Source organism: Bacillus sp. C28GYM-DRY-1 (assembly GCF_030519405.1).
GTDB lineage: Bacteria > Bacillota > Bacilli > Bacillales > Bacillaceae > Bacillus > Bacillus spizizenii_A.
This window is the reverse complement of the sequence record NZ_JAUMKF010000008.1, coordinates 1-57,671: the sequence shown is the minus strand read 5'-3', so window position 1 is coordinate 57,671 and position 57,671 is coordinate 1. Positions and strand designations below refer to the sequence as shown.

General features: G+C 45.4%; 49 protein-coding genes and 7 pseudogenes (1 of these 56 running past the window's edge). 39 read left to right on the top strand and 17 right to left on the bottom strand.

Annotated features, from left to right (window positions below; genetic code table 11):
- Together Q3W56_RS09735 and Q3W56_RS09730 are read right to left on the bottom strand one after the other, a co-directional pair.
- A protein-coding gene (locus tag Q3W56_RS09735; protein WP_302895315.1) for a DUF4352 domain-containing protein crosses the window boundary here: on the bottom strand, positions 1–837 show its 5' portion. 228 nt of this gene lie to the left of the window's left edge; the window shows 837 of its 1,065 coding nt (coding positions 1–837); it begins with the start codon at positions 835–837; its stop codon lies beyond the left edge, outside the window.
- Positions 838–859: 22 nt separating this feature from the next.
- Complete coding sequence (locus tag Q3W56_RS09730) at positions 860–991, bottom strand: hypothetical protein (protein ID WP_302895314.1); 132 nt, start codon at positions 989–991, stop codon at positions 860–862.
- 173 nt (positions 992–1,164) lie between these two features.
- Between Q3W56_RS09730 and Q3W56_RS09725 the strand changes: the two genes are divergently transcribed.
- Both Q3W56_RS09725 and Q3W56_RS09720 read left to right on the top strand, forming a co-directional pair.
- Complete coding sequence (locus Q3W56_RS09725; protein ID WP_302895313.1) at positions 1,165–2,580, top strand: YcdB/YcdC domain-containing protein; 1,416 nt, start codon at positions 1,165–1,167, stop codon at positions 2,578–2,580.
- Positions 2,581–2,747: 167 nt separating this feature from the next.
- Positions 2,748–4,109, top strand: coding sequence for a YcdB/YcdC domain-containing protein (locus tag Q3W56_RS09720; RefSeq protein WP_302895312.1), 1,362 nt, complete (start codon positions 2,748–2,750; stop codon positions 4,107–4,109).
- 6 nt (positions 4,110–4,115) lie between these two features.
- Here Q3W56_RS09720 and Q3W56_RS09715 read toward each other — a convergent pair whose 3' ends face one another.
- Positions 4,116–4,619 (bottom strand): peptidoglycan L-alanyl-D-glutamate endopeptidase CwlK, encoded by a 504-nt coding sequence (locus Q3W56_RS09715; RefSeq protein ID WP_302895311.1) that lies wholly within the window; start codon positions 4,617–4,619, stop codon positions 4,116–4,118.
- A gap of 121 nt (positions 4,620–4,740) precedes the next feature.
- Between Q3W56_RS09715 and rapJ the strand changes: the two genes are divergently transcribed.
- The 6 genes from rapJ to znuB all read left to right on the top strand — a co-directional run bounded on the left by rapJ (position 4,741) and on the right by znuB (position 11,181).
- Positions 4,741–5,862 carry a response regulator aspartate phosphatase RapJ gene (gene rapJ, locus Q3W56_RS09710; protein WP_302895310.1) on the top strand — a complete coding sequence of 374 codons (1,122 nt, stop codon included), beginning with the start codon at positions 4,741–4,743 and terminating at the stop codon, positions 5,860–5,862.
- Between the two features lie 109 nt (positions 5,863–5,971).
- A complete protein-coding gene (locus Q3W56_RS09705) occupies positions 5,972–6,748 on the top strand; it encodes an SDR family oxidoreductase (RefSeq protein ID WP_302895309.1) in 777 nt (258 codons plus the stop codon).
- A 24-nt stretch (positions 6,749–6,772) separates the two neighbouring features.
- The gene (locus Q3W56_RS09700) at positions 6,773–8,461 is read left to right on the top strand and encodes a glycoside hydrolase family 13 protein (RefSeq protein ID WP_302895308.1); all 1,689 of its coding nucleotides are present in this window, start codon (positions 6,773–6,775) and stop codon (positions 8,459–8,461) included.
- 180 nt (positions 8,462–8,641) lie between these two features.
- A complete protein-coding gene (locus tag Q3W56_RS09695) occupies positions 8,642–9,631 on the top strand; it encodes a metal ABC transporter substrate-binding protein (RefSeq protein ID WP_302895307.1) in 990 nt (329 codons plus the stop codon).
- A 54-nt stretch (positions 9,632–9,685) separates the two neighbouring features.
- Positions 9,686–10,381 (top strand): zinc ABC transporter ATP-binding protein ZnuC, encoded by a 696-nt coding sequence (gene znuC, locus Q3W56_RS09690; RefSeq protein WP_268401195.1) that lies wholly within the window; start codon positions 9,686–9,688, stop codon positions 10,379–10,381.
- Positions 10,339–11,181 carry a zinc ABC transporter permease ZnuB gene (gene znuB, locus Q3W56_RS09685; protein WP_302895306.1) on the top strand — a complete coding sequence of 281 codons (843 nt, stop codon included), beginning with the start codon at positions 10,339–10,341 and terminating at the stop codon, positions 11,179–11,181. The genes znuC and znuB overlap by 43 nt, the downstream gene beginning before the upstream one ends.
- 38 nt (positions 11,182–11,219) lie before the next feature.
- Here the strand turns inward: znuB and Q3W56_RS09680 are convergent, their stop codons facing one another.
- A complete protein-coding gene (locus Q3W56_RS09680) occupies positions 11,220–12,215 on the bottom strand; it encodes an LLM class flavin-dependent oxidoreductase (RefSeq protein ID WP_302895305.1) in 996 nt (331 codons plus the stop codon).
- Positions 12,216–12,500: 285 nt separating this feature from the next.
- Between Q3W56_RS09680 and Q3W56_RS09675 the strand changes: the two genes are divergently transcribed.
- From Q3W56_RS09675 to niaP, 7 genes are all read left to right on the top strand, one after another.
- Positions 12,501–13,103, top strand: a complete 603-nt coding sequence (locus Q3W56_RS09675) for a TerD family protein (protein ID WP_302895304.1) — start codon at positions 12,501–12,503, stop codon at positions 13,101–13,103.
- A gap of 23 nt (positions 13,104–13,126) precedes the next feature.
- On the top strand, positions 13,127–13,708 hold the full coding sequence (locus tag Q3W56_RS09670) for a TerD family protein (RefSeq protein ID WP_003224762.1): 582 nt from the start codon (positions 13,127–13,129) through the stop codon (positions 13,706–13,708).
- Between the two features lie 34 nt (positions 13,709–13,742).
- Positions 13,743–14,321, top strand: a complete 579-nt coding sequence (locus Q3W56_RS09665) for a TerD family protein (protein WP_302895303.1) — start codon at positions 13,743–13,745, stop codon at positions 14,319–14,321.
- Positions 14,322–14,372: 51 nt separating this feature from the next.
- Positions 14,373–15,146 carry a TerC family protein gene (locus Q3W56_RS09660; RefSeq protein ID WP_302895302.1) on the top strand — a complete coding sequence of 258 codons (774 nt, stop codon included), beginning with the start codon at positions 14,373–14,375 and terminating at the stop codon, positions 15,144–15,146.
- Between the two features lie 84 nt (positions 15,147–15,230).
- Positions 15,231–16,847 (top strand): YceG family protein, encoded by a 1,617-nt coding sequence (locus Q3W56_RS09655; RefSeq protein WP_302895301.1) that lies wholly within the window; start codon positions 15,231–15,233, stop codon positions 16,845–16,847.
- A gap of 15 nt (positions 16,848–16,862) precedes the next feature.
- Entirely contained in the window at positions 16,863–17,954 is a 1,092-nt protein-coding gene (locus Q3W56_RS09650; protein ID WP_268401200.1) for a toxic anion resistance protein, read from the top strand.
- 122 nt (positions 17,955–18,076) lie between these two features.
- Complete coding sequence (gene niaP, locus Q3W56_RS09645; protein ID WP_302895300.1) at positions 18,077–19,279, top strand: niacin permease NiaP; 1,203 nt, start codon at positions 18,077–18,079, stop codon at positions 19,277–19,279.
- 218 nt (positions 19,280–19,497) lie between these two features.
- Here the strand turns inward: niaP and Q3W56_RS09640 are convergent.
- Positions 19,498–19,642, bottom strand: a pseudogene (locus tag Q3W56_RS09640) (transcriptional regulator); the annotation flags it as partial.
- Between the two features lie 294 nt (positions 19,643–19,936).
- On the opposite strand from Q3W56_RS09640, the gene opuAA reads away from it, so the two are divergent.
- From opuAA to opuAC, 3 genes are read left to right on the top strand one after another with little or no spacing between them, the layout of a single operon-like run.
- The gene (opuAA, locus tag Q3W56_RS09635; RefSeq protein WP_302895299.1) at positions 19,937–21,190 is read left to right on the top strand and encodes a glycine/proline betaine ABC transporter ATP-binding protein OpuAA; all 1,254 of its coding nucleotides are present in this window, start codon (positions 19,937–19,939) and stop codon (positions 21,188–21,190) included.
- Position 21,191: 1 nt separating this feature from the next.
- Entirely contained in the window at positions 21,192–22,040 is an 849-nt protein-coding gene (gene opuAB / locus Q3W56_RS09630; RefSeq protein ID WP_019713239.1) for a glycine/proline betaine ABC transporter permease subunit OpuAB, read from the top strand.
- Positions 22,040–22,921, top strand: a complete 882-nt coding sequence (gene opuAC / locus Q3W56_RS09625; RefSeq protein ID WP_302895298.1) for a glycine/proline betaine ABC transporter substrate-binding protein OpuAC — start codon at positions 22,040–22,042, stop codon at positions 22,919–22,921. The genes opuAB and opuAC overlap by 1 nt, the downstream gene beginning before the upstream one ends.
- A 37-nt stretch (positions 22,922–22,958) precedes the next feature.
- Here the strand turns inward: opuAC and Q3W56_RS09620 are convergent, their stop codons facing one another.
- On the bottom strand, positions 22,959–24,110 hold the full coding sequence (locus tag Q3W56_RS09620) for a M20 peptidase aminoacylase family protein (protein ID WP_302895297.1): 1,152 nt from the start codon (positions 24,108–24,110) through the stop codon (positions 22,959–22,961).
- A gap of 141 nt (positions 24,111–24,251) precedes the next feature.
- Between Q3W56_RS09620 and Q3W56_RS09615 the strand changes: the two genes are divergently transcribed.
- From Q3W56_RS09615 to Q3W56_RS09585, 8 genes and pseudogenes are all read left to right on the top strand, one after another.
- The gene (locus Q3W56_RS09615; protein WP_302895296.1) at positions 24,252–25,682 is read left to right on the top strand and encodes a YfcC family protein; all 1,431 of its coding nucleotides are present in this window, start codon (positions 24,252–24,254) and stop codon (positions 25,680–25,682) included.
- A gap of 123 nt (positions 25,683–25,805) precedes the next feature.
- The gene (locus Q3W56_RS09610; RefSeq protein ID WP_019713243.1) at positions 25,806–26,297 is read left to right on the top strand and encodes a DUF6773 family protein; all 492 of its coding nucleotides are present in this window, start codon (positions 25,806–25,808) and stop codon (positions 26,295–26,297) included.
- 133 nt (positions 26,298–26,430) lie between these two features.
- Positions 26,431–27,396 (top strand): L-lactate dehydrogenase, encoded by a 966-nt coding sequence (locus Q3W56_RS09605; protein WP_302895295.1) that lies wholly within the window; start codon positions 26,431–26,433, stop codon positions 27,394–27,396.
- Between the two features lie 31 nt (positions 27,397–27,427).
- Positions 27,428–27,502, top strand: a pseudogene (locus Q3W56_RS09600) (hypothetical protein); the annotation flags it as partial.
- A 12-nt stretch (positions 27,503–27,514) separates the two neighbouring features.
- Positions 27,515–27,577: pseudogene (locus Q3W56_RS21175) on the top strand (L-lactate permease); the annotation flags it as partial.
- A pseudogene (locus Q3W56_RS09595) lies at positions 27,577–27,657 on the top strand (MarR family transcriptional regulator); the annotation flags it as partial. The pseudogenes Q3W56_RS21175 and Q3W56_RS09595, both read left to right, overlap by 1 nt.
- A 74-nt stretch (positions 27,658–27,731) precedes the next feature.
- The gene (locus Q3W56_RS09590; protein WP_019713248.1) at positions 27,732–28,361 is read left to right on the top strand and encodes a LysE family translocator; all 630 of its coding nucleotides are present in this window, start codon (positions 27,732–27,734) and stop codon (positions 28,359–28,361) included.
- A 69-nt stretch (positions 28,362–28,430) separates the two neighbouring features.
- Positions 28,431–29,192 (top strand): YqcI/YcgG family protein, encoded by a 762-nt coding sequence (locus tag Q3W56_RS09585; protein ID WP_302895294.1) that lies wholly within the window; start codon positions 28,431–28,433, stop codon positions 29,190–29,192.
- Position 29,193: 1 nt separating this feature from the next.
- On the opposite strand, the gene Q3W56_RS09580 is transcribed toward Q3W56_RS09585, so the two are convergent.
- Positions 29,194–30,534, bottom strand: coding sequence for an amino acid permease (locus tag Q3W56_RS09580; RefSeq protein WP_302895293.1), 1,341 nt, complete (start codon positions 30,532–30,534; stop codon positions 29,194–29,196).
- A 129-nt stretch (positions 30,535–30,663) separates the two neighbouring features.
- Between Q3W56_RS09580 and Q3W56_RS09575 the strand changes: the two genes are divergently transcribed.
- Positions 30,664–31,260, top strand: a complete 597-nt coding sequence (locus tag Q3W56_RS09575; protein ID WP_041905580.1) for a DUF1989 domain-containing protein — start codon at positions 30,664–30,666, stop codon at positions 31,258–31,260.
- Between the two features lie 132 nt (positions 31,261–31,392).
- Positions 31,393–32,211 carry an ammonia-dependent NAD(+) synthetase gene (gene nadE / locus Q3W56_RS09570; protein WP_302895292.1) on the top strand — a complete coding sequence of 273 codons (819 nt, stop codon included), beginning with the start codon at positions 31,393–31,395 and terminating at the stop codon, positions 32,209–32,211.
- Positions 32,212–32,287: 76 nt separating this feature from the next.
- Here nadE and tmrB read toward each other — a convergent pair.
- A pseudogene (gene tmrB, locus Q3W56_RS09565) lies at positions 32,288–32,829 on the bottom strand (tunicamycin resistance ATP-binding TmrB).
- Positions 32,830–33,121: 292 nt separating this feature from the next.
- Here tmrB and Q3W56_RS09560 point away from each other — a divergent pair.
- From Q3W56_RS09560 to putR, 8 genes and pseudogenes are all read left to right on the top strand, one after another.
- Positions 33,122–33,682: a shikimate kinase gene (locus tag Q3W56_RS09560; protein ID WP_127696038.1), complete on the top strand. Its 561-nt coding sequence runs from the start codon at positions 33,122–33,124 to the stop codon at positions 33,680–33,682.
- 108 nt (positions 33,683–33,790) lie between these two features.
- Positions 33,791–34,060: pseudogene (locus tag Q3W56_RS09555) on the top strand (LysR family transcriptional regulator substrate-binding protein); the annotation flags it as partial.
- A gap of 156 nt (positions 34,061–34,216) precedes the next feature.
- Positions 34,217–35,173 (top strand): cephalosporin C deacetylase, encoded by a 957-nt coding sequence (gene cah / locus Q3W56_RS09550; RefSeq protein WP_302895291.1) that lies wholly within the window; start codon positions 34,217–34,219, stop codon positions 35,171–35,173.
- Positions 35,174–35,256: 83 nt separating this feature from the next.
- A complete protein-coding gene (locus Q3W56_RS09545; RefSeq protein WP_302895390.1) occupies positions 35,257–36,042 on the top strand; it encodes a nucleotidyltransferase domain-containing protein in 786 nt (261 codons plus the stop codon).
- Positions 36,043–36,228: 186 nt separating this feature from the next.
- Positions 36,229–37,140 (top strand): proline dehydrogenase PutB, encoded by a 912-nt coding sequence (gene putB, locus Q3W56_RS09540; protein WP_080010228.1) that lies wholly within the window; start codon positions 36,229–36,231, stop codon positions 37,138–37,140.
- A gap of 17 nt (positions 37,141–37,157) precedes the next feature.
- Positions 37,158–38,705 carry an L-glutamate gamma-semialdehyde dehydrogenase gene (gene pruA / locus Q3W56_RS09535; RefSeq protein ID WP_302895290.1) on the top strand — a complete coding sequence of 516 codons (1,548 nt, stop codon included), beginning with the start codon at positions 37,158–37,160 and terminating at the stop codon, positions 38,703–38,705.
- A 91-nt stretch (positions 38,706–38,796) separates the two neighbouring features.
- Positions 38,797–40,251, top strand: coding sequence for a sodium/proline symporter PutP (putP, locus tag Q3W56_RS09530; RefSeq protein ID WP_483298526.1), 1,455 nt, complete (start codon positions 38,797–38,799; stop codon positions 40,249–40,251).
- A 152-nt stretch (positions 40,252–40,403) separates the two neighbouring features.
- Positions 40,404–41,639: a proline utilization transcriptional regulator PutR gene (putR, locus tag Q3W56_RS09525; RefSeq protein ID WP_268400847.1), complete on the top strand. Its 1,236-nt coding sequence runs from the start codon at positions 40,404–40,406 to the stop codon at positions 41,637–41,639.
- Positions 41,640–41,673: 34 nt separating this feature from the next.
- Here the strand turns inward: putR and Q3W56_RS09520 are convergent, their stop codons facing one another.
- The 3 genes from Q3W56_RS09520 to Q3W56_RS09510 all read right to left on the bottom strand — a co-directional run bounded on the left by Q3W56_RS09520 (position 41,674) and on the right by Q3W56_RS09510 (position 44,371).
- Positions 41,674–42,531, bottom strand: coding sequence for a TIGR03943 family putative permease subunit (locus Q3W56_RS09520; RefSeq protein ID WP_019713259.1), 858 nt, complete (start codon positions 42,529–42,531; stop codon positions 41,674–41,676).
- 4 nt (positions 42,532–42,535) lie between these two features.
- Positions 42,536–43,420, bottom strand: a complete 885-nt coding sequence (locus tag Q3W56_RS09515) for a permease (protein ID WP_302895388.1) — start codon at positions 43,418–43,420, stop codon at positions 42,536–42,538.
- A 96-nt stretch (positions 43,421–43,516) separates the two neighbouring features.
- Entirely contained in the window at positions 43,517–44,371 is an 855-nt protein-coding gene (locus tag Q3W56_RS09510) for an alpha/beta fold hydrolase (RefSeq protein WP_302895289.1), read from the bottom strand.
- 166 nt (positions 44,372–44,537) lie between these two features.
- Here Q3W56_RS09510 and Q3W56_RS09505 point away from each other — a divergent pair.
- A pseudogene (locus Q3W56_RS09505) lies at positions 44,538–45,536 on the top strand (NAD(P)/FAD-dependent oxidoreductase).
- 221 nt (positions 45,537–45,757) lie between these two features.
- Here the strand turns inward: Q3W56_RS09505 and cobA are convergent.
- The 5 genes from cobA to nirB form a co-directional block, all read right to left on the bottom strand.
- Positions 45,758–47,209 carry a uroporphyrinogen-III C-methyltransferase gene (gene cobA / locus Q3W56_RS09500; protein WP_302895288.1) on the bottom strand — a complete coding sequence of 484 codons (1,452 nt, stop codon included), beginning with the start codon at positions 47,207–47,209 and terminating at the stop codon, positions 45,758–45,760.
- Between the two features lie 59 nt (positions 47,210–47,268).
- Positions 47,269–47,589, bottom strand: coding sequence for a nitrite reductase small subunit NirD (gene nirD, locus Q3W56_RS09495; protein WP_019713265.1), 321 nt, complete (start codon positions 47,587–47,589; stop codon positions 47,269–47,271).
- Between the two features lie 32 nt (positions 47,590–47,621).
- Positions 47,622–50,039, bottom strand: a complete 2,418-nt coding sequence (gene nasD / locus Q3W56_RS09490) for an NADPH-nitrite reductase (RefSeq protein WP_302895287.1) — start codon at positions 50,037–50,039, stop codon at positions 47,622–47,624.
- A 120-nt stretch (positions 50,040–50,159) separates the two neighbouring features.
- Entirely contained in the window at positions 50,160–52,292 is a 2,133-nt protein-coding gene (nasC, locus tag Q3W56_RS09485) for an assimilatory nitrate reductase catalytic subunit NasC (protein WP_302895286.1), read from the bottom strand.
- A 6-nt stretch (positions 52,293–52,298) separates the two neighbouring features.
- Positions 52,299–54,614: a nitrite reductase large subunit NirB gene (nirB, locus tag Q3W56_RS09480; RefSeq protein WP_302895285.1), complete on the bottom strand. Its 2,316-nt coding sequence runs from the start codon at positions 54,612–54,614 to the stop codon at positions 52,299–52,301.
- Positions 54,615–54,794: 180 nt separating this feature from the next.
- Here nirB and Q3W56_RS09475 point away from each other — a divergent pair, with 180 nt between their 5' ends.
- Together Q3W56_RS09475 and zinU are read left to right on the top strand one after the other, a co-directional pair.
- Positions 54,795–56,000, top strand: coding sequence for an MFS transporter (locus tag Q3W56_RS09475; protein WP_302895284.1), 1,206 nt, complete (start codon positions 54,795–54,797; stop codon positions 55,998–56,000).
- Between the two features lie 333 nt (positions 56,001–56,333).
- Complete coding sequence (zinU, locus tag Q3W56_RS09470) at positions 56,334–57,527, top strand: zinc metallochaperone ZinU (protein ID WP_302895283.1); 1,194 nt, start codon at positions 56,334–56,336, stop codon at positions 57,525–57,527.
- 60 nt (positions 57,528–57,587) lie between these two features.
- Here zinU and Q3W56_RS09465 read toward each other — a convergent pair.
- Positions 57,588–57,671 (bottom strand): IS3 family transposase (locus Q3W56_RS09465; RefSeq protein ID WP_131121716.1); only part of this gene is annotated, 84 nt, incomplete at its 5' end.

Sequence of the window (57,671 nt, the reverse complement as noted above, 5' to 3'; positions counted from 1 at the left end):
GCGGTCTGAGAGTGAAGATGCATCTATCGGTTTAATGGTGGCTTCAACATTGGCTTCGTCTTTTGAGATCGAAGTTGTTTTCGCCTGGATGGAAGCGTTTTTGCTTAATCCCTCTTTAATGCCGTTCACGATATTATCAAGGGCTTTGCTGTCGGCATATGTGCTAGAAAGGCCGGAAGCTGAGAGATAGCCGTCTTTGGCTGATTCGTTGAAATCACTTACAATTTTATTTTTATTGTCCCCGGTAATTTTTTCGAAATCAGCGTTGTCTTTACCGAAAAGAAGGACATCAACATAAGCTGATAATGCTTTTGCAGAGTCTTGCAGCTGGTCTGCTGTCGTAAGGATTTTTTTGTCTTTTCCGTCAATTTTGAAAGTAACTGATTTTGGTTTTTTATCACCATAAGATTCCGGCGTATAGGTAAGCTCGTAATTCTCGCCTTTATCTACAACGTAGAAGAGGCTGCCTTCAACCGATTTGTCAGCATTAATCGTGCTGCTGCGCAGCTTTTCGTTATAATCCTCGGGATCTGTGTCAGACACCTTAGTATCATTTTGATACAATGTGAAATCCATACTGTCCACATTCAGCGGTTCTTTCCCGGTGTTTTTTACAGCGACATTGACTTTTAACACAAGCTGGTCATCTGAAGTGGACTTATCATATTTGGATGGCAGTGTATAAGAGACATCCTTGATTTTGACTTTGGCTATATCTGAGCTTTTTTCTGTTTCTGAATTTTTCTTCTCCGCGCTTGTTTTGCTTCCGGAACAAGCAGCTGTAAACATCATCAGCAGAAGAATTAGGAAAACAGCGTACGTTTTTTTTTGAAACATTCATTTTTCCTCCTCAAATGGTTTAGGAAAGGGGAGTCTTTTGTCTTTGAGAAATGGATTTTCTTGTATGGATTAGCATAATATAACCAAAAAAATCAGTGCTTTTCTCACGGTATTCACCGGATTTTCTGGAAACTCCGCCCTTCTTTGTCATGAATGGACCTATAAAATGTGACAACGGAATTCATTTTAAGATTATTAGCTGTTATATTGAATAGGTTTATCATACTATTTTTGGTGAAAATTGTTCTGGAAAAACTGGTAAACTCAGAAATTTGTGTATTTTAGACTATTACTTTTTAATTAGTTGAAGAGGACATAAGAACGATGAAAGGGGACATCTTGGTGAAGAAAGAGGAACTGAAACAAAAAGCACAGGAAATCGGCCGGGTGCCGACACACTTAAAACTGGAAATTGAAGATTATGGTGATGATAAGAAAAGAGCACATTTTTGTTGGATAGATCCTCAGGATGAACACATCGGCATTTTCGTGGAACTTGGGCCGGATGGACAGCTGGAATCTCTATCCCGTGATATTGAGCCTGAAATCGGAGAAAGGCTGACTGAAGATAAAGTAGAGGATATCATGCGCCAGTTTGTAGAGACTCATTATCCCGGGGCGCTGTCAGTCTTTATGCGTGAAGAAAATGACCGTACATACGACGATAAAGTGAGATTTTCATATGTTCAAAAAGAAGCCGGGCTTCCTCTTCCCATGAGCGGATTTATGGCTGAAGTTTCCTTATCGGGTGAGATCATTTCCTTTCGCTATTATGGCAAAGCGGGCAGCATCATTAAGCCAAAGAGGGTCGCGGATCATGAAGAGGCATTTGCCTTCATCAAGAAGGACGTGGAGTTCGACCTTTTGTTTGAGGTTCTCCATCGTTCTGTTTACAAAAACGGGGACGATCAACCGCATTTGGTGTATGAGCCTGAATGCAGGGCTGTTACCGTGCCTGCCGATTTGGTGAAAGAAGAACAAGCACTTGATGATGACGATGACAGGGAGCCGGAAAGCTTTCCTCTCCCTTTATTCGAAGGCATTCAAGAAAAGGCTGAACTCGGCAGTATGATCGGAATGGATAAAGGGTTTGTCAAAGAGCGGGAAGCTGACTTAGGAAACGGGAGAATCGGGACCGTTTGGCGGAATCCGGATGATCCCGTGTATCAGCCGGCGGATAAAAGCGTGGACAGCTGGTTTAGAGGACGGGTTCATCAAGCGCTGAAAACCATTCATAACAAAGAGACTGGAAAACTTGAAGGCGTCATGTCATTTATGGAGAAAAAAGGGCCGTTGACAGTAACTGAGGCAGAGTGCGAAAAAAAGGCGCTTCGTTTTCTATTTGCTTTATTTCCAAAAGCTGATCAATATTTTAAGATCAAATATGACGAACCCGGTGAAGCAGAAAATGCAGTCGCTGGTTTTACATTTGAAGCTCACTGTCACGGGGTTCCGCTCCGGTTTGGGCAGGCCAGAATCTGCGTCAGCCGCCAAACAGGGCACATTACCGTTTATATGGCGCCGGATATTGACCCGAAGGAGCTGGAAGCCATTCATCCAGTTCCGGCTATTTCAGCAGAACAAGCGAAGTCTATCTTTTGGCAGCATTTTAAAGTTGAGCTAGGCTGGGAGAGAGAATACGGTGATGATAAAGAACACAGCTACCGGCTCGTCTATAAGCCGGTGTATCCGCGATTTATCGAAGCCCATACAGGAGAGCCCGTTTTTAGTTCATGGTAAAACAGCCAAAAGTCACGCAAATGCCGTGTGATGAAAGTAACAGAAAGAATCTCAAAAAACAATGACAATAATAGAAAAGGACCTTTCTTCACTTTAAAAGAGGAAAGGCCTTTTTATATAATAAACAGGATTCTCTTTGTCGTAGACTCTTTGAAAGGATGACTTCATTGGTTAATAAACAGCTGAAAAAGAAGGCGCAAGAGATCGGGAATGTACCGCCGCATTATGAGCTTGAGATAGAAGATTACGAGCAAAATCAAAAGAAGAAGGGGCAGGCATACTTCATCTGGAAGGACCCTGAAGATTCGGAAAAGCACATTACAGTTGAACTCCGACATGACGGCGCTTTGCTCACGTTTTCAACAACCGCCTGCTCAGAGACAGATAAAAAACTTCCAGATGCCGAGTTGAAGCTGATGGCTCTTCAGTTTGCTGCCGCCAACCATCCCGGCACATTTATGAAATTTCACTTTCAAGGGAAGGAAGAACGGGGACACCATATCCGGTTTATCTATACCAAAATGGAACTGGAGCTTCCGCTTCCCAATTCAGGCTTTTTAATTGATATAACACGCAGCGGACAAATTGTCCATTTCTTATATTACGGAGAAGGGTATAAAGCCGAGGTTCCAAAGAAATTTGTAGCAAAAAAGAAGGTTTTGGCCCATTACTTAAATACAATGTCTTTACAGCTGATGTACGATGTCATAGATGGCGAACAGGCACCCAGGCTTGTGTATGAACCAATTCTGCCGGGATACAGCTATCCCGCGGATGTAGACGAAATCGTGCCTGACCAGCATATCGCAGATGAAAGAATAGAAAACGGGGCGCCCCTGCCGCCGCTTCTGAACACAGAAGAGACCAATATATATGCCATGCTGGGCCTCACCTCTGATATGCAGAAAGTCAGTGAAAAGGATTTTGGGGAAGAAATAGGAAGCACGTGGCGAAAAGGCACTGCGCCGGAGCGTAAGGATTTAAGCATAGGGAGTTATTTTGAAACGAGAAATAAAAACACAATCAAAATATTAACGGATAAAAAAACCGGGAAATTAAAAGCAGCGCTTTCTTTTTTGGGCCAGCGGAACAACCGCCGATGCTCAACGGAAGAATGCCAAAGAATAGCACTTCAATTTTTATATGCCCTCTATCCGAGAGCAGCTGAGTTTTTTAGAGCGAATCCTGTCCGAATTGATGAAAGAGGGAGGGTCCGCAATCACTTTTCTGTCTGGTATAAAGGAGTGCCGCTGCGGTTCGGCGCTGCCCGCATCATTGTCAATCCGGAAAAGGGAATGATTGACGCTTTTATGGCACCGGATATTGATCCGGAAAAACTGGAAACAATTAATCACAGGCCGGATGTTTCTGCCGAAGAAGCGAAAGAAACGTTTTTGGACGTATTTGACGTGAAGCTGGAGTGGCAGCCTGATTTTACAGCAGGCAGCGATCAGCATTACAAACTTGTCTATAAGCCTTTTTACCCTTCCTATATTGATGCGCACATAAGGAAAAAGAAAAGGCTGTGAGGGTGTCTAGTCAGGAATCATCTCCAAGTGGGGGTAGTCCTTGAATCGTTTCCAGTCCCCGCCCCACTCAAAGCCGAGTTTCTTAGCAATCTCGACAACCTCCAGCCAATCTGATTTTCCGTTTTGATTGCCGTCATATTCCATATCCCATATGATGCTGCCATCTTTTTTTTGAAGGGCAAAATCAATAGCTAAACCATAGTTATGATACGATTCCCCTCCTTTTGCATAGGTGACAATATTCCCTTTTTTTGTACGTCCCTGTTTATATAATTCGTCTTGTTCCTTAAATGACCTGAATCCTTCTGTAATGATGACGGTAATGCCTTTATTCGCTGCTGCGGCCTTGAGGGCATCGGCATTCTGCTGTACAACCGGATGAAGATCCGAAGGGACAGGCATATCCTGCAGGGCATATTGAGAATGCCATTCGTGCCGTATATAACTAAAACATAGGTCAAGAAGAAACAGAATACTTAAGATAGCAGATGTTTTTGCGAATAATTTCATTTATCGATCTCACTTTCTCATGATGTGGCAAATGTTAACGCTTATACGATTGACTCTCTCTAAAGGCGAACAGCTATGATAAAATATAACATAAATAGGAGCAGGAGGAAGGAGGCAGACCATGAGAGCAAAGATTCCATCTGAGGAAGTGGCAGTAAAGCTAAACGAATGGTACAAGCTCATTCGCGCATTTGAAGCAGATCAAGCAGAAGCGTTAAAGCAGGAGATTGAATGCGATTTGGAAGACATGGAAGAGAATCAGGACTTGCTTTTATATTTTTCTTTGATGGAATTCCGTCATCGAATCATGCTTGATAAGCTGATGCCGGTGAAAGACAGCGACACCAAGCCTCCGTTCTCTGATATGCTGAACGAAATTGAAAGCAATCAGCAAAAACTCACAGGCTTATTGGAATACTACTTTTATTATTTCAGAGGGATGTACGAATTTAAGCAGAAAAATTTCATATTAGCGATTGACCATTATAAACATGCCGAGGAAAAGCTCGAGTATGTCGAGGATGAGATTGAAAAAGCTGAGTTTCTTTTTAAGGTTGCAGAAGTGTATTATCACATCAAACAAACGTACTTTTCAATGAATTATGCCAGCCAGGCGCTTGATATCTATACGAGATATGAATTGTACGGGCGCCGCCGCGTGCAGTGTGAATTTATCATCGCCGGAAATTTGACCGATGTTTATCATCATGAAAAAGCGCTGACACACTTGTGCAGCGCCTTAAATCATGCAAGGCAGCTTGAGGAGGCATATATGATCGCCGCTGCCCATTATAATGTCGGACACTGTAAGTACAGTCTGGGCGATTACTGTGAAGCGGAGGGCTATTTCAAAACAGCCGCCGCCATTTTTGAGGAGCACAACTTTCAGCAGGCTGTTCAAGCCGTTTTTTCACTGACCCATATGTATTGTAAAGAGGGGAAATACGACAAAGCGGCAGAGACGTATGGCCGTGGGGTAAAGAGCGCCGCTGAATGGGAAGATGACATGTATTTGACGAAATTCCGCCTCATTCATGAGCTGTATCTTGGAAGCGGCGACCGGAACGTGCTTAAAGAATGCTTTGACCTGCTGGAATCCCGCCAGCTTCTTGCAGATGCTGAGGATCTGCTGCATGATACAGCGGAACGCTTTAATCAGCAGGAACGCTACGAGTCCGCCGCTTTCTTTTACCGCAGGCTGATGAATATTAAAAAGAAGCTGGCTGAACAGCGTTTTCAATAGGCGATGGCAGAGAACATAATCGGTTCTCTGCTTTTTTTATGCTGTTTTTAACCCGAAGAAATAGGGTATTTTCCACTGCATAATGGAAAATCAGAGGAGGATATCGTTTATGTATAAAGATTTAACTGGAAAAACAGCGATTGTGACAGGTTCTTCAAAAGGAATCGGTAAAGCCATTGCGGAACGGTTTGGACAGGAGAAAATGAATGTTGTTGTGAACTATCACAGCGACCCATCTGGAGCCGATCAAACGGTAGACATCATTAAGCATAGCGGAGGGAAAGCCGTCGCAGTTGAAGCGGACGTGTCGAAAGAAGCAGGGATTCAGGCGCTCTTGGACGCCGCTTTAGAGCACTTCGGCACACTTGATGTGATGGTGAACAACTCCGGCTTTAACGGCGCGGAGGCCATGCCGCATGAAATGAGTTTAGAAGATTGGCAGAGAGTCATTGATGTCAACGTCACCGGAACGTTTATGGGGGCAAAAGCAGCGCTTAACCACATGATGAAAAACAACATCAAAGGCAATGTGCTGAATATCTCGAGCGTTCACCAGCAGATTCCGCGCCCCGCCAACGTTCAGTATTCCACGTCCAAAGGCGGAATGAAGATGATGACAGAAACGCTGGCACTCAACTATGCGGATAAGGGAATCCGCGTCAACGCAATAGCGCCCGGCACCATTGCCACAGAATCAAATGTTGATACGAAAAAAGAAGAGAACAGACAAGAACAATTGAAAAAAATTCCGATGAAAACCTTCGGAAAGCCGGAAGAAGTGGCAGCAGCAGCGGCTTGGATCGTATCTGAGGAAGCGAGCTATGTGACGGGCACAACACTATTCGTCGACGGCGGAATGACACTTTATCCATCTCAGCTTGAATAGAACATAAAACAGGGGGATTGCGGGATGAAAACAGATTGGTGGAAAGATGCGGTGGTGTATCAAATTTATCCGAGAAGCTTTCAGGACAGCAATGGAGATGGAATTGGAGACTTGCGGGGGATCATCTCCCGTCTTGACTACATAAAGGAGCTCGGGGCAAATGTGATTTGGATTTGCCCAATCTATCCTTCTCCCAATGTTGATTACGGCTATGATGTGACGGACCATAGGACGATTATGGATTCCTACGGAACGATGGATGATTTTCACGAGCTGCTTGATCAGGTGCACCAGCGCGGATTAAAGCTGGTGATGGATTTTGTGTTAAATCACACCTCCGTCGAGCATCCGTGGTTTAAAGAAGCGGAGCTGGACAAAAACAATAAATACCGCAGCTATTACTTTTGGCGACCCGGCACAAAGAACGGGCCTCCGACGGATTGGGTGTCTGATTATGGATGCTCGGTCTGGCAATACGAGGAGCACACGGGTGAATATTATCTCCACATGAATGCCGTCAAACAAGCTGATTTAAATTGGGAACATCCTGAGGTGCGCCAAGCGGTGTTTGACATGATGAGGTTTTGGCTCGATAAAGGGGTGGACGGCCTGCGCATTGATCAGCTCCATCTCATCTCCAAGAAAGAATATCTTCCGTCGTATGAGGACTATATCAATCAGCAGGCTGAGCCGAAGCCTTTCCAGCCAAATGGCGAACGAATTCATGACTATTTAAAAGAAATGACAGATGAAGTATTTTCTCACTATGATGTCATGTCTGTCGGAGAGGTTGGCAGTGTTACACCAGAGGAAGGACTGAAATATACGGGAACCGATAAGCATGAGCTGAATATGATTTTTCACTTTCAGCATATGGAGCTTGATCAGCAGCCTGAAAAAGAACATTGGGATTTGAAGCCTCTTGAGCTTTCTGATTTAAAAATGGTTTTGACAAATTGGCAAAAGAAGCTTGAACATCAAGGCTGGAATACACTGTTTTGGTGCAATCACGACCAGCCCCGGATTGTGTCCAGGTTCGGAGACGATGGGGAATACCGCAAAGCATCAGCAAAAATGCTGGCTACCGTACTTTATTTCATGAAGGGCACGCCGTATATTTATCAGGGAGAAGAAATCGGGATGACAAACGCGCCGTTTACCCGGATTGAGGACTACAAAGATATTCAAACAATCAATATGTATCATAAACGAGTGTTTGAGAAAGGCTATGATCCAGAAAATGTCATGAGATCGATCTTAGCCAAAAGCCGGGATCACGCCCGGACGCCGATGCAGTGGAGCAGCGGCAAGAATGCCGGATTTACTGACGGCACGCCTTGGCTCAAGGTTAACCCGAACTTCTTGTCCATCAATGTGGAGGAAGCACAGAAAGATCCTGATTCAATCTTAACCTATTACAAAAAGCTGATCAGCTTGAGAAAGCAGTACGCCGATCTTATCAAAGGGAGCTATGAGCTTTTGCTTCCGGATGATCCGCAGCTGTTTGTATACATGAGACAAAATGGCAAACAACAGCTTTTGTCGGTGAATAACTTTTCAAAAGAGCAAGCTGTTTTCAGGTGGCCTAAGAACTGCGGCAAGGATCAGTCATCTCTGCTTCTCTGCAATTATAAAAACAACGGTGATCTTGCTGATGAAATGGTGTTTCAGCCTTATGAGAGCAGGGTGTATCTTCTGGACAATTCAATTTAATGACTCAGCCCGGCATTTTCAGCCGGTTTTTTTTAGTGCATATATTTACGTGATAGACGTTGAGAATAAAATCATAAAAATTAATCTTGCAAAACGTAATGACTTCGGTTTATTATGATATAGGATTACAAAATCGTTATCATTTTGATTTATGTAAATATGAAAGAGGGGATATACGATATGTTTAAAAAATGGAGTGGTTTGTTTGTGATTGCAGCATGTTTTTTATTGGTTGCAGCAGCATGCGGCAACTCATCAACAAAAGGGACGGGTGATTCTAAGAGTGATAAACTGCACATTGTCACAACGTTCTATCCGATGTATGAATTTACAAAACAAATTGTAAAAGACAAAGGCGATGTGGACTTGTTAATTCCATCTTCCGTCGAACCTCATGATTGGGAACCGACGCCGAAAGATATTGCCAACATTCAGGATGCTGATTTGTTCGTTTATAATAGTGAATACATGGAAACTTGGGTTCCGTCCGCTGAAAAAAGCATGGGCCAAGGCCATGCCGTTTTCGTCAATGCGAGTAAAGGCATTGATTTAATGGAAGGCAATGAAGAAGAACACGAAGAGCATGGTGAGCATGAAGAGCACGGAGACCACGAGGAGCATGAGCACAGTCACAGCCATGAAATGGACCCTCACGTATGGCTCAGCCCTGTTCTTGCGCAGCAAGAAGTAAAAAATATTACGGCGCAAATTGTCAAGCAGGACCCGGATAACAAAGAATACTATGAGAAAAATAGTAAAGAATATATTGCAAAACTGCAGGATCTTGATAAACTATATCGTACAACCGTAAAAAAAGCGGCGAAGAAAGAATTCATCACACAGCATACAGCTTTTAGCTATTTGGCAAAAGAATACGGCCTGACACAGGTTCCGATTGCAGGGATTTCTCCTAACCAAGAGCCAAGCGCAGCCGAATTGGCAAAGCTAAAAACATATGCCAAAGAACATAACATAAAAGTGATTTACTTTGAAGAAATTGCATCCTCAAAGGTCGCAGAAACGCTTGCCAATGAAATCGGCGCGAAGACAGAAGTGCTTGATACACTGGAAGGCTTAAGCAAAGAAGAACAGGATAAAGGTATAGGGTATATCGACATTATGAAACAAAACCTCGATGCCCTGAAAGATTCACTATTGGATAAATCATAAGATAGTGTGCGCCGGAGGGTGCACACTATTTCTTTGTGAGAAAGGAAGATTGACATGAATCTCGTCTCATTGAAAGATATCGTTTTCGGTTATTCCCACACGCCTGTGTTGGATAAGGTTTCACTTGATATTGAAAGCGGTGAATTCGTCGGCATTACAGGACCAAACGGCGCCTCTAAATCGACGCTCATGAAGGTGATGCTCGGCATGCTGAAACCGTGGGAAGGCACAGTGACGATCAGTAAAAAGAATACAGAGGGAAAACGCCTGACGATAGGGTACGTTCCGCAGCAAATTTCTTCATTTAATGCCGGCTTTCCGAGCACGGTGCTGGAGCTTGTTCAGTCAGGCCGCTACACAAAAGGGAAATGGTTTAAACGTTTAAATGAAGAAGATCATCTCGAAGTGGAAAAAGCACTGAAAATGGTGGAAATGTGGGAGCTCCGCCACCGGAAAATCGGCGATTTATCAGGCGGACAGAAGCAGAAAATCTGTATTGCCAGAATGCTTGCCAGCAACCCAGATCTCTTAATGCTGGACGAACCGACAACAGCCGTTGACTACGACAGCAGAAAAGGATTTTATGAATTTATGCACCATCTTGTCAAAAATCACAACCGAACAGTTGTGATGGTCACTCATGAACAAAATGAAGTACAGCAGTTTTTAGATAAAGTGATTCGATTAGAGAGAGGAGAAAAAGGCGGATGGAAATGTTTGACTTGGAATTCATGCGACGAGCTTTTCTAGCAGGCGGCATGATTGCCATCATGGCCCCGATACTAGGGGTGTATCTCGTTCTCAGAAGACAGGCCTTAATGGCTGACACACTTTCACACATTTCATTGTCGGGTGTTGCCATCGGATTTTTCCTCAGCACCAATATTACCGCGGCGAGCATCGTCGTCGTGACAGTCGGCGCAATCGGGATTGAATACATGCGGCGGGCATATCGAACGTATTCAGAAGTTTCTATTGCTATTTTAATGGCAGCAGGTTTGTCCTTCGCGATGTTTTTAATTAGCCTTTCGAATGGCGCCGCCAATATGAGTATTGATCAGTACTTATTTGGATCGCTCGTGACGGTTAATCAGCAGCAACTCTATATTATTGGCATCATTACATTGTTGATCCTGCTTTACTTTATTGTACTGAAAAGACCGCTCTACCTGCTGACGTTTGATGAAGCAACAGCAAAAACATCAGGAATCAATACAAACGTCCTGTCGATGTCCTTCAGTATCGTCACAGGCCTTGCGATCTCAGTTATTATCCCGATCATCGGGGTTCTTTTGGTATCAGCACTGCTCGTATTGCCGGCAGCATTCGCCATCAGAATTGCAAAAGGCTTTAAGATGGTATTTATTACAGCCATACTCATTTCATTATTCAGCGTATTTATGGGGCTGACTTCGTCCTATCAGCTCGGAACGCCGCCAGGGCCGTCTATTACCCTGCTTTTGATCGTGCTGCTTTTGATTGGATTTGTGGTTCAGGGCGTTTGGATGTTTATTAAAAAAGAAGCCCTGCGCAAAAAAAGCCGCGGGTAATGCAAAAAGCAGTTTTTCCATCGGAAAAACTGCTTTTTTTAGAGAAACAGCCCGGCAAGCCGCTCATATGATTCCTTTTTCGCCTCGAAATCAAACACATTGCACAGAACCATGATTTCATTTGTTTCATAGCGGTTTATAAGCTCTGAAAGCTGTTGTTTGACAGTGTTTGGGTCACCAATCACCATTCGCTTTCTGTTTTCTTCTATGAGCTTTTTATCTGACTCTGTGTAGGAATGCGTTTTTGCTTCCTCGATGCTCGGCACGCGGCTGTCCAAGCCTTTTCCGACGCGAAGAAGCCATAAATCCTGGCTTAACGCCAGCTCTTCTGCCTCTTCAGCTGTTTTTGCGCAAATGACAAAAATCGTAAACAGTGCGGCCGGAGACGAGAAGTGAGCTGACGGCCGAAAACTTTCCCGGTAGACACGAAACGCATTTTCTCCTCGCTCGGGGTTAATGAAATGTCCAAACACATAACCAACTCCCTGGTGTGCCGCGCGCCTTGCGCTGTTTTCTCCGAGACCGAGCACCCATAGCTCCGGTGCGGTGTCAACAAGGGGCGCCGCTTTAATCCCGGCATACGGATGCCCGGCAGGAAGCGAATCTGTGAGAAAATAAGAGACGTCCTGCAGCTGTCTGTTAAATTCGGTTAAGCTTTTTTTGACCCCGTCTGTTAGCGCAAGACGGGTTTTTGTCGTGCCGCCGGGAGAACGCCCGACACCTAGGTCAATCCGATTCGGATACAGTGCTTCAAGCTGGCGAAAGGTTTCAGCTACTTTAAACGGACTGTACTGGGGCAGCAGCACGCCGCCTGACCCGACACGAATCGTGCTCGTTTGTGCTGCAATGCGAGCGATCATGATTTCAGGCGCTGTGCTTGCCAGTCCTTTTGTGCTGTGATGTTCGGCAAACCAATAACGCTTATATCCCCACTGTTCGCTTAATCCGGCCAGCTCAACCGAATGCTGAAGAGTTGTCACAGGGCTTTCTCCTTTAGAAACAGGTGCCTGGTCAAGTATGCTGAAATGAATCAAAAGGCCGCTTCCTTTCTGTCTTTTTTTAGAATGTGACACAAGAATAGGCAAAATGACTCGCTCACGTCAAATGGTTTGTTTTAGAATCACAATTCATATGATTTGCAAAAAACACATCAAATATGGAAGTTTTTTTCGAGGATTTTCGTCAATTATTCTTAACTTTTATGAAACTTTGCTATAATAACAAACGTATCTATAATAATTTACGGCATACTCATCTTCCCTTTGTACGTAAAAATAAATGTGACTATCTTCACATCTTGATGATTAGGAGTGAATCGTGTGGCGATTTCTTTAGAAAAAGGTCAGCGTATTGATTTAACAAAAGGAAAAGCGGGCTTATCAAAATTGATGGTCGGTCTCGGCTGGGACCCGGTTTCATCCGGCGGAGGCGGTTTTTTCGGAAAGCTGCTCGGCGGGGGCGGACCCAATATCGACTGTGACGCTTCAGTATTGATGCTGGAAAACGGCAAATTCACCGATAAGAAAAATATCATCTATTTCGGCAACCTGAAAAGCCGCTGCGGCGGTGTCAAACACACAGGCGATAACCTGACAGGCGACGGTGCGGGTGATGACGAACAAATTATGATAGATTTGGGGAAAGTGCCTGCAAATATCGACAGGCTTGTATTTGTCGTTAATATTTACGATTGTGTCAGAAGAAAACAAGATTTCGGCATGATTCAAAATGCGTTTATCCGTGTGGTCAATCAATCTAAAAATGAAGAAATGCTCAAATACAATTTAAAAGACAACTATGCCGGCAGAACAAGCCTGATTACGGCTGAAATCTACCGCCAGGACGGCGAGTGGAAATTCTCGGCGATCGGTGAAGGCACAAACGATACGAGATTAGAAGATATTATTAGCCGATACGTATAATAGAAAAAAGGAGTGGGTGAAACATGGCAATTTCATTGGCAAAAGGACAAAAAGTAGATTTAACAAAAACAAATCCGGGACTTTCAAAGGTCGTTGTCGGTTTAGGCTGGGACACGAATAAGTATGACGGCGGACATGACTTCGACCTTGACTCTAGTGTGTTTCTGTTAGACGCTGCGGGCAAATGCGCGTCTCCAAATGATTTTATTTTCTACAACCAGCTTGAAGGCGGCAACGGTTCAGTCGTTCATTCAGGCGATAACCTGACTGGTGCTGGCGAAGGCGACGATGAGAATGTCAAAGTGAATCTCAGCGCTGTGCCTGCCAATATTGATAAAATCTCATTTGTTATCACCATTCACGAAGCGGAAGCACGCAGCCAAAACTTTGGACAAGTATCAAACGCGTTCGTTCGCATTGTAAATGAAGAAACAAATGAAGAGCTCATCCGTTACGACCTTGCCGAAGATTTCTCCATTGAAACGGCAATCATTGCAGGGGAGCTGTACAGACATAACGGCGAGTGGAAATTCTCCGCTATCGGCTCAGGCTACCAAGGCGGCCTTGCCCGCATCGCAACGGACTACGGTTTACAAGTCGGTTAAGACAAATACGAAGAGCAGAAAGGAGAGAGGCAGTATGGCTATTCAATTATCAAAAGGACAGCGTATTGACTTAACAAAGACAAATCCGGGACTCGCAAAAGCGGTAATCGGCTTAGGCTGGGATACAAACAAGTACTCCGGCGGACACGATTTTGACCTGGATGCTTCAGCCTTTTTAGTTGATGCGCATGATAACTGCGTGAATGATCTCGATTTCGTCTTCTATAATAACCTGGAGCATCCGAGCGGCGGTGTCATCCATACGGGTGACAACCGCACAGGTGAGGGTGATGGAGATGATGAGCAGATTATCGTTGATTTTTCAAAGATCCCTGCACACATTGAGAAAATCGGCATCACAGTGACCATTCACGACGCTGAGGCGCGCAGCCAAAACTTTGGACAAGTTACCAATGCGTTTGTGCGTGTTGTGGACGAAGAGACGCAGGATGAGCTTCTTCGCTTCGACTTGGGAGAAGATTTCTCTATTGAGACAGCTGTTGTCGTTTGTGAGCTTTACAGACACGGCGGCGAGTGGAAATTCAATGCAATTGGCAGTGGTTTTTCCGGCGGGCTGGCTGCATTGTGCCGGAACTACGGTTTGCAAGTGTAAGCGGGTGACAGATAGAGAAGTCACCGTTTTCAATTAATAGGAGGAAAAAACTTGGACTTTTTACATCATATCATGTCTACGTATGCTTCATTTTTCGATTGGAAAATGTGGGGGGAAGTGCTTTCAGATCCTGTTTCATGGGGTCTGATCGGTTCCCTTGTTGTTCTGGAAGGCCTTTTATCGGCCGATAACGCGCTTGTTCTTGCGGTGATGGTTAAACACCTGCCGGAAAAACAGCGGAAAAAAGCGTTAACGTATGGTTTGTTTGGAGCTTATATTTTCAGGTTTATTTTCATCGGGCTCGGTATGCTTCTCATTAAGTTTTGGTGGATCAAGGTGCTCGGCGCGCTGTATCTCGCTTGGCTCGTCATTAAGCATTTCTGGATCGGTGAAAAAGAAGAGGAAGCGGACGGCATGAAGAAAAATTCTTGGATGGTCCGCACGTTCGGTATCTTCTGGGCGACTGTTATTTCAGTTGAATTAATGGACCTTGCCTTCTCTGTGGACAGCATCCTTGCCGCATTTGCGGTATCTGAAAAAGTATGGGTGCTTCTGATCGGCGGTATGCTAGGTATTCTAATGATGCGTACAGTGGCAAAAGTCTTCCTTGTACTGATTGATAAAATTCCTGAGCTGGAAAATACAGCATTCGTATTAATCGGTATTATCGCGCTGAAAATGGCGGGGAGTGCCTTCCATTATGAAATGCCGCACTCTGTATTCTTCATGATCATTATTGCTGCATTTGCGGTAACATTTATCATTCACTACATCAACAAACAAAAGCAGGTGCGCGAACAAACAGCCGCTTCAAAAGAAGAATAAAACAAAACAAGGAGGGAGGTTCAATGTCCTTCCTTTTTTGTTACAGAAATATCGTCCCAATGACAAACCAGAAAGGAGGATATGATGAGACAAGAAGAACTCACCATTCATAAAGCGTTTCCAGCTGATGGGGATTGGAAAAGCGTGCTGTTTCAGCCATTGCCGGAGCGTGAGCACTTTAAAACAGACCAAGGCCTTTCGTTTTCCCGCCTTGCCGGGCAAATACTGGGCACTCCAATTGATGAGACGGACTATTATAACGAGCTGTATGAACTGTCCGTAAACAATCGCATTGCCATTCTGAGTGAAACGCTTGATAAAACAATCGAGCCGGAAACATTTCAAAAGCTCCAGCATATTCATTCCATCAATCAGAAAGAAAAAGGGCTGTCAGTCAGCCGCTTTGTTGCCTTTCTGGACGGGGAAAAGCTGATAGCGAAACACTCGAATCCCTTGATGCACCGCCATTTGAGAAAAGCGCTGATGACGCTTTTACATACCTTTGCAGATCATCATGAGCAAGGGCTGAATCATCCTGATTTTCGCAGAGTGCTGCTTGATGTCTCAAAGTTTTCTTTGAATCACCTGAATCATTGGCTGGAAAAAACCGATATAGAGCGGGAGATGCCAAAGGTAGTTTGGTATGGAGACGCGACGAAGAGCCAGCTTTATTTTTTATATTACCTCATGTTAGTCGGCTGCGATGTTCTGCTTTTCCATCCGGCGGGAAACGATCAGCTGGCGCTTGTCGATCCGAAGCGGGAGTTCAGTTTTACGGAAAAGCTTCCGGATGTTTCAGAGCTTCAGCCGTTTCCGAAAGAAAAACCGGACCGGAAATCAACAGTCGCCTACCGCTCAACAAAGGAAATTGAACATGTGCTGAATCACGAGGAATCCATGCTGTACAAGCCATGGCAATTCAGAGATCATACACCGGTGTCTGTTACGCTCAAAACGACCTATGATGAATTGTTTTTAATTGCGAAGGAGCGCGCCTTTATTCGCCCGAATTTCAAAGCTGATAAACATTCCATCGAGATTCCAAATGTATTCGCCAAAATTATGGGCGTGTCAAAAGACAATAAAGAATATTGGAATAGGCTTCATACATTAGCGGACTATCAGGAAACAGAAATGGTCAGGAGCTTTCCGTTTACAGAGGAAATAAAATCGAACTATCAATTTCATTACAGCCACGCACTTGACCACGAAGGAAACATTGATCCGGACAAGCTGACGGCAAGCAATGTGTGGCAGTACAAGCACCTTCCGGCGGGTGTCCAGACTGCCATTGCCAAAACGATTTCGAGAATGTGCAGGCACCCGAGGCTTAAGGCTTTGCATCAAGAAGAACAAGTCAAGGATGTTCAAATCTACTTGTTTAAACAAACAACAAACCTGCCTGCTCATCTGCTGAAATTGATTCAAATATTCGACTATGCGCAAACCGTTCCGAAACTCGTTTTATATCATACAGAAATGAGCGGCGGACTCACGCGTTCGGATGCTGCCGCCCTGCTGTTCCTGAATGAAATCGGAATCGATATCATCATTTATAACCCTCCCGGCCATCAAGATATTGAGCAGTTTATTGAGGAGGATCAGTATGATATCCACTGGCTGGATGACATGGTGTTTCAGCAGGACTATAAAGAGCCTTCACTTGTGAAAAGGCTGTTCAGAACAATTACCCAAAAGTAAGGAGAGAAGAAAAGCATGACATCAGAAAATCAAAACCCGCTTGTTCTCGATAAAAACGAAGAAATTTCCCAGCAAAAGGCAGACGATATCCGCCTCCAGCTCCGCCAGGAACCAGAGGTGCAGCGCCTCGCTCAGCAAATTGACGTCAAAAACCAAATGGAGCTGCTTGAGTACGGAAAGGAGCCGGCTGTTGAGATTTCCAAGTTCTCTGACCGCATCTTGGGGATGATGAAAACAACAAGCGTGACAGACTCCGGCACAATGCTGACTCAGCTTGGGAAAATCATGGACCGCTTCGACAAAAATGATTTTGATGAGCCGAAGGGATTAATGGCGAAAATTTTCAAACGCGGCGGCAGCATGATTGAAAAAATCTTTAAAAAGTATCAGACGCTTGGCGGAGAGATTGAAAAAATCCACGTTGAGATTTCGAAATACAAGGATGAGATGACGAAGACGAACCACACGCTTGATGAAATGTATGAAAACAATATCAAATACTACATGGAGCTTGAGAAATACGTCGTTGCCGGGCAAATGAAGCTGGAAGAGATGCAATCAATCCTTCCTTCGTATGAAGAAAAAGCGGCAAGCGGAAACCAGCTGGCGCAAATGCAGCTCGATACGTTGCGCAACGGCATCCAGGCGCTTGAGGAGCGGGTATATGATCTGGATATGGCGCGGATGGTGGCTCTTCAAACTGCACCTCAAATCCGTCTCCTCCAGCGTGGAAATGCAAAGCTGATCGGGAAAATTAACTCCGCGTTCATCATCACCATTCCGATTTTCAAAAACGGCATTATTCAGGCTGTTACCGTGAAACGCCAAAAGCTTGTGGCTGACTCCATGAGCGAGCTTGACCGCCGGACAAACGAGATGCTGAGACGAAATGCTGAAAATATCTCGAGCCAAAGTGTTGAAATTGCCAGAATGGCAGGAAGACCAAGCATAGATATTGAAACGATCGAATCCTCTTGGAATACGATAGTCAGCGGCATGCAGGAAACAAAACAAATCGAAGAAGAAAACAAACGCCTTCGGGAAGAGGGCGCAAGACGAATTGCCCAGTTGCAGGATAATATTAAAAAAGCATCCTTACAGCAATAAAAAAACCCCCGCTTGTGCTTCACAAGCGGGGGTTTTTCAATTACATGAATTAACTGATGACAATGTGTAAAGACAGGTGTAAACTTAAACGGTGATGATTTTGCATATCAGAGGTGTTGGCAATGGGAAAACAACAGCCTATATCCCAGCGTAAGCTGCTGGGTGTCGCCGGTTTAGGGTGGCTGTTTGATGCAATGGATGTCGGAATATTATCGTTTATAATTGCTGCGCTCCACGTAGAGTGGAATCTGTCGCCCGAAGAAATGAAATGGATCGGAAGCGTCAATTCCATCGGCATGGCTGCGGGTGCGTTTTTGTTTGGATTGCTGGCTGATCGAATCGGACGCAAAAAAGTGTTTATCATTACCCTTTTATGCTTTTCCATCGGAAGCGGCATTTCCGCTTTTGTGACGAGCTTATCAGCATTTCTTATGCTTCGTTTCGTCATCGGAATGGGGCTGGGCGGAGAGCTTCCGGTTGCTTCAACCCTCGTTTCGGAAGCGGTTGTGCCTGAGAAGCGGGGCAGAGTGATTGTGCTTTTAGAAAGCTTTTGGGCTGTAGGATGGCTCGTGGCGGCACTGATTTCTTATTTTGTGATACCGAGCTTCGGCTGGCAGGCTGCCCTGCTGTTAACTGCGCTGACCGCTTTCTACGCTCTGTACTTGCGAAGGAATCTGCCTGATTCGCCAAAATATGAGTCGCTTTCTGCCAAAAAGAAATCAGTATGGGAGAATGTAAAAAGCGTCTGGGCAAGACAGTATTTACGGCCGACAGTCATGCTGTCGATCGTTTGGTTCTGCGTGGTGTTTTCTTATTATGGCATGTTCCTATGGCTGCCGAGTGTCATGCTGCTGAAAGGCTTCAGTATGATTCAAAGCTTTGAATATGTCCTGCTGATGACGCTTGCTCAGCTTCCGGGCTATTTTTCTGCCGCCTGGCTAATCGAAAAAGTCGGCCGGAAGTGGATACTCGTCATTTACCTGATGGGCACCGCAGGAAGCGCCTATTTCTTCGGAACGGCTGATTCCTTAGGCCTTCTTCTTACTGCTGGAATGCTGTTATCATTTTTTAATCTTGGTGCATGGGGTGTTCTGTATGCCTATACACCGGAGCAATACCCGACAGCGATTCGCGCAACAGGTTCAGGAACGACAGCAGCGTTTGGTAGAATCGGCGGCATCTTCGGGCCGCTGCTCGTCGGAACGCTCGCAGCCCGTCATATTTCGTTTTCGGTCATTTTCTCGATCTTTTGCATTGCAATTTTACTCGCGGTTGTTTGTATATTGATTATGGGAAAAGAAACGAAACAAACTGAACTTGAATAGGAGAGGCACCTCTAGGATGGGGTGCTTCTTTTACATTTGTGCTCGGTAGATCGGTGTTTCCCGGTTTTATTGATTGTCTGGTAGAGCGCCATGGGCAGCATAAACAAAATTGCAGTAAATCCTCTAACGGCTCCGATGTTGATATAAATTCACCTGCAAAACATGGTCCCGGCACATAGTTAGCTAGGCAGGTATGTTTGATTTCATACCACGTTTTATGCTGTGGTTTTGACAATATTGCACTTTTCACCTACTTCAGCTGAGTTCTTTTCCACTGCAGTAAAGCGTACGAATAATAGCAAGCCTCAGTTCATCAGATGACGCTGTAAATATTTTTTGATCATCTAATAGTTTTGTAGTCATGAAACGCACAATAAGAGTCGATATAACAATTGTATTCCAGAAAAGGAGCAGGAAGTCATAAAAAAAGAAGGATTTCAGTAGAGTAAAAGCGTTTTCAATTAAAGAAGGGATAATTATTACCTGTAAAATACAATCATAAAGGAGGATTACAGAGCATTTAGAAGCATAAATAAGGCCATGTGGCTACATGGATGTTTATAAAGAAATGGTACAGAATAAAAGAGTATATGCTGTTTGTGTGGCATGTTACATAAGTGTTACGGTAATAAGGATTGTTTAATATGGAGGGAAAATATGAGTGTAGATGAGAAGCCAATTAAGATAAAAGTTGAGAAAGTATCTAAGATTTTTGGAAAACAAACAAAAAAAGCAGTTCAAATGCTTGCCAACGGAAAGACAAAAAAAGAGATCCTGAAAGCAACCGGATCAACCGTTGGGGTAAATCAAGCAGATTTTGATGTATATGATGGTGAGATATTTGTCATCATGGGTCTATCAGGGAGCGGTAAATCAACTCTAGTACGGCTGTTAAACCGGCTTATTGAACCGACTGCCGGAAATATTTACATTGATGGTGACATGATAACAAATATGTCTAAAGACCAGCTCCGGGAAGTTCGCCGGAAGAAAATCAGCATGGTCTTCCAAAAGTTTGCTCTGTTCCCGCACAGAACGATACTTGAAAACACAGAATACGGGCTGGAGCTTCAAGGTGTGGATAAACAAGAGCGCCGGCAAAAAGCGCTTGAGTCCCTTAACCTTGTCGGCCTTGAAGGATTTGAACAGCAATATCCTGACCAGCTTTCCGGCGGGATGCAGCAGCGTGTCGGTCTTGCCCGCGCGTTGACGAATAACCCGGACATCCTTCTCATGGACGAAGCGTTCAGTGCGCTTGATCCTTTGATTCGTAAAGATATGCAGGATGAGCTTCTTGATCTTCATGAAAATGTCGGAAAAACGATTATCTTCATCACGCATGACCTTGACGAAGCATTGCGCATCGGTGACAGAATCGCCTTGATGAAGGATGGTAACATCGTTCAGATCGGCACACCGGAGGAAATCCTGATGAGTCCATCTAACGAATATGTTGAGAAATTCGTTGAGGATGTTGATTTATCTAAAGTCCTCACAGCAGGCCACATTATGAAACGCGCTGAAACAGTGCGGATTGATAAAGGGCCTCGCGTGGCATTAACATTGATGAAAAACCTAGGGATTTCATCTATTTACGCAGTCGATAAACAAAAGAAATTGTTAGGTGTCATTCACGCGTCAGATGCGAAAAAAGCAGCTGAGTCTGATTTGTCACTTCAAGATATCTTGAATACAGAATTCACGACTGTACCAGAGAATACGTATCTGACAGAGATTTTTGACGTTGTTTCTGACGCGAATATTCCAATTGCGGTTGTAGATGAGAAGCAGCGAATGAAAGGGATTGTCGTAAAAGGCGCGTTAATTGGCGCACTCGCCGGCAATAACGATTACATTAATGTTGAAGGCAATGAACAAACACAAAATCCTTCTGTACAGGAGGTGAAGTAAGATGGATAGACTGCCTAGAATACCTTTAGCAGATATGATTGACCGTTTTGTTGACTGGATTACGATGACGTTTGGCGGATTCTTTGATGGAATCGCAAACGGATTGGCCGCTTTTGTAAATGGAATTGTCAGCGGACTCGGATTTATGCCATCTATTTTATTAACGATTATTTTCGCCGCACTTGCGTGGTGGATCAGTACAAGGGGAATTGCGTTATTTACATTGATTGGATTCCTATTGATCGATTATTTAGGATATTGGGACCCAATGCTGCAAACATTGGCGCTTGTTTTGACATCTGTGATTATTTCGATTGTGGTCGGGGTTCCGATCGGAATTTGGGCGTCCCAGAAAGAAACGGTTCGCCGTATTGTAACGCCTATTCTTGATTTAATGCAGACAATGCCTGCTTTCGTATATCTATTGCCGGCGATTTTCTTCTTTAACATCGGTGTTGTGCCGGGGGTTGTTGCATCTGTTATCTTCGCGATGCCGCCGACAATCCGCATGACTGTTCTCGGTATAAAGCAAGTGCCGGCGGATTTGATTGAAGCGACTGAAGCGTTCGGTTCTACGACAGCTCAGCGTTTGTTTAAAGTTCAGCTTCCGCTTGCGACAAAAACCATTTTGGCCGGGATTAACCAGAGCATCATGCTTGCGTTATCAATGGTTGTTATCGCCGCAATGGTCGGTGCACCGGGACTTGGTTCTGAAGTATACAGTGCCGTAACACAGCTAAAGACCGGGGTCGGTGTAGAGGCCGGTATCGCTATTGTTATCGTAGCCATTACACTGGACCGTATTACTCAAAATATTAAACTGAAGAAAAAAAGCAGGGGGAATGCCTGATGCTTAAAAAAATCTTCGGTATCGGCGTTTCCGCCATGCTGGCGCTCTCACTTGCGGCTTGCGGGTCAGAAAGCGATGAAAATGCAACCGCGGCTGAACAGGTAAATAAGACCATCACCGGGATTGATCCCGGTTCAGGGATAATGGCCTTGACCGACAAAGCGATGAAGGATTATGACTTGAATGACTGGACATTGATTTCGGCTTCAAGCGCTGCGATGACCGCAACGCTTAAAAAATCATACGACCGTCAGAAACCGATTATCATTACTGGATGGACACCGCACTGGATGTTCTCCAGATATAAGCTGAAATATCTTGATGATCCAAACCAATCTTATGGAAACGCAGAGGAAATCCATACGATCACGCGCAAAGGCTTCAGCAAAGAACAGCCGAATGCCGTAAAGCTTCTGAGCCAGTTTAAATGGACGCAAGACGACATGGGAGAAGTCATGATCAAGGTGGAACAAGGCGAAAAACCTGCCAAAGCCGCCGCTGAGTATGTGAAGAAGCATAAGGATCAGATTGCGGAGTGGACAAAAGGCGTTCAAAAGGTAAAGGGAGACAAAATCAACCTTGCCTATGTGGCGTGGGACAGTGAGATTGCAAGTACAAACGTAGTTGGCAAAGTCTTAGAAGACTTGGGCTATGACGTAACGTTTACTCAGGTAGAGGCCGGTCCAATGTGGACCGCGATTGCGACGGGAAGCGCGGATGCATCCCTTTCCGCATGGCTGCCGAATACCCATAAAGCATACGCCGCTAAATATAAAGGCAAATATGATGATATTGGCACCAGTATGACTGGCGTAAAGATGGGTCTTGTTGTGCCTCAATATATGAAAAACGTTAACTCAATTGAAGACTTGAAGAAGTAATGAAAGAAAGCAGCCTTAGCCAGGCTGCTTTTTTGTGTTAAGAAGCATTAGCAGCAGCTAGTGATTCCGCCTTCTGAAATGTTTTTAATACGGCGTTAGCCAAAATGTGAATGCCGTTGAACATCGCGTTCCTGTCAAAGGTCATGTGCGGATGATGGAGTCCTGGCTGTAGTCCGCAGCCGAGTCCGAGCATCGTTGTTTTGAGGTTCGGCATTTTTACGGCGTAAAAATGAAAATCCTCACCGCCGGTTGTGTCAAGCGGTTCATCGAGCTGTTCAGCCCCGATGATGTCCGTAATGGCTTCTGCCATGATCGCTTCAGCTTCTTTGTTTTGTGTTGCTGCGGGGAGGCTATGTTCTTTTTGCAGCTCGATCTTTGCGCCGAATGCCGCAGCGGCCGCTTCACATGCTCTTTCTGTTTCGGCGATTAACGTCTCCATGGCTTCATTGGTCTGTGCGCGCAAATCAAGGCTGAACGACGCTTTTCCTGGAATGATATTGGAGCTTTCACCGCCGGCTTGAAGTTTGGTCATTTTAACCGTATGCGGGATGTTTGGGTCAATATGAATGAGTCCGAGCTTATGTACGAGAAATGCCGCAATTTCAATGCTGTTTTTCCCGAGATGCGGGCGGGCGCCATGGGCTTCCTCTCCTATGATTGTTCCCTCAATATGCTGGCTTGATCCGTGCAGAATAGATGGGGCACAGCGCCCGTTCTGTGTCTCCTGAATCGGACGGACGTGAACGCCGTACAAATAATCGACATTATCAAGCACGCCTTCTTCTATCATTTTCAAGGCGCCGCCGCCTTTTTCCTCAGCCGGCTGAAAGATAAAACGGATCGTGCCCTTCGGAAGCTCGGGCTGTTTTTTCAGCAGCATTAACGTGCCCAGCGCCATTGTCATATGTGAATCGTGTCCGCAGGAATGGTTGGCGCGAAATATGCCGTTAACCTCCTGCCATAGCGCATCAATGTCAGCACGCACAGCTACAACAGGTGACCCTGAACCGATTTCGCCAATAACCCCGGTGCAGTCTGAAAACGTGTGAGTCCGGCACCCTAATTCCTCAATCTTTTGTTTAAGAAATGCAGTTGTCTCATATTCCTTCCAGCTGACTTCAGGGTTCGCGTGCAGGTGCTCGAAGATGTCCATAACAGTTTGTTTCATGTCTTCGGAAAGCTTTTGCATGGGAAAAGTGCCCTCCTCAAAATGAATTTCCCTTCTTTCCTTTATTTATATTGAAACAGGAAGATAGGCTGTATATAATATAGCACATATTGCAACTTTTCAGAATAATGATTATTTTCAAACAGAGGGGATGGATCGAACATGAGTATGCCAGCAGCCGAAACACAGCCTAAGAGAAAACGTACGACAGGTATAATGCCTGACGCCTATGTCCTCTTATTTATCATTGCTTTCATTTGTGCCGTTGCTTCGTATGTTGTGCCGGCGGGAGAATTTGACCGCGTGACAAAGGGAGATGTCACCACTGCTGTTCCGGGAAGCTATCATTCGATTGAACAATCCCCGGTCAGCCTGATCAGCTTTTTTACTTCTCTGCAGGATGGAATGGTTGGATCAGCACCAATCATCTTTCTGATTTTATTCACTGGCGGCACCATTGCCATTTTAGAAAAAACGGGTGCCATCAACGGCCTGATTTACAATGTCATCAGCAAATTCCGCACCAAGCAATTATTATTTATTTGTATTGTCGGTGCGTTGTTCTCCATTCTCGGAACAACCGGAATTGTCGTGAATTCAGTTATCGGTTTTATCCCCATCGGCCTCATTGTCGCACGATCCTTAAAGTGGGACGCAGTCGCGGGTGCCGCTGTTATTTACATCGGCTGCTACGCTGGATTTAACTCAACTATTTTATCGCCGTCCCCGCTCGGTTTATCGCAATCAATCGCGGAGCTGCCGCTTTTCTCGGGAATTGGCCTGCGTGTTGTAATCTACATATGCTTTTTGCTGTCTTCTATTATTTATATCTATCTGTACACAAGAAAATTAAAAAAATCAAAGGATGCCAGTGTGTTAGGGACAAATTGGTTCCCCGCGGCAGGAATGGGTGAGGCGGGGAAAGAAGATCAGTCATTGGCGTTTACTGTTCGTCATAAGCTCATTTTGGCTGTGGCGGGACTGTCGCTTCTCGGATTTTTATACGGCGCTTTGAAGCTGGGCTGGTCTGATTCACAAATGGCTGCGACGTTTATTTTTATTTCTGTCCTTGGCGGGTTGATAGGCGGACTTGCGGCAAACGATATTGCCAAAACCTTCATAGTGGGCTGCCAAGGCCTTGTATATGGGGCGCTGATTGTCGGGATGGCAAGAAGCATTTCTGTCATCCTTGAAAATGGCAAGCTCCTCGATACAGTCGTCAACGCATTGGCTTCGCTTTTGGATGGATTCAGCCCGATTGCCGGTGCGATCGGCATGTATATCGCCAGTGCGCTGCTTCATTTTCTCATCTCTTCTGGGTCTGGGGAAGCCGTTGTATTTATTCCAATCCTGGCGCCGCTTGCTGATTTGATGGGAATTACGAGGCAGGTCGCGGTGGAAGCGGTTATGCTTGGAGAAGGAGTCGTCAACTGTGTGAACCCGACATCCGGCGTTCTCATGGCGGTGCTTGCCGCCAGCGGCATTCCGTACGTCAAGTGGCTCAGGTTTATGGTGCCGCTTGCTCTGATTTGGTTCTTGATCGGACTTGTATTTATTGTCATAGGTGTCATGATTAATTGGGGGCCGTTTTAACGATTACTGCCCGGCGGCTTGTACGGGCGGGCTTTTCATTTAATCGTTGCAGAAGCGCAGGCTGTTATTGTAACATGTAAGCCATAAGCCATAAGCCATTCGTAAAAGTGCGGGAGGAAGGTCATGAATAATCTGCTTAATAGACTTTCAGGCGTGAATGGGAAAAATAAGAGAGTAAAAGAAAAAGAACAAAAGATCTGGTCGGAGATCGGCAAGTTAGCCGGGGCGTTTGCGCTGCTGGATGTGGTTATCCGCGGCATTATGTTTGCATTTCCGTTTAATGAATGGGTCTCGAGCCTTGTGTTTTTGTTCATTATCATCTTATATTACTGCATCAGGGCATCTGCTTCTGGAATGCTGATGCCGAAAATAGACACCGACGAAGAACTGCATAAACGGGTGAAGCAGCAGTTCATAGAATCAATAGCTGTCGCCTTTGCGGTAGTGGTGCTTACGATGTATGACAGGGGGATTCCCCATACATTCTTCGCTTGGCTGAAAATGATCCTTCTATTTATCGTCTGCGGCGGCGTTCTGTTTTTGCTTCGATTTGGAATCGTGAAGCTGTCTTACAGAAGTACGGTAAAAAAGGAGTTTAAGAAGAAATCATCATAGAGATGGTTTCTTTTTTGTTCATCAATCAGACAAAACTTTTCTCTTGCAATAGTTTGTGAAATATTGCACAATATAAATGTGAAATAATTCACAAACAAACATCAAAGAAAAACATACCCTGGAAGGATGATTAATGATGAATACACATGTAAATAAAGTAGCTTTAATCGGAGCGGGTTTTGTTGGAAGCAGTTATGCATTTGCGTTAATAAACCAAGGGATCACAGATGAGCTTGTGGTCATTGATGTAAATAAAGAAAAAGCAATGGGCGATGTGATGGACTTAAACCACGGAAAGGCGTTTGCGCCGCAACCGGTCAAAACATCTTACGGAACATATGAAGACTGCAAAGATGCTGATATTGTCTGCATCTGCGCCGGAGCAAACCAAAAACCTGGTGAGACACGCCTTGAATTAGTAGAAAAGAACGTGAAAATTTTCAAAGGCATCGTCAGTGAAGTCATGGCGAGCGGATTTGACGGCATTTTCTTAATTGCGACAAATCCGGTTGATATTTTGACTTACGCTACATGGAAATTCAGCGGCCTGCCAAAAGAGCGGGTGATCGGAAGCGGCACAACACTAGATTCTGCGAGATTCCGTTACATGCTGAGCGAATACTTTGGCGCAGCGCCTCAAAACGTGCACGCGCATATTATCGGAGAGCACGGTGATACAGAGCTTCCTGTCTGGAGCCACGCAAATGTCGGAGGTGTGCCTGTCAGTGAACTTGTTGAGAAAAACGATGTATATAAACAAGAGGAGCTAGACCAGATCGTAGATGACGTGAAAAACGCCGCTTACCATATTATTGAGAAAAAAGGGGCGACTTATTATGGTGTTGCAATGAGCCTAGCCCGCATTACAAAAGCCATTCTTCATAATGAAAACAGCATTTTAACTGTCAGCACATACTTGGACGGACAATACGGCGCAAATGACGTGTACATCGGCGTTCCGGCTGTCGTAAACCGCGGAGGTATTGCAGGCATCACTGAGCTGAACTTAAATGAGAAAGAAAAGGAACAGTTCCTTCACAGCGCAGGTGTCCTTACAAACATTTTAAAACCTCATTTTGCAGAACAAAAGGTCAACTAAACGCAACTTTAGAGTAAAGGGCTGATTGTCAATGTGGGAGCCGTTGTATGATCCGTTTGGAAACGAGTATGTGAACGCACTTGTGGCGCTCACTCCGATTCTCTACAGCTATTATTAAAACGCGTTTTTAGAAGGTGCGGCCGGTTTTGGTGTTCCGCTTGCGATTAGTGCAGCGCTGCTGAAGAACTGGAACTCATTTTCAGTTTCGTAGGCAAAGCCGCCGATATTGTGGAGGAAGAACTGAAACGTCTGAAGCAGTAAGCGAATTTTGTGCATAGCTTGACCCGTTCCCGAATAAATTGTACAAGTTACGTAAGAGAAGGGAGTACGGGCCGGTGAACATTTTTTTGAGCTATATTGTGCTGGGACTGTCCTTGTCTGCGCCAGTGGGACCTGTGAATGCGGCGCAAATAGACAAAGGAATTAAAAATGGTTTTTGGCATGCTTGGATTTTTGGTTTAGGCGCCATGACAGCGGACGGACTGTACATGCTTTTTATCTATTTCGGACTTTCACAGTTTTTGACCGCTCCATTTGTAAAAACGTTTTTGTGGCTCTTCGGCTTTTTTGTTCTGACCTATACCGGAATTGAAACGCTGAAAAATGTCAGAGAACCGATGGATGTGCGAAGCTCGCGAGGAAAAACGTCATATAGGAAAACGTTTGCTTCGGGTTTTCTCATTTCACTGTCAAATCCATTAAGCATCCTGTTTTGGCTCGGAATTTACGGGAGCATACTTGCGAAAACAGCAGAGGCCTACAATATGAATCAGCTTTTGATCTATAGCTCCGGCATCATGCTGGGCATTTTAATCTGGGATTTTTGCATGGCGATCACAGCCAGCATGTTCAGAAATCTGCTTCATGAAAAGCTCTTAAGAGGATTGACCGGAATCGCGGGTGTATCCCTCCTTATATTTGGCTTTTACTTCGGTTATCAAGGCATCAAACAGTTATTGGGCTGATTCATGAAGGACAGTCACCTACCGCCTTCAGTTTTAATATAGTATCCAGACGATACTGGAGGTGGATCAATGGTGGATGGGATTTACACCAAAAGTTTTCTGGAACGTAATCAAGCTGAACTCCCTGAATGGCAAAGTATCGCTTTTGAGCTCTTGGCAGAAACTGTGGCTGATGACGCGGATACGTTTCCGTGCATTCCCGGACGCCAGGCGTTTCTGACTGATCAGCTTCGCATTGCTTTTGCCGGAGATCCGCGGGAAAACCGTACAGCGGAGGAGCTGGCACCATTGCTTGCGGAGTACGGCAGGATATCGCGGGACACGGGAAAGTACGCATCCCTCGTTGTGTTGTTTGATACACCGGAAGATTTGGCTGAGCACTATTCGATTGAAGCGTATGAAGAGCTGTTTTGGAGCTTTTTAAATAGACTGAGTCATCAGGACAAAAAAGAGTGGCCGGAAGACATTCCGGCCGATCCCGAGCATTATAAATGGGAGTTTTGTTTTGACGGCGAGCCGTACTTTATTCTGTGCGCTACTCCGGGGCATGAGCAGAGAAGAAGCCGGAGCTTTCCTTATTTTATGATCACGTTTCAGCCAAGATGGGTGTTTGAAGGCTTAAATGGATCAACCACATTTGGCCGCAACATGAGCAGGCTGATCCGCGCACGGTTAAAGGCCTACGATCAAGTTCCAATCCATCCGCATTTAGGGTGGTACGGTGGAAAAGATAATCGCGAATGGAAGCAGTATTTTCTCCGTGATGACGAAAAACAGGTATCGAAGTGCCCGTTTTCTTATTTAAAGAACATGTTGAACAAAATGAAATAAATCACGAGCTGGCAGGGCGGTCTTTATGTCCCTGCTTTTTTTGATAGATCATCGTAACGATGGCAATGATCACGAGAAAGCCTATGCTTACAAAAAAACCGGGCCGGCTTGATTTTTCAAACAGTGTGCCGGATACAGCCGCAGCAATTAGAATCATCGCTAAATAAATTTGCGTTTTCCCCATTCCTTCGGGATCAGTCAGCTTTTTGCTGGAGAACAGGATAAACAGCCAAGTGTATAAAAGCATAAGCCCCGCTGCTGTCGTCATGTGCTCATAAATGTTTTTGGGGAGCACTAAAGACAGAATGATGGACAGGACAAGCCCCGCAAACGTCAGCCCCAGCGCCGGCCAGCATATTTTTTTGCCTTCCTTTAAGGTAAAGCATTTTGGCGCGTCACCGTCATCAGCCATCGTACAAAGCAATGTCGTAACGGCAAAAAGCGAAGCAACGAGGGTCGAGAATCCGGCGATGATAAAAATCCCATTAAATATATCAAGGATGATCTTAAGGTTATATCCTTTTAACGACGTAATGAACGGGCTGTTCTGCTCAGAAAACGCGTCTAATGGAACCAGCAGCAAAGCCAGCCCGATCGAAATGACATAAATAACCGCCAGTGTCGCCAGCATGAGTTTCCCTGATTTAGACGCTTCTTCTGGTTTTTTTAAGTGAACCGCCATCAGCCCCATGACCTCAATTCCGCCAAAGGCGTAAAACGCGTAGATTAAACCCGTCCACAGCCCCATGGCGCCATATGGGAAAAACTCACTCGTCTTATTAGGAACCTGTACATCGTGGTTTCCGCCAGACAGTATACCGCATAATGCCAGGATGGCTATCACAATAAACATAAATATAGCAGCTGTTTTGATAACTGCCAGTACGTTTTCAGTCTTCTCAAAAACAGACAGCCCGGTGAAAATAATCAGTAGCCCAAGCACCGCGTAGATTGATGCAAATACCCATAGCGGCACCTGAGGGAACCAGTGCTTCGTAAATAACGAAATGGCTGTCAGCTGGCTTCCGGTAATCAGCATTTCTGATGACCAGTACACCCAGCCATTGCTGAAGCCGGCCCATCTTCCGAATGCTTTTCTTGCATACACACAAAACGAGCCTTTTTCCGGATGCTTTGCCGACAGCTTGGCAAGCTGCTCGAATACAAAATACGTGCCGATTGCCCCGATCAGAAATGATAGCAGAACGGAGAAACCGCTTTTCACTATTGCAATGCTGGAACCGAGAAAAAATCCTGTTCCAATCGTGCAGCCTATACCGATTAATGACAGCTGCCACCAGGCCAAATTCCCTTTTTGCTGGTCTTTTTTTGTTTGACTCATCATCATTTCAACCCCTTTTATCTAAGGTTAGATTGCGACCCGCCCGAAGCTTATATACATCAGATTTTTGCCTCTTTTTACATGGAGAAGGCGGCGAGCGCTCATACTAATGAAAAAAGGAGCAAAGCAATGACACAGCAATATATCGTTGAACCGAAAAAAGGGCTTGGTCTGAAGTTGAAAAAAGGGCAGATTTTGAAGGTGGTGGATGTAGAAGGGCAGCAGGTGGCTGATTTTGTCGCGTACCATGCCAAGGATTTCTATGAGCATCTTGATCAGGGTGCAACGATTGATGCCAATCATTCCATTCATGTGAAAGTCAACGATCATATCTACTCAAATCTATACAAACCGATGCTGACGCTCATTGAAGATACGGTCGGCAAGCATGATCTGCTGCTTCCAGCCTGCCGTCCTGATATGAACAGGCTGTTATACGGCAAGCAAAAGGATGAGTTTCAGGATACGTGCTATGACAATATGAACCGTGCGCTTGAGCAGTTTGGCGTCCCGAAGCCTCACATGCACTACCCGTTTGCGATTTTTATGAATACTGTCCTTGATAAGAAAGGGAACCTGTCTGTGGAAACGCCGCTTTCGAATGCCGGAGATTATGTAAGGCTTCGGGCGGAAATGGATTTGATTGTTGCGTTTTCTTCCTGCCCGATAGAAAAAGGGAAGTGCAATGGCGATAGTGTAACGTCAATACGGGTGGAAGTCAGCTGATCTCTCTTGTTCACTGTGAATCAAGACCTGTGCTATATTTAATAAGGATACATAATTGTCATGATTCATTTTCATCAATTTGGGGAAATGATCAAATAAGAAACAGCGAATTGTACAGGAGGAATGATTGGGATGAGCATGCAGGAAAAAATTATGCGTGAATTACATGTGAAGCCCTCAATTGATCCAAAGCAAGAAATTGAGGACCGAATCAATTTTTTAACACAATATTTGAAAAAGACCGGCGCTAAAGGCTTTGTGTTAGGAATCAGCGGAGGACAGGATTCAACTCTTGCAGGGCGCCTGGCCCAGCTTGCGGTTGAACGCATTCGCGAGGAGGGCGGAGACGCTCAATTTATCGCGGTCCGTCTTCCGCATGGCACACAGCAGGATGAAGACGATGCCCAGCTTGCTTTGAAGTTCATTAAGCCTGATAAATCATGGAAGTTTGACATTAAGTCCACAGTAAGCGCGTTTTCTGATCAGTATCAGCAGGAAACCGGCGATCAGCTGACTGACTTTAATAAAGGAAACGTAAAAGCGAGAACAAGAATGATCGCTCAATACGCGATCGGCGGCCAAGAAGGCCTTCTTGTCATCGGCACGGACCATGCCGCTGAAGCTGTGACTGGTTTCTTTACGAAGTACGGTGACGGCGGAGCGGATCTCCTGCCGCTGACCGGATTGACGAAGCGTCAAGGAAAAAGCCTGCTGAAAGAGCTGGGTGCACCGGAACGCTTATACTTAAAAGAACCAACTGCCGATCTGCTCGACGAAAAACCGCAACAGGCGGATGAAACAGAGCTAGGCATTTCCTACGAGGAAATTGACGATTATCTCGAAGGAAAAAAAGTATCAGCGAAAGTGTCAGAAGCGCTGGAAAAGCGCTTCAGCATAACTGAGCATAAACGTCAGGTTCCGGCGTCTATGTTTGATGACTGGTGGAAATAGGATAGAAAGCCCGCTCTCGGAGCGGGCTTTTCAGCATATCGGCAAACGTTTTAGGATTTTATCATGTGAAAGACCTTTATTTGATGAGGATATGATTCAGCTTTACGATCAATCTGTCGGAGCTGTCTCTTGTATCAGTGGCTAATGTAAGACTGGCTCTTGCGAAAATCTTTCTGCCGCATCCTGAATTGACATGTTGTCTGTTTGGAGATGATCCAAAAATAGGTGATGCCAATCCTTCCATGCAGCGGTCGATTTGTTTGGCGGCCCATGAGTTTTTTCTCTTGTGCGAAGCCGTTTTAACAAGGTTTTTTTTGAAGCAATTCGTGTAAAGTGGTGAACTCGCCTGCCGTCATGCCTAAGCCTGCCGCAATCGTCATAGGCACAATGATGATGCCGCGGTATGTATCGGTCAGGGGGGCCAGCAAGCTATAATTGAACGCCCGCCATAAGAGGTAGCATGAAAATCGTCCTCCGCGATCTCCAGCGGTTCATGGAGCGCAGTGCAAAACCCATTTTTTCAGGATCATACACGTAAGATGGTTTCTGCCTCCTGTGCAGTTCGAAAACTGTTTGTGTTTTTCCAAAACCGAAAGCCCCGTTTATCCATATAATCAACGCCATTTCTCCATTCCTCCAAAAAAGACCCTTCGATCGAAGAGCCAGCGGGAAAAACAATCAAGGCAGTGTGATTAAAATATTTTAATGCTTTTTTGCGTCGAAGTATTAAAATGAAGATATGTTGTACAATGAATGTCATTCAAGCTTAAACGCTTGAACAACCAAGAGCAGGCTATCCCTGGTAAAGCATGAACGAAAAAGGACGGGCAAGCCTGAATCTATATAAATATTCGCTAAATAAGCATATAATGAAGATAAAATTTCATTCCTTAGGAGGATTTCGCCGAAGATGAACGCTAAACGAGCCATCCCAGTAAGAGAAAGAAATATCGTCCTGATTGGATTCATGGGTGTAGGAAAAACGACAATCGGCCAATTGGTCGCTAAGAAATTATATAGAGATTTTATCGATATTGACCAAGAAATCGAAAAGGATTTCAACATGTCGATCCCTGAGATGTTTGAAAAAAAAGGTGAAGACTTTTTCCGGAAAACAGAAAAAGAATATATCCTGAATTTATGCCATCATACAAGATTTAAAATTGTCTCACTTGGCGGAGGCTCTTTTAAACAAGAGGAAATCAGAAAATGCTGTCTCGAACATTGTCTGGTGCTTCACCTCGATCTGTCTTGGGAGAACTGGAAGCAGCGCGCGAATTTGCTGATCGAAAGCCGCCCGGTACTGCATAACCGGTCAATGGATGAAATGGAGCAACTGTTTAACGAAAGAAAAGTCATTTATGACAAGCACAATTCAAAAGTGGAAACAGACAACCTTGCTCCTGAAGAGATTGCAGATTACATTGTGGAGACGCTAAAAATCGGCTGGGATCTTTATCAGCCAATGTAAAAGCCGTGCGGGAGGGAATGACCCCATAAGATGAAACAAATAAAAAACACCTTCATGTTTGAAAACGGATCGTTGTATCCGAAATAAGGCTTGGGGGTGTTTTTTGTAGCGGAAAGCGGCTTTAAGCCACACGCCGCGTTTAAAACGAGCACATCAAAATCGCGCAATCCCTTGTCGCAAACGGTTTGGGGTAACACTGGCCCAAATATGGTCAAAAGGGACAAAGATCCGGTTGTCATCTATTTATCGCTTCAATCCGCGCCTTCACGCACTCTTGTTTTTGTATTTTTAAAAAACCGCTATGTCAGTCTGACCGCACAGGCCTTTATGGAATTTAGCCGGGAATCGGTTAAACAAACGTTTGATCAAGAAGAGTGAGTATGGTGTTCAAGGATAGAAGCCTATTCATCACAAGAACGAATTGACATCGAGGGATTGAATCAAGAATTAGATGTTAAAAAATTTAGAAAATAGGTTAAAAACGTGATAGTATAAAAAAACTAAATCTTATTAAACAAAGGAGAATAATCGGAAATGCAACTATTCGATCTGCCGCTCGACCAATTGCAAACGTATAAGCCTGAAAAAACAGCACCGAACGATTTTTCTGAGTTTTGGAAATCGTCTTTGGACGAACTTGCGAAAGTCCAAGCAGCACTTGATTTACAGCCGGTTGAGTATCCTGCTGATGGAGTCAAGGTGTACCGCCTCACATATAAAAGCTTCGGAAACGCCCGTATTGCCGGATGGTACGCAGTGCCTGACAAGGAAGGCCCGCATCCGGCGATCGTCAAATATCATGGCTACAACGCTAGCTATGACGGTGAGATTCATGAAATGGTAAACTGGGCGCTCCACGGTTACGCCGCATTCGGCATGCTTGTCCGCGGCCAGCAGAGCAGCGAGGATACGACTATTTCTCCGCATGGTCATGCTTTGGGCTGGATGACGAAAGGAATCCTTGATAAAGATACATACTATTACCGGGGCGTTTATTTGGACGCTGTCCGCGCGCTTGAAGTCATCAGCAGCTTTGACGATGTTGACGAAACAAGAATCGGTGTGACAGGCGGAAGCCAAGGAGGCGGCTTAACCATTGCTGCAGCGGCTCTGTCAGACATTCCGAAAGCCGCGGTTGCCGATTATCCTTATTTAAGCAACTTTGAACGGGCCATTGATGTCGCACTTGAACAGCCGTACCTTGAAATCAATTCCTTCTTTAGAAGAAATGGCAGCCCGGAAACGGAAAAGAAGGCGATGAAGACACTTTCATATTTCGATATTATGAATCTCGCTGACCGAGTGAAGGTCCCTGTTCTGATGTCGATTGGTCTGATTGACAAGGTCACGCCGCCGTCCACCGTGTTTGCCGCATACAACCACTTGGAGACAGAGAAAGAGCTCAAAGTGTACCGCTACTTCGGGCATGAGTATATCCCTGCCTTTCAAACAGAAAAACTTGCTTTCTTTAAGCAGCATCTTAAAGGCTGATAAACGTGAATAGCCGCCGCACAACAGCTGGCGGTTTTTTTCTGCAAACTGCAGGAATGAGAACAGACTGGAGACGAATAGAAATGAAACAAAGGATCATTGATGAATTAAAACGAATCGAGCTTTCATACGGAGTCAAAATCGTATATGCCGTTGAGTCTGGAAGCCGCGCATGGGGATTCCCGTCGCAGGACAGTGATTACGATGTCCGCTTTATTTATGTGCCGAAAAAGGAATGGTATTTTTCAATTGAGCAGGAGCGTGATGTCATTGAGGAACCGATTCACGATTTGCTGGATATCAGCGGCTGGGAGCTGAGAAAGACGCTGCGCCTCTTCAAAAAGTCAAACCCGCCGCTCCTTGAATGGCTGTCCTCAGACATTGTGTACTACGAAGCATTTACGACTGCAGAGCAGTTAAGAAAACTGCGCACGGAGGCATTTAAGCCTGAAGCAAGCGTCGTGTACCACTATATCAATATGGCGAGAAGGAACGTCAAAAATTACCTTCAAGGGCAAGAGGTCAAAATCAAAAAGTATTTCTACGTGCTTCGGCCTATTCTGGCTTGCAAATGGATTGAAAAGCACGGAACCATTCCGCCAATGGATTTTACTGTTCTGATGAATGAACTTGTTACCGACGCAGAGCTGAAGGCAGAAATGGAAACCTTGCTTGAAAGGAAAAAAAGAGGTGAAGAGCTTGATCTCGAAGCAAGAATTCAAGTCATTCACCAATTCATTGAAAAGGAAATTGAAAGAATCATGGAAGCGGCAAAAACGCTGAAAGTAGAACACAAGGATATGACACCTAAATTGAATCGTTTGCTTTTGAATACGGTTGAAGAAGTGTGGAAGGATGGAGGAAGCTGATGATTTTTGTCGCTTCCTTTCTCTATTATTCGACAGGATTCCCCGACTTTCTAACTATCTGATTGTGGCAAAACCACAAAAATAATCAGAATCTTTGTATTTCGAGAATATTGTGAACGTTGGTTTTCTCCATTTACAATAAACTCATACAAATACTTCTTAGATTGCGGGGTGTTGAGGTTGGAAGTGATCACAAGAGATTTTTTCTTATTTTTATCCAAAAGCGGCTTTCTCAATAAAATGGCAAAGAACTGGGGAAGCAGAGTAGCAGCGGGTAAAATTATCGGAGGGAATGATTTTAACAGTTCAATCCCGACCATTCGACAGCTTAACAGCCAAGGTTTGTCAGTTACTGTCGATCATTTAGGCGAGTTTGTAAACAGCGCTGCGGTCGCTCGGGAGCGTACGGAAGAATGTATTCAAACCATTGCGACGATTGCGGATCAGCAGCTGAACTCACACGTTTCTTTAAAAATGACGTCTCTAGGTCTGGATATAGATATGGATCTGGTGTATGAAAATATGACGAAAATCCTCCAGACGGCCGAGAAGCATAAAATTATGGTCACCATCGACATGGAAGATGAAGTCAGATGCCAGAAAACGCTTGATATTTTCAAAGATTTCAGAAAGAAATACGAATATGTTAGCACAGTGCTGCAAGCCTATCTGTATCGGACGGAAAAAGATATTGACGATTTGGATTCTTTAAACCCGTTCCTTCGCCTTGTAAAAGGAGCTTATAAAGAGTCAGAAAAAGTAGCTTACCCGGAGAAAAGCGATGTCGATGAAAATTACAAAAAAATCATCCGAAAGCAGCTCTTAAACGGTCACTATACAGCGATTGCCACACATGACGACAAAATGATCGATTATACAAAGCAGCTTGCCAAAGAAAATGGCATCGCCAATGACCAGTTTGAATTTCAGATGCTGTACGGCATGCGGTCGCAAACCCAGCTCAGCCTCGTAAAAGAAGGTTATAACATGAGAGTCTACCTGCCATACGGCGAAGATTGGTACGGCTACTTTATGAGACGCCTTGCAGAACGTCCGTCAAACATTGCATTCGCTTTCAAAGGAATGACAAAGAAGTAAAAAAAGGAGAGATTAACATGACAACACCTTACAAACACGAACCGTTCACAAATTTCCAGGATCCAAACAACGTGGAAGCGTTTAAAAAAGCGCTTGCGACAGTAAGCGAATATTTAGGTAAAGACTATCCGCTAGTCATTAACGGCGAGAGAGTGGAAACAGAAGCGAAAATCGTTTCGATCAACCCGGCAGATAAAGAAGAAATCGTCGGCCGAGTGTCAAAAGCTACTCAAGAGCACGCTGAGCAAGCAATTGAAGCGGCTGCGAAAGCGTTCGAAGAGTGGAGATACACGTCTCCTGAAGAAAGAGCGGCTGTCCTGTTCCGCGCTGCTGCTAAAGTCCGCAGAAGAAAACATGAATTTTCCGCTTTGCTTGTAAAAGAGGCAGGAAAGCCTTGGAACGAAGCGGACGCTGATACAGCTGAAGCAATTGACTTCATGGAGTATTATGCGCGCCAAATGATCGAACTGGCAAAAGGCAAACCGGTCAACAGCCGTGAAGGCGAGAAAAACCAATATGTGTACACACCAACTGGTGTAACAGTTGTTATTCCGCCTTGGAACTTCTTGTTTGCGATCATGGCAGGAACAACAGTGGCGCCGATCGTTACTGGAAACACAGTAGTTCTAAAACCTGCGAGTGCTACACCTGTCATTGCTGCAAAATTCGTTGAGGTCCTAGAAGAGTCCGGATTGCCAAAAGGCGTAGTCAACTTTGTTCCTGGCAGCGGAGCGGAAGTCGGTGACTACCTTGTGGACCATCCGAAAACAAGCCTTATCACATTTACGGGGTCAAGAGAAGTGGGTACGAGAATTTTTGAACGTGCGGCGAAGGTTCAGCCTGGACAGCAGCACTTAAAGCGTGTTATTGCTGAAATGGGCGGTAAGGATACGGTTGTTGTCGATGAGGATGCGGACATTGAATTGGCAGCTCAATCCATCTTTACATCAGCGTTCGGCTTTGCGGGACAAAAATGTTCTGCAGGTTCACGTGCAGTAGTCCATGAAAAAGTGTATGATCAGGTATTGAAGCGTGTCATTGAAATTACGGAATCTAAAGTAACAGCAAAACCTGACAGTGCGAATGTTTATATGGGACCTGTCATTGACCAAGGTTCTTACGATAAAATTATGAGCTATATTGAGATCGGAAAACAGGAAGGGCGTTTAGTAAGCGGCGGCACTGGTGACGATTCGAAAGGATACTTCATCAAACCGACGATCTTCGCTGACCTTGATCCGAAAGCACGACTCATGCAGGAAGAAATTTTTGGACCTGTCGTTGCATTTTCTAAAGTGTCAAACTTTGATGAAGCTTTAGAAGTCGCAAACAATACTGAATACGGTTTGACAGGCGCAGTTATCACTAATAACCGTAAGCACATCGAGCGTGCGAAACAGGAGTTCCATGTCGGAAATCTGTACTTCAACCGCAACTGTACAGGCGCTATCGTCGGGTACCATCCGTTTGGCGGCTTCAAAATGTCCGGAACGGATTCAAAAGCAGGCGGACCGGATTACTTGGCACTGCACATGCAGGCTAAAACAATCAGTGAAATGTTCTAAAGCGGGACTAAATGGGCATCCTCCCTGCGGGGATGTCCATTTCATCCATATACCATAAAAAAGAGGAGGAAGTGCCATAGAAAACACACAGCTGATTATCTCGATTTGTATTTATATGGCGGGGATGCTGCTGATCGGCTACTTTGCTTACAAGCGCACGTCAAACCTGACGGATTACATGCTTGGAGGACGCTCTTTGGGTCCAGCGGTAACCGCTCTCAGTGCCGGTGCTGCCGATATGAGCGGCTGGCTGCTGATGGGGCTCCCGGGTGCCATGTTTTCAACAGGTCTGAGCGGTATTTGGATTGTATTCGGACTTTGCCTTGGAGCATGGGCGAACTGGCTCTATGTTGCGCCACGCCTGAGAACCTACACTGAACAAGCGGGGAATTCCATCACAATTCCCGGGTTCCTAGAGAATCGCTTCGGAGACCATTCGAAGCTGCTGAGACTGTTTTCAGGGATTGTGATCTTAGTCTTTTTCACATTTTATGTTTCGTCTGGAATGGTATCCGGCGGGGTTTTATTCAACAGTATTTTGGGGATGGAATATCATACAGGCTTGTGGGTTGTGACTGGTGTGGTTGTGGTATATACCCTGTTTGGCGGCTTTTTGGCAGTCAGCTGGACAGATTTTGTTCAGGGAATCATTATGTTTGCCGCACTCATCCTTGTTCCGATCGTTACGTTTTTCCACACGGGGGGAGCAAGTGAAACCGTTACTGAAATCCGCTCTGTTGACCCAGATATGTTTAATATGCTCAAAGGAACAAGCGTCCTTGGCATTATTTCTTTGTTTGCCTGGGGTTTGGGATACTTTGGCCAGCCGCATATCATTGTGCGTTTTATGGCGATAACGTCTGTCAAAGAGATCAAAAGAGCGCGCAGAATCGGGATGGGCTGGATGATTTTGTCGGCAGTTGGCGCTGTGCTGACCGGTTTGGGCGGAATCGCTTATTACCATAAGAATGGCATGACACTGAAGGACCCTGAGACGATTTTTATTCAATTAGGGAATATTTTGTTCCATCCGATTATCACAGGTTTTCTGATTTCAGCTATTTTGGCCGCAATTATGAGTACAATTTCTTCCCAGCTGCTTGTGACATCAAGCTCTCTGGTAGAAGATTTGTATAAGTCGATGTTCAGACGCTCAGCATCTGATAAAGAGCTGGTGTTTTTGGGCCGTATGGCTGTGCTTGTGATTTCTGTCATCGCATTATTCCTTGCTTGGGAGAAAAATAATACAATCCTTGGATTGGTAAGCTATGCTTGGGCGGGCTTCGGTGCATCATTCGGGCCGGTTGTACTGCTCAGTCTGTTTTGGAAACGAATGACCAAATGGGGGGCACTCGCCGGCATGATTGTGGGAGCAGCAACTGTAATCATTTGGGCGAATGCCGGTCTTTCGGACGTTCTGTATGAAATCATACCTGGTTTTGCTGCGAGTCTATTATCTGTCTTTATCGTCAGTGTATTGACGCAGGCTCCGTCACAAGCTGTCGCAGACCAGTTTAAAGACTACCAAGATACAATGTCACAATAAACAGGGAAAGGAGGAGGAAGGGATTGTCCCTTTTTCCTCTTTTCTCCTTTTAAGCAGATGTTTTTTTCTTTTGGAAACAAACGTATTTTTTTCTATACAAAAAGCCCCCGTATGGATATGATTAAAGTAAAAAAAGTATAGGAGAAAAAGGTATGGAAGAGCTTTTAGAGAGAGTTTTTTCATTTTCAGATGTTGATAAGCTGATTGATTTTATCAGTTATGAACTGCAAAAACCAGTCATACTGGAAAGCGCGGATTTCTTTTTGTTAGCCTATAATTCTTACTATATTAACCATTTTGATTCTGCCAACCAGCAGACTATTTTTTCAAAAAAATGTCCGGTGCAGATTTTCGAGAGGTTCCTGAAGGATGGAATCATTGAAAAACTGAAAACCGAACCTGAGCCTTTTCGCGTCAATAAAATTGAAAGCATTGGGTTAAACCAGAGGGTGGTCGTGAGTGCAAAGCACAAAGGGGAAGTCATGGGCTACATCTGGGTTCAAGAGCTGGACCAAAATCTGACGGAAGAAGAACTCGACTTTTTGTATGAGACCTCTTTCCATGTCGGGAAAATCATTTATAAAACGAATAAGCTGAAACAGGAAAAGGAAGAAAAAGCAGAAGATCTCATTAAACGGGCGATCTATCAGCAATTTACCACTGAGAAGGAACTCAGACGGGAAGCCGAAAGAATCAACACCGTGCTGCCTTCCATGTTTTCAGTTGTGATCCTGCATGCAGCGAATGGAGATGGGGAAGCGGTTGAGGATTTAAAGGAAAATATCAGGTCGTACCTGAATTTACGGGATAAAGTCAGTCATGTCTTAACGATCGAATCAAATATTGTCATCGTCGTTGCGAGTTTTTCCCCAAAAAGCTCCGTCTCCTCGGCAGCTTCAGAATTTATTAACAAGCTGTTAACACATTTTCACTTTCAGAAAATACCTACCCCTATTTATATCGGTATCGGAAACGAATATGATCACCTTTTAAAACTCGGCAAGAGTTATACAGAAGCACTTGAAGTCATCAAAGCCGCAGAAATCACCGGCAATCAGGAAAACATTCCATATGAATATGCCAAACTCGGCATTTACCGCTATTTAGAAAGCATCGAACAGAAAAACGAATTTTTAGAATACGAGAATAAGGATTTGGCTTTATTAAAAGCGAAAGACCAAGAAAGCAGCACCGAGCTGCTTAAAACCTTGGAAATCTACCTCCTCAATAACTGCAAAACAAAACCTGCAGCTGAACAGCTGTTTATTCACCAAAATACACTGAATTACCGCATCAAACAGATTACCGAAATGACGTCGATTGATTTGAATGATTTCAGGACGCGGTGCCAGCTGTATCTTGATTTGATGCTGATGAAAAAGAAATAAAAGAAACCAGTACTTGTACTGGTTTCGTCTTCACTTAAAATCCTCTGTAAACGTACGGATCATCAGGTTTTTTTATGGTATTCCAGTCGGTTACTTTCACGACAGGGAGAGTCGACTTGAATGGCTGGTAATATTCTGAGGTCAGCGTGCCCTTAATTTGAATCCATTCATCATCCTTGATGTTCATGTCCTCCGGAAACTCCACAAGCATCCCGTATACGCCGGAATCAGCGATACAGTGAATGATGCCAAACCTCAATACGAACAGCTGGTTTTTGTTAATCGCGTTTCCTTTGTACGCAAATCCATGAAATTCAATCGTCCGACCGAGAAATTCACCCGGATAGTTATAAATGGTTTCCATTCCTTTTAGGAAGTCATCATCGGTCAGAGAAATCTCTTTCTTGCTGGAATACTTATTAAACAGCTGTTTCATCTGTTTGTCGTAGCTGTCTTGCGCATAATAAAGACTGGCGTCAGGCCGCAAATACTGTGTTTGGGAGTAATGATCTCCACTTTCCATCGCTTTAAACGAGAACCCCTTTGTTTTGACAATGGATGAGTCAAGCGTCGCAATCGGGAAGAAGATTCCCGACACTAAAGGAAAAAGAAAAACAAGATAAATCAAATAACGCTGATAAAATGGCTTGTTTTGTTCATGGTCATGCTCGTGATCATGGCCGCACCCGCAATCATGATCATTGTGATGCCCGCCTTTATCCGGCGATTTGATAAACACATATGCTTGAACGGCTGTCAGAATGGCCAACAGGAAGATCGCAATAAAGGAAAGATAGGCATATTTCATATTGATATATTTTGTAAGATTTCCTGAGGCGTGCAGATGATAAAAGAAAAACGTAAATCCCATCAGCACCAATAGACGAAACACTCGATCACCCCTTTACCAATAGTGATCCCGCCAAGACGAGCACGACAATGTACGTAATCAGCAGGAAAACAAATCGTTTTTTGAAGGCCGCAAGCATCATCAATAGATTCTTAATATCCACCATCGCACCGAAGACGAGAAAGGCGATGAGCGAGCCTAAAGAAAATGTGCTGCTGAAGGAAGATGCGATGAACGCATCAACTTCTGAACAAAGCGATAAGACAAACGCAAGCCCCATCATCACAAGGGAAGAAGATACATCATTCTGCCCGATCGCAAGCAGTGTGGATGTTTTGACATACGTCTGCATAGCGGCTGCGATAAAGGCGCCGATAATTAAATATTTCCCCACGGAGAAAAATTCATCAATGGCATGACGCAACGTCCCACCCAGCTTTTGTAACAGGGTGTGGTGATGATGATGGTGTTGCCCGGGTTCATCAGGCTTTAAAAGCTGGTTATCTTTACATTGATAGGATAAGATGATCCCAATGATCACCGAAACGGCGAGCGCCAGTCCGCCCCGATAAAAGACAACGCTCCATCTATTCCCGAACGCAATAAAAGTAGAAAATAAGACGATAGGATTGATGATCGGCGCGGTCAGCATGAACGCAACGCCCGCATGCAGAGGAACCCCCTTTAGCAGAAGCCGCCTTGTAATCGGGATAATGCCGCATTCGCAGGCAGGAAATAAAACCCCGGCTAGCGCACCGAATAAAACGGCGAGAAAGCGGTTCTTCGGCATGATCCTCGCAATCATTTCTTCAGAAACAAACATTTGAATGATTCCGGAAAGTATGACGCCAATCAGAATAAACGGAATGGCTTCTATTAAAATGCTGATAAAAATAGAATTCAGCTGAAGAAAAGATGATTGTGCTGTCACAATAAAACCTCCGCTCATGGTAAGCTGCCTCTTATCATACCAGAAAAAAGGCACTGCTTGTTTGACGGAGGAGGGGGAAGGATTGTTTCACTTTGTTTAGGATTCCAAAAATTCAAGTATGATTCTATCTGTTTCGGCAGCTTCTTTCCCGAGCCAAATCAGGTGTCCCCATGAGTGAAGCAGACAGAGAACAGCGTCAGGAATATGTTCTTTTGCATAATGTGCATGTGACTTGTCGATAAACCCATCATAAACACTTTGCATAATCAGTACGGGGCATGAGATGGCCTGCAGCTCTTTTGAAGAGATAGCGGCTGTTTGTGACAAGTCAAGCAGAAATCCTTCACCTGAGCGCTGCCGGCTGTTCATTTTCCGAAATGCTTCTATGTCTTTTTCATCCATCATAGACTTGATTCGCTGAAACGATAGTGTGCTGAATTGTGGGCTCATGGCTTGAAACATCAAACGCGGGAAGGCGTTATTTAGATAAGAAATCAGCTTCCACATCCATTTTTCCAACGGCGGGCGGAAGAGGATTTTCCCCATTTTATATTCAGTATCTTTGGGGGTGAGCCATTCTTTGGTGACCGCGGATTGCAGGGTCAGAGTGTTTACCCTTTCCGGATAATGTGAGGCAAAGCTTATGCCGCTCGGCCCTCCTGCTGAGATGGCCACCACATGGACACTGTCGATTTGTAAATGATCTAATATATTCACATAGAGACGGCAGGCGTCGGCCAGACTTATTCCAATCTCTTTTGACGTCCGTCCATAGCCTGGCCTTGAAGGCGTGATGATGGAATACCCATGCTCAATCAGCGCCGTGTATCCGAATTCCTCGTAACAATTTGAATGCCCGCCATGCATGACAAGAATGGGGGCTCCACTGCCTATTACAGAATATTCCATTGTGTGTCCTTCGAGAGTGATTGTTTCGACTCGTCTTTTCATCTGTTTCTCCCATTTGTTTTCTGCCTATTATAGAGTTTTCAACAATTGACGACAAGGGAAGAAATGAATAAACAAAGGCTCGGGAAATATGATATACTTTTTATTGATATTCATTCTCAATTAAAACGGAACGGTTTAGATATAGAGGTGAACGGAGGCAGGACGGATGGCTGAGTATCAAGAGGTATATGACGTTACGATTATAGGCGGGGGGCCGATCGGGCTGTTTACAGCTTTTTACTGCGGAATGCGGGAGCTGAAAACGAAAGTAATCGAATTTTTGCCGCGGCTTGGAGGGAAGGTGTCTTTATTCTTTCCTGAAAAAATCATTCGTGATATCGGCGGAATACCGGGAATTGCAGGGAAGCAGCTTGTCAAGCAGCTGATGGAGCAGGCAGCGACGTTTGATCCTGATATCGTGCTGAATCAGCGTGTAACCGGATTTGAACGCTTGGAAGACGACACCATTGTGCTAACAAGTTCTGAAGGACATGTACGGTGATTTTAGCTGTCGGCATGGGAACCCTTGAGGTCAATGAGTTTGACAGTGAGGATGCGACCCGGTATGCGGGCAAAAATCTTCATTATGGAGTGGAGAAGCTTGATGCATTTAAAGGAAAGCGGGTCGTAATATCAGGCGGCGGTGATACTGCAGTCGATTGGGCCAATGAGCTGGAACCGATTGCGGCGTCTGTGACTGTCATTCACCGGCGCGATGAATTCGGCGGAATGGAAAGCAGCGTGACGAAGATGAAGCAATCATCGGTGCGTGTACTCACTCCTTATCGCCTGGAACAGCTGAGCGGCGATGAAGAGCGCATCCAAAGTGTGACTGTTTGTCATACTGCGACTGGCCATAGAAAAGACATAGAGGTTGACGAGCTGATCATTAACCATGGGTTCAAAATTGATCTCGGACCGATGAAGGAGTGGGGGCTTGAGATTGAAGAAGGCAGGGTGAAAGCTGACAGACATATGCGGACGAATCTTCCGGGTGTGTTTGTTGCGGGTGACGCGGCTTTTTATGAAAGTAAACTGAGATTGATTGCCGGCGGCTTTACGGAAGGCCCGACAGCGGTCAACAGCGCGAAGGCTTATTTGGACCCTAAGGCCGAGAACATGGCGATGTATTCAACTCATCACAAAAAAATTGGTGCATAAATAAAACAGCCCTTAAGGAAAGGGCTGCTCAGATTGTTGACAAGGTTTTCGTTTTATGACTTTGTCATCTTTTCAGCGTGATTGAAAACCCTTGAAGTCTAGGAAGGACGAGCATTGGAGCACAGCGAATGCAGCAATTCGTGAGCACCAACGCGCAGGACTGACAACGAATGCGAGGGTTTGTCGACACGCTGAACAGCCCTTTAAGGAAAGGGCTGTGAGCAATCAGCTATGAAGAAGCTTTTTTTCCGCCTGTTGATTCTGAATCAATTCAAACAATTCATCCTGTCCTTGGACCGCTGTGAATCCATAGGCGCCGGCAGCTGAATTATCGCCTATGCAGACGATAGGAGGCCGGCTTGCTGATGGTTCCAGCGAAATGCCAATCTGTTCGACTGCGCTGATCAATTGCTGAACGGACGGTTTGCTTGGGCATATGATCATGTGCAGCGGAGATTCATTGATGGTTCGCTGAATCATGTGAGTGAATCGATCATCTATGACGTTTTCATGAGTGATATAAAACGAACAGGACTCATGCTTTTTCATGTTTTCCACTGCATGCCGACTCCCGACTACAAGACGTTTTTCTGAATCAGGCTGAATGGCTGAGATGAGGAACCCCCGGTTTTTAAGCTCCGTCTCTGCATGTTCAGATGCCGCACTTAGGCGGGCTGTCAGCTGGCGGATGTCGATTTTCTTAGAAGCCAGTGCTTTGAAAAATTCACAAACCGCACGGCGAGATGTGAAGAAAATGTCTTCAAAGGTGCCGATCTTTTGAAGAATCTTTTCATTGACAGGCATGTTCTCAGTCCGCCATTTCGGCCATTCGATGACATCGGCACCGGAAGCACGCAGCTTGTCTGCAAGCGGGTCTTCATCCTCGCCATGAGTGGCAACCATTATGTGCTGGCCGATGAGTGGTTGGCTTTCAAACCAGCTGTGTGTTTGAAAATGAACGATATCTCCAATGACGATAATCGCAGGGTTTGTGATTTGGTGTTCCTGTACTTTTTGCTGAATGTTCTCAAGCGATCCTTTCACGCTCCGCTGCCGGCCCCACGTACCCCATTGGATCACAATGACAGGGACAGAAGGCGATTTTCCGTATGCGATGAGCTGCTGGCAAATATATGATAAATTCTTGACGCCCATGTAAAAGACAAGGGTTTGAACGCTCCGGGCAAGTCCTTCCCAGTCGAGATTCGGTGTGCCTTTTAAAGATGTATCATGCGCAGTAATCATGGCAAAAGACGATGCGAAATCCCGATGTGTAACGGGGATGCCCGCATATAGCGGCGCTGCAATTCCAGAAGTAATCCCCGGCACCATTTCATAACGGATGCCGTGCTCATGAAGAGCATCTGCTTCCTCGCCGACTCTGCCGAATACACTCGGATCTCCGCCTTTTAAACGGACAACGGTTAACCCCATTGAAGCTTTTTCAACCAGCAGGGCGTTGATTTCTCTTTGTTTCATAAAGTGGCGGTCTGGCAGTTTTCCGCAATAAATAAACTGGCAGTCCTGTGATGCGAATTCGAGCAGCTTCGGGTTGGCGAGCCGGTCATATAAAATAACATCTGCTTCCTCCAACGCCTGTTTTCCTTTGATGGTGAGGAGCCCTGGATCGCCGGGACCCGCTCCCACGAAATATACGATTCCGTTCTTCATGATCATGTCATCCTTCCGTCACTGTAAAAAATGAAGGATCACTTAAAAGTGATCCGGTCTGTTGATCAATATACGAGATAAACATGGTCTCCCTCGATCAGCGTTTCGTATGTTTTGACGCATCCGTGATCTGGTTCTTGGACAATTCCGTCTTCTAAGGAGATTTTCCAGTCGTGCATTGGGCAGAAAACATATTCTCCGCTGACGATCCCTTCAGCCAGGACTCCGCCCTTATGCGGGCAGCGGTTTTCGATGGCGCGGATGCTTCCGTTTGAAAGCTTGAAAACCGCAAGCTCCTTATCTTCAATATACACTGTTTTGCCTAATTGTTCAGGCAATTCTTCAATTTTCCCGATACATACTTTTGTTCCGTCTTTGTTTACCATGTCCATTCCTCCTCAATGATTGTTTTTTGTCATTATGATGTGGTCACGACATTTTCAAATAACTCTTTAGAGGTTTGTTTGTTTTCCAGGAAGTTCTTCCAAGGATCCTTGTGGACAGAGAGTGTTTCATTCATTCGGTCGTTCAGCTCCTGCCGCTTTTCCGGATCGTTTAGCACGGATTGGACATGGGATAAACCGACGCGCTCAAGCCATGCGGAAGTACGCTCCAGATAGTTCGCGGTTTCCCGGTAATATTGCAGGTAAGCGCCTGCGTATTCTAAGACTTCTTCATCTGTTTTCACCTTCATCAGCAAATCACCGGCACGTAAATGAGTTCCGCCGTTTCCGCCGACATAAAGCTCCCAGCCTCCGTCAATCCCGACAACGCCAAGGTCCTTAATGCCGGATTCCGCACAGTTTCGCGGGCAGGCAGACACGGCCATTTTCACTTTATGAGGTGTATTGAGTCCTTCGAATTTTTTTTCAAGCGCAATGCCCAGTGCCATGGAGTCTTGCGTCCCGAAGCGGCAGAATTGCTCGCCTACGCATGTTTTGACTGTGCGCAGTGTCTTTCCGTACGCGTAGCCTGACGGCATATCAAGATCTTCCCATACCTTCGGAAGGTCTTCTTTTTTCACGCCGATAAGATCAATTCGCTGGCCGCCTGTCATTTTCACGAGCGGGATCTCATATTTGTCGACGACATCGGCGATCTTGCGCAAATCTGTGGAGTTGGTCACGCCGCCGTACATCCGGGGAACGACTGAATATGTTCCGTCTTTTTGAATATTGGCGTGCATTCGTTCGTTAACAAAGCGGGATGTCCGGTCATCCTCATATTTGGTTGGATGGATCATGCCTAAGTAGTAGTTCAGGGCCGGCCGGCATTTGGAACAGCCTTCTGGCGTTGTCCAGCCGAGCACGTTCATGATTTCTCTTGTATGTGACAGCCCTTTGGCTTTGATTTCTTCTACGACTTCATCTCTCGACAATGTGGTGCAGCCGCAAATCGCTTCTTTTTGCGCTGACGCATCAAAGTCTGATCCGAGCGTATGCTGGAGGATTTCTTCTACGAGCGGCTTACAGCCTCCGCATGAGCGGGATGCACCGGTGCATGCTTTGATCTCATCCGTTGACGAGCAGCCTTTTTCCTGTATGGATTGAATAATTGCACCTTTTGACACGCCGTTACAGCCGCAGATGATTTCATCGTCGCTCATCGCTGCGGTAATGCTCGTGCCTGCTTCTTGGTTGAGAGGCTGTAAGATTGATATTTTAGAGGTTTCAGTAATATCGGCTTCTTTTTGAATCATAGAAAGTAAGCGATTGCCCTCGCTGCTGTCGCCAAATAAAACAGCACCGACAATTTGATTGCCTTTCAGGACAATTTTTTTATAGATGCCGTCCTGTTCATCGAAAACCTTAATCGCTTTTTTCTCATCTGATTCGTTAAAGTCACCGGCAGAGAAGACCTCGACGCCTGAAACCTTTAACTGAGTGGAGAGAACGGAGCCTTCATACGGTTTTGTTTCAATGCCGCAAATATGCTTCGCCAGCACTTTTGCCTGTTCATAGAGCGGCGCCACGAGCCCATATGCGATTCCCCGGTGCTCAGCGCATTCGCCGACCGCATAAATGTGCGGGATTTCAGTTTGCATATAATCGTTGACAATGATTCCGCGGTTAACCGGAACGCCGCTTTCTGCGCCAAGCTGTGTATTCGGGCGGATGCCGACAGCCATCACGACTAAGTCAGCTTCAATGCTTGTGCCGTCTTTGAAGCGGAGACCTTCAACACGTCCATCCCCGACAATTTCTTCGGTTTGCTTTTCAAGTAAAAAGGTCATGCCTTGTTTTTCTAACTCGTTTTGCAGCAGGCGTCCTGCTGTTGCATCAAGCTGGCGTTCCATGAGGAATGGCGCGAGGTGGATGACAGACACGTCCATACCTAGATTCAATAGTCCGCGTGCGGCTTCCAAACCAAGGAGGCCACCGCCGATGACGGCCGCTTTTTTATATTGTTTTGACGCGGCGAGCATCGTGTCTGTATCTTTTATGTCCCGGAAAGCTGTTACCCCTTTTTTGTCTGCGCCCGGGATCGGAAGGATAAAAGGGACAGAGCCTGTTGCCAGGATCAACTCATCGTAAGGCTGAATTCTGTCTGTATCTGTGATGACTGTTTTGTTTTCCGTGTCCACTTTGATGACTGTTTCATTTGTATACAATTGAATATTGTTTTCTTCGTACCAGTCCCAATCGTTTAACGTAATATCTTTAATATCTGTATCGCCTTGAAGCACTTTTGACAAAAGGATTCGGTTGTAGTTGGGATGCGGTTCGGCACCGAAAATTGTGATCTGAAACTCGTCTTTTGCAACACTCAATATTTCTTCAATGGCCCTTACCCCGGCCATTCCATTTCCAACAAGAACTAGCTGTTTTTTTCCCATCAGATGATCCGCTCCTTATCAATGTTTTTTTCAGCGTAGCACAGCAAAAAGGAATATTTAAGATACATGTTATAAAATGTAACAAAATATACGAAAAGTTCTAAAAAATTTATGAAAAATTTAAATAGGTCTGATTCGGACGGCGCATACCTTAAAACCGGGCATTTTACAGTCTGGATCTAAAGCTTCGCCGATTAAATCATTCACATTTTGAGCATCTGCCCAGTGGATGGGAACAAAAATGGTGTCTTTTCTGATTTGTTCTGATAATTTGCTGCGGACGATGATGCTTCCCCGAGGGGATTCTATTTTTACCAGTACACGGTCCTTGATATTGTAGGTCTCTGCTGTTTGTGGATGAATTTCCATAAATGATTCAAAGTGTCTCGCGGCAAGGGCGGCGCTTTTTCTCGTTTGGACGCCTGTTAAGTAATGGGCCATGACCCTGCCTGTCGTTAAATACAGCGGATAATCCGCTGTCGGATTCTCTTTTGGAACAGCCGGTTCGATTGGAATCACACTTAGTGCTGCTTTTTGATCCGGGTGTGCAAATGAGTCCGCAAACAAACGCCCTGTTCCGGGATGATCAGGTTCCGGACATGGCCAATGAATGCCGCCTTCACGTCTGAGCCTGTCGTATGTGATGCCTGAATAATCAGCAATCCCGCCTCGGCTTGCTTCTCTCAATTCATTAAAAATATCCTCTGCTGACGTGTAAGAAAAATAACGGCCCTTCCCGAGAGCGGATGCGATCTCACAAATGATCTGCCAATCATGCTTTGCTTCACCGGGACACGGCCGGCTTGCTTCTCTCAAAGTCACGAGGCCTTCGACATTTGTCATGGTGCCCTCATCTTCTAAATAAGAGGAGGCGGGCAAAATCACATCTGCGTATTTCGCAGTCTCAGAAATAAACAAATCGATCGCGACAAAGAATGTCAGTTTTCTCAGAGCTTTTTTCACGAGATTTGCATTTGGGCTGGAGACCGCAGGGTTTGAGCACATGAGGAACAGCCCTTTGATGTCACCGTCATTAATTTTTTCTATCATTTCATAGGCTGAGACACCTTTTCGCGGCAGATCATTCTGATGGATTCCCCACACTTTCGCAATATGCGACCGATGTTCTTCATTTTCAATCGAACGGTAGCCCGGGAGCTGATCGGCTTTTTGGCCATGCTCTCTGGCGCCTTGCCCGTTGCCTTGTCCGGTGATCGCCCCATAGCCCGAGTAAGGTTTGCCGATTTTTCCTGTGATGAGCACCATGTTTAAGAAACCCTTTACAGCCGCTGTTCCATCGGTTTGCTGTTCGATCCCGCGGGCTGTAAACAGCATGCCGGAGGTTTCCTTGGCAAACTTCACTGCGGCTTTTCGTATGTGCGCAAGGGGGACACTCGTCTTTTCAGAGATATCATTCAGGCTCAGCGCGTCAATATGCTGTTTCAGCTCTGCAAATCCATTTGTTCGTGATCGGATGAAATCTTCGTTTACGAGCTGTTCGTCGATTATGATTTTGACGAGGGCGTTCGCAAGGGCGGCGTCTGTGCCGGGTTTGATTTTCAGATGAAGATCAGCGATTTTCGTTGTTGCTGTTTCGCGCGGATCAATGGCAATGATGTAAGCGCCGTTTTCTTTCGCTTTTTCAAAATACGGCATAATTGTTGGCTGGCATTCCGCAATATTGGTCCCGGCCAGAATGATCACACGAGTGTGGGGAATGTCTGATAAGGGATTCGTTAAGCCTCTGTCCGCACCGAATGTTTGGTTAGCTGCGGTTGCTGCGGCGGACATACAAAGCCTCCCGTTGTAGTCGATGTATTTTGTCTGTAAGCCAACCCGTGCGAACTTCCCTAACAAATACGCTTCTTCATTCGTAATCGAAGCGCTTCCGTATACAGCCATGGCATCATGGCCGTGTTCGTGTTGAATCATAGTCACTTGGTCTTTGATATGATTCAGTGCTTCTTCCCAGGAAACAGGCATGAATTCACCGTCCTTCTTCAGCAGCGGCCGGGTGATGCGGGAGGAGTTCAGGGCATGCTGGTGGGCGTTCATGCCCTTCATGCATAACCGGGCCTGTGTCGTAGGATTATCAATCCCGATCGCTGTGTACTTTTTCCGAGTGATGATGGTTTGTTCCACGAGCTGCATTTTGCACTGCATGCTGCAAAACGGGCATTGGGTGTCATACGTTTTTTCTGATTGGATGTCTTGCTGTTTATCTCGGAAATATCTAAGCAGTCGTTCAGTCAAAATGCCTCATCCTTTCTTATGTGCGCCAGCCTGTACAGGCGGTTTTTGAATCAGTGCCAGGTCTGTTTGGAGGCTATGCAGCAGCTGTGTCCTAAGGTCATCCTCAAATAGCACTTCTCTGATATGCACGATCCCGAGACGGTCCATCCACTGGTGAACGGCTTCTAAGTAATGAGCTGTCTCACGGTAATACTGTATCAGTCCTTTGATCATGCCGGCCGTGCTGTCAGCGTTGTCTGTAACGCAAAACAGAGCTCCGGAACGGGCATGAGTTCCCCGGACGCCGCCGATGTAAATGTCCCAGCCAGCTTGGGTCTGAATCGCGCCAAAATCTTGTATGGCGGCATCGGTGCAGTCTGTTTCGCATGATAAGCTGATAGAAATATAAGCGGGCATGGAAAGCATCTCAAGATGTCTCTCGATATGGGCTGCCAGCTGTTGAATCGATCGGTTTTGTCCGCATGTACATGCTTTGACACTTTGCAGCGCGCGGTGGTGTTCGTTTGAGTGTACGGGCATTTTCAGGTCTTTTTTGATGTTTGGGAGATCCGCAGGTTTGATCCCTGAAAGCTTCAGTCTTTGGCCGTGAGTGATGGATACGTCAGAGATGCTGTATGCCTCGATGATATTGGCGATGTTTCTTAGCTGCTCCGCGTTTGTTCGCCCGCCGTACATTTGCGGAATGAGGATGCATGTATCTTCGGCGGCTGACTCAGGCTGAACAAAACCGGGATGAAGCATTTCCAGGTAGTATTGAATCGCCGGAACACATTTGCCGCATCCATCCTTCGTTTTCCAGCCAAGCCGGCTCATCGCTTCTCCCGGATGAGTGAAAGGCCTGCGCTGAAGTTCGGCAATGATATCGTCTTCTGTAAAATCAGTACAGCCGCAAAACGAAGGAGTGCCAGCGGGCTCTGTATATTCGCTGCTGGTCAAATGCGTCAAAAGGTCTTCAACGAGCGGCTTGCACCCTCCGCAGGACCCAGATGCTTTGGTGCAGTGCTTGAGTTCCTCAACAGTTGTGAGGCCTTTCGTGTGCACCGCTTCTTCAATCGCGCCTTTCGTCACTGAGTTGCATTGGCAAATCGTTTCGCTGGAAGGCATGGAATCAAATAAAGTGCCGGTTTTCTCCGGTTCAAAGATCTGCTTTTTGACAATGGAAATGTCTCTTTGTTTGCGCAGGCTGTCGAGACATCGCTGCTTGTCGCGTGTATCTCCGAATAAAATAACGCCGGCCAGTTTGTCATCCTCAAAAAGTGCTTTTTTATAAATGCCTGTTTGTTCATCGTAGATTTTAATACTCGTCGTGCGTTCATCCTCGTGAACCTTTCCAGCTGACCACACATCCATTCCAGCTATTTTTAAAGCTGAAGATGGTGCTGACCCTTGATACCCCTCACATGGAACACCGCAAATATGTTTGGCGAGAGCTTTTCCCTGTTCATAAAGCGGGGCTGCCAAACCATACACCGTTCCGTTATGCTCGGCGCATTCCCCGACGGCATACACATTCGGTTCGCTCGTCTGCATATAGTCATTCACGATGATCCCGCGGTTTACTGCGATTCGGGCTGACACAGCCAATTGAATATTCGGCCTTACGCCAGCCGCCATCACAATCAAGTCTGCTTTCAATGAAGAGCCGTCTTTAAAACGGATGCCGTCTGCCCGCGAGGTGCCAGAAATGGATACGGTGTCTTTTTCCAAGAGAAAGGTTAAGCCTTTCCGCTCCAGCTCCGACTGCAGCAGCCGCGACGCCGTTTGATCGAGCTGTTTTTGCATAATGCCTGCTGAGTGATGAATGACGCTGACATCCATGCCGAGATGCTGTAAACCGACTGCGGCTTCCAGCCCTAATAAGCCGCCTCCGATTACCGCTGCCTTTTGATAGTGTTTGGCCATGTTCATCAACGCTTGGCAGTCTTCTATTGTTCGAAATCCGTAGACGCCTTCTTTGTCCGCCCCGGGAATGGGGAGAATATGAGGGGAGGAGCCTGTTGCCACTATTAATTTGTCATAAGACAGGTTGCGTTTCCGATCCGTGATGACCCGCTGCTGAGTTGTATCAATTTGAACAACCTTTTCGCCTGTGTAAAGAGTAATCCCGTGCTTGTCGTACCAATCCTCGCTGTTCAGTGTAATGTCCTCGAGTAACGCCTCACCCTGCAATACAGAGGATAGGAGAATGCGATTATAGTTGGGATGCGGTTCGCTTCCGAAAATGACAATTTCGAACATTTGGCGATTCAGCTTTAAAACTTCTTCAATACAGCGAATTCCGGCCATTCCATTCCCTGCTAACACTAATCTTTGTTTCTTCATGTACCAGACCTCCTTTGACACAGCGTGTAAGTGTTCTCCTATTAAAAATTATGTCACAATGCTCTGTTAACGCATTAAACGTGTCACAAAAACTTACACATGTCTTTTCCAGAAAAAAATGGTCATATATTCTTGATTGAGAAAATTCAAAATAATAGAGGGTCAAGAAAGGGGAATCTTATGAAGCTGTCGGAACTGAAAACTAGCGGTCATCCACTCACTTTGCTCTGTTCCTTTTTATACTTTGATGTGAGTTTTATGATATGGGTTATGCTTGGGGCGCTGGGTGTTTATATTTCTCAGGATTTTGGCTTATCTCCTTTTGAGAAAGGGCTTGTCGTGGCTGTGCCGATTTTATCAGGATCTGTGTTTCGTATCATTTTAGGTATTTTAACGGACAGAATCGGACCGAAAAAAACGGCAATGATCGGGATGCTAGTGACAATGATTCCCCTGCTGTGGGGGACATTTGGCGGCCGCTCACTTTCTGAGCTGTATGCCATCGGGATTCTGCTTGGCGTGGCGGGGGCAAGCTTTGCCGTTGCGCTGCCTATGGCAAGCCGGTGGTATCCGCCTCATTTGCAGGGGCTTGCGATGGGGATTGCCGGCGCGGGGAACAGCGGCACATTATTTGCAACCCTGTTTGGCCCGCGTCTTGCAGAGCAGTTCGGCTGGCACATTGTCATGGGAATTGCGCTTATTCCTTTATTAATCGTCTATATTCTTTTTGTGTCCATGGCAAAGGATTCTCCTGCACAGCCTGCGCCTCAGCCGCTTAAAAACTATCTGCATGTGTTCGGGAAAAAGGAAACATGGTTCTTCTGCCTGCTGTACAGTGTCACTTTCGGTGGATTTGTCGGGCTATCAAGCTTTTTATCTATTTTCTTTGTCGATCAATACCAGCTGTCAAAAATTCACGCGGGCGATTTCGTTACATTATGTGTGGCGGCGGGAAGCTTTTTCCGGCCTGTCGGGGGCTGGATTTCCGATCGTGTCGGCGGCACAAAAGTGCTTTCTGTATTGTTTGTCATCGTGGCCCTATGTATGGCCGGGGTCAGCAGCCTGCCGTCTTTCTCAATGGTCATCGTTCTTTTGTTTGTCGGAATGATGGGGCTCGGAATGGGTAATGGAGCCGTATTTCAGCTCGTTCCGCAGCGCTTCCGCAAAGAAATCGGCATGGTGACGGGGATTGTCGGCGCGGCCGGCGGCATCGGAGGGTTTTTCCTGCCGAACATCTTAGGATCGTTAAAGCAGATGACAGGCACATATGCCATCGGTTTTGTCACGTTTTCCTTTATCGCGCTGCTGGCGTTTGCACTCGTGCTTGCCGCAGGCTATTACTGGAGAAAAAGCTGGAGCGCGGAAAGCAGCCCGGCTGATGCTTAGGTTTTGACGGACACGTCTTTGTGCGTGTCTTTTTTATTTTCTCTTGATTTTAATCGGTGAAGCGTTCAAAATAAATAGTAATAGTTACGATTTATAGATGAGAGGAGTTTTCTGATTGAATCAATACACGCTACACGCTGCGGTTTTTCGTTTGTTGGCAAGGATTTACAATGAGGGAAAGGCTTATATGTGATGGGAGCCTTTGCTGAGTGAGAAATCGGGCAGACAGCGAGAAATATTTCCGGAGCACGAAAAGCTGCTTACACCATTGCATATACGGCGAAGCATACAAAATAAATCGTAATGATTCTATTTTATGAGGGGGACATTAATATGAAAAAAATACCGGTTACCGTACTGAGCGGTTATCTTGGCGCGGGAAAAACAACATTGCTGAACAGCATTCTGCAAAATCGTGAAGGCTTAAAAATAGCGGTCATCGTCAACGATATGAGTGAGGTGAACATTGATGCAGGCTTGGTTAAACAGGAAGGAGGCCTTTCCAGAACAGATGAAAAGCTTGTGGAAATGTCAAACGGCTGTATTTGCTGCACGCTTCGTGAAGACTTATTAATTGAAGTCGAGAAGCTGGCAAAAGACGGACGGTTTGATTATATCGTCATCGAATCGACAGGAATTAGTGAACCAATCCCGGTGGCTCAGACTTTTTCTTATATCGATGAAGAGATGGGGATCGACCTAACAAAATTCTGTCAGCTGGATACGATGGTGACAGTGGTTGATGCCAACCGTTTTTGGCATGATTATCAGTCAGGCGATAGTCTTCTGGATCGCAAAGAAGCGTTGGGGGAAGAGGATGAAAGAGACATTGCCGACCTCTTGATCGATCAAATCGAGTTTTGTGATGTTCTGATCTTGAATAAATGTGACTTGGTCAGTGAGCAAGAGCTTGAACAGCTTGAAAAAGTGCTTCGCACACTGCAGCCAAGAGCCAAATTCATTCGTTCCGTCAAAGGAAATGTAAAACCTCAAGAAATTTTGCATACAGGGTTATTTAACTTCGAGGAAGCGAGCGGGTCAGCCGGCTGGATTCAAGAACTGACAGCAGGCCATACGGAACACACCCCGGAAACAGAAGAATACGGCATCTCTTCATTTGTGTATAAAAGACGCCTGCCGTTTCATTCTACACGGTTTTATCATTGGATGGATCAAATGCCAAAAAATGTGGTTCGTGCCAAAGGAATTGTCTGGTGCGCCTCGCATAACAATCTCGCTTTGCTGATGTCGCAAGCAGGTCCGTCGGTTACAATTGAGCCTGTTTCGTATTGGGTGGCGGCGCTGCCGAAGCTTGAGCAGGAGCAAGTCAGACAGCAGGAGCCGGAAATCTTGGAGGAGTGGGATCCGGAATTCGGCGACCGTCTGACGCAGCTGGTGGTTATCGGAACAGATTTGGATGATGAAGCGATCACGAAAGAGCTTGATCAATGCCTGCTGACAGAGTATGAATTTGATTCCGACTGGTCGCTGTTTGAGGATCCGTTCAAGTGGAAGCTGAATCAATAGGAAAAAAGCCGTCTCCAGAGGGACTGACCCCCGTTTTTGAGACAGGGATCAAAACACCTTTTAAACAGCCAATTGTCGATAGTTTATCGGTGATTGGTTGTTTAGTTTCGTTTGAATACGAATATTGTTATAATAATGAATGTA

What these genes read in the sequence shown, in the direction of transcription:
- putR (WP_268400847.1), top strand. Translation starts at nt 40,404, where the DNA reads ATGGAAGAGCTTTTAGAGAGAGTTTTTTCATTTTCAGATGTTGATAAG.
- Q3W56_RS09585 (WP_302895294.1), top strand. Translation starts at nt 28,431, where the DNA reads ATGGTGGATGGGATTTACACCAAAAGTTTTCTGGAACGTAATCAAGCT.
- Q3W56_RS09575 (WP_041905580.1), top strand. Translation starts at nt 30,664, where the DNA reads ATGACACAGCAATATATCGTTGAACCGAAAAAAGGGCTTGGTCTGAAG.
- rapJ (WP_302895310.1), top strand. Translation starts at nt 4,741, where the DNA reads ATGAGAGCAAAGATTCCATCTGAGGAAGTGGCAGTAAAGCTAAACGAA.
- Q3W56_RS09620 (WP_302895297.1), bottom strand. Translation starts at nt 24,110, where the DNA reads ATGCAAAAGCTTTCCGAAGACATGAAACAAACTGTTATGGACATCTTC.
- nirD (WP_019713265.1), bottom strand. Translation starts at nt 47,589, where the DNA reads ATGGTAAACAAAGACGGAACAAAAGTATGTATCGGGAAAATTGAAGAA.
- Q3W56_RS09510 (WP_302895289.1), bottom strand. Translation starts at nt 44,371, where the DNA reads ATGAAAAGACGAGTCGAAACAATCACTCTCGAAGGACACACAATGGAA.
- Q3W56_RS09610 (WP_019713243.1), top strand. Translation starts at nt 25,806, where the DNA reads ATGAATAATCTGCTTAATAGACTTTCAGGCGTGAATGGGAAAAATAAG.
- nasD (WP_302895287.1), bottom strand. Translation starts at nt 50,039, where the DNA reads ATGGGAAAAAAACAGCTAGTTCTTGTTGGAAATGGAATGGCCGGGGTA.
- opuAB (WP_019713239.1), top strand. Translation starts at nt 21,192, where the DNA reads ATGGATAGACTGCCTAGAATACCTTTAGCAGATATGATTGACCGTTTT.
- zinU (WP_302895283.1), top strand. Translation starts at nt 56,334, where the DNA reads ATGAAAAAAATACCGGTTACCGTACTGAGCGGTTATCTTGGCGCGGGA.
- Q3W56_RS09650 (WP_268401200.1), top strand. Translation starts at nt 16,863, where the DNA reads ATGACATCAGAAAATCAAAACCCGCTTGTTCTCGATAAAAACGAAGAA.
- Q3W56_RS09665 (WP_302895303.1), top strand. Translation starts at nt 13,743, where the DNA reads ATGGCTATTCAATTATCAAAAGGACAGCGTATTGACTTAACAAAGACA.
- Q3W56_RS09715 (WP_302895311.1), bottom strand. Translation starts at nt 4,619, where the DNA reads ATGAAATTATTCGCAAAAACATCTGCTATCTTAAGTATTCTGTTTCTT.
- Q3W56_RS09615 (WP_302895296.1), top strand. Translation starts at nt 24,252, where the DNA reads ATGAGTATGCCAGCAGCCGAAACACAGCCTAAGAGAAAACGTACGACA.
- Q3W56_RS09700 (WP_302895308.1), top strand. Translation starts at nt 6,773, where the DNA reads ATGAAAACAGATTGGTGGAAAGATGCGGTGGTGTATCAAATTTATCCG.
- Q3W56_RS09580 (WP_302895293.1), bottom strand. Translation starts at nt 30,534, where the DNA reads ATGAGTCAAACAAAAAAAGACCAGCAAAAAGGGAATTTGGCCTGGTGG.
- Q3W56_RS09725 (WP_302895313.1), top strand. Translation starts at nt 1,165, where the DNA reads ATGAAAGGGGACATCTTGGTGAAGAAAGAGGAACTGAAACAAAAAGCA.
- znuB (WP_302895306.1), top strand. Translation starts at nt 10,339, where the DNA reads ATGGAAATGTTTGACTTGGAATTCATGCGACGAGCTTTTCTAGCAGGC.
- Q3W56_RS09705 (WP_302895309.1), top strand. Translation starts at nt 5,972, where the DNA reads ATGTATAAAGATTTAACTGGAAAAACAGCGATTGTGACAGGTTCTTCA.
- nadE (WP_302895292.1), top strand. Translation starts at nt 31,393, where the DNA reads ATGAGCATGCAGGAAAAAATTATGCGTGAATTACATGTGAAGCCCTCA.
- Q3W56_RS09655 (WP_302895301.1), top strand. Translation starts at nt 15,231, where the DNA reads ATGAGACAAGAAGAACTCACCATTCATAAAGCGTTTCCAGCTGATGGG.
- Q3W56_RS09730 (WP_302895314.1), bottom strand. Translation starts at nt 991, where the DNA reads ATGACAAAGAAGGGCGGAGTTTCCAGAAAATCCGGTGAATACCGTGAG.
- Q3W56_RS09605 (WP_302895295.1), top strand. Translation starts at nt 26,431, where the DNA reads ATGATGAATACACATGTAAATAAAGTAGCTTTAATCGGAGCGGGTTTT.
- znuC (WP_268401195.1), top strand. Translation starts at nt 9,686, where the DNA reads ATGAATCTCGTCTCATTGAAAGATATCGTTTTCGGTTATTCCCACACG.
- Q3W56_RS09475 (WP_302895284.1), top strand. Translation starts at nt 54,795, where the DNA reads ATGAAGCTGTCGGAACTGAAAACTAGCGGTCATCCACTCACTTTGCTC.
- Q3W56_RS09560 (WP_127696038.1), top strand. Translation starts at nt 33,122, where the DNA reads ATGAACGCTAAACGAGCCATCCCAGTAAGAGAAAGAAATATCGTCCTG.
- nirB (WP_302895285.1), bottom strand. Translation starts at nt 54,614, where the DNA reads ATGAAGAAACAAAGATTAGTGTTAGCAGGGAATGGAATGGCCGGAATT.
- Q3W56_RS09545 (WP_302895390.1), top strand. Translation starts at nt 35,257, where the DNA reads ATGAAACAAAGGATCATTGATGAATTAAAACGAATCGAGCTTTCATAC.
- cobA (WP_302895288.1), bottom strand. Translation starts at nt 47,209, where the DNA reads ATGATCATGAAGAACGGAATCGTATATTTCGTGGGAGCGGGTCCCGGC.
- opuAA (WP_302895299.1), top strand. Translation starts at nt 19,937, where the DNA reads ATGAGTGTAGATGAGAAGCCAATTAAGATAAAAGTTGAGAAAGTATCT.
- opuAC (WP_302895298.1), top strand. Translation starts at nt 22,040, where the DNA reads ATGCTTAAAAAAATCTTCGGTATCGGCGTTTCCGCCATGCTGGCGCTC.
- cah (WP_302895291.1), top strand. Translation starts at nt 34,217, where the DNA reads ATGCAACTATTCGATCTGCCGCTCGACCAATTGCAAACGTATAAGCCT.
- niaP (WP_302895300.1), top strand. Translation starts at nt 18,077, where the DNA reads ATGGGAAAACAACAGCCTATATCCCAGCGTAAGCTGCTGGGTGTCGCC.
- Q3W56_RS09670 (WP_003224762.1), top strand. Translation starts at nt 13,127, where the DNA reads ATGGCAATTTCATTGGCAAAAGGACAAAAAGTAGATTTAACAAAAACA.
- pruA (WP_302895290.1), top strand. Translation starts at nt 37,158, where the DNA reads ATGACAACACCTTACAAACACGAACCGTTCACAAATTTCCAGGATCCA.
- Q3W56_RS09695 (WP_302895307.1), top strand. Translation starts at nt 8,642, where the DNA reads ATGTTTAAAAAATGGAGTGGTTTGTTTGTGATTGCAGCATGTTTTTTA.